The 55,844-nt window shown below is 72.8% G+C and carries 56 protein-coding genes and 1 riboswitch (1 of these 57 cut by a window edge); of the genes, 19 read left to right on the top strand and 37 right to left on the bottom strand.

The genetic code is table 11. The annotated features are described in order from the left end of the window. Positions 1-423, top strand: partial view of a GNAT family N-acetyltransferase gene (locus AB0K67_RS08545; protein WP_364055015.1) — the 3' portion only. It extends 150 nt beyond the left edge of the window; only the last 423 of its 573 coding nucleotides appear in the window; its start codon lies beyond the left edge, outside the window; it ends in the stop codon at positions 421-423. 179 nt (positions 424-602) lie between these two features. On the opposite strand, the gene metF is transcribed toward AB0K67_RS08545, so the two are convergent. Further along, positions 603-1,469 (bottom strand): methylenetetrahydrofolate reductase [NAD(P)H], encoded by an 867-nt coding sequence (metF, locus tag AB0K67_RS08550; RefSeq protein WP_364055018.1) that lies wholly within the window; start codon positions 1,467-1,469, stop codon positions 603-605. Positions 1,470-1,616: 147 nt separating this feature from the next. Here metF and AB0K67_RS08555 point away from each other — a divergent pair, with 147 nt between their 5' ends. Continuing rightward, on the top strand, positions 1,617-2,684 hold the full coding sequence (locus AB0K67_RS08555; protein WP_364055021.1) for a polyprenyl synthetase family protein: 1,068 nt from the start codon (positions 1,617-1,619) through the stop codon (positions 2,682-2,684). Positions 2,685-2,967: 283 nt separating this feature from the next. Here the strand turns inward: AB0K67_RS08555 and thiE are convergent, their stop codons facing one another. The 3 genes from thiE to AB0K67_RS08570 are packed head-to-tail and all read right to left on the bottom strand — an operon-like array spanning position 2,968 to position 5,167. Beyond that, positions 2,968-3,615: a thiamine phosphate synthase gene (thiE, locus tag AB0K67_RS08560; RefSeq protein ID WP_364055024.1), complete on the bottom strand. Its 648-nt coding sequence runs from the start codon at positions 3,613-3,615 to the stop codon at positions 2,968-2,970. Beyond that, positions 3,593-3,967, bottom strand: a complete 375-nt coding sequence (locus AB0K67_RS08565) for an Rv2175c family DNA-binding protein (protein WP_364055027.1) — start codon at positions 3,965-3,967, stop codon at positions 3,593-3,595. The genes thiE and AB0K67_RS08565 overlap by 23 nt, the downstream gene beginning before the upstream one ends. A 30-nt stretch (positions 3,968-3,997) precedes the next feature. Continuing rightward, positions 3,998-5,167, bottom strand: coding sequence for an FAD-dependent oxidoreductase (locus tag AB0K67_RS08570; protein ID WP_364055030.1), 1,170 nt, complete (start codon positions 5,165-5,167; stop codon positions 3,998-4,000). Positions 5,168-5,231: 64 nt separating this feature from the next. Beyond that, a riboswitch (TPP riboswitch) is annotated at positions 5,232-5,348 on the top strand. Between AB0K67_RS08570 and AB0K67_RS08575 the strand changes: the two genes are divergently transcribed. The 4 genes from AB0K67_RS08575 (at position 5,336) to pknB (ending at position 9,793) form a co-directional block, all read left to right on the top strand. Then, entirely contained in the window at positions 5,336-6,655 is a 1,320-nt protein-coding gene (locus tag AB0K67_RS08575) for an FAD-dependent oxidoreductase (protein ID WP_364055033.1), read from the top strand. (Overlaps the previous riboswitch by 13 nt.) After that, positions 6,652-6,852: a sulfur carrier protein ThiS gene (gene thiS, locus AB0K67_RS08580; RefSeq protein ID WP_364055036.1), complete on the top strand. Its 201-nt coding sequence runs from the start codon at positions 6,652-6,654 to the stop codon at positions 6,850-6,852. Before AB0K67_RS08575 ends, thiS begins: the two co-directional genes overlap by 4 nt. A 40-nt stretch (positions 6,853-6,892) precedes the next feature. Next, positions 6,893-7,600 (top strand): thiazole synthase, encoded by a 708-nt coding sequence (locus AB0K67_RS08585; RefSeq protein WP_364057515.1) that lies wholly within the window; start codon positions 6,893-6,895, stop codon positions 7,598-7,600. Between the two features lie 213 nt (positions 7,601-7,813). Then, a complete protein-coding gene (gene pknB / locus AB0K67_RS08590) occupies positions 7,814-9,793 on the top strand; it encodes a Stk1 family PASTA domain-containing Ser/Thr kinase (protein WP_364055039.1) in 1,980 nt (659 codons plus the stop codon). Between the two features lie 117 nt (positions 9,794-9,910). Here pknB and alc read toward each other — a convergent pair whose 3' ends face one another. The 10 genes from alc to uraD all read right to left on the bottom strand — a co-directional run bounded on the left by alc (position 9,911) and on the right by uraD (position 18,356). Continuing rightward, entirely contained in the window at positions 9,911-10,855 is a 945-nt protein-coding gene (gene alc / locus AB0K67_RS08595; protein ID WP_364055042.1) for an allantoicase, read from the bottom strand. Next, positions 10,856-12,166, bottom strand: a complete 1,311-nt coding sequence (allB, locus tag AB0K67_RS08600) for an allantoinase AllB (protein ID WP_364055045.1) — start codon at positions 12,164-12,166, stop codon at positions 10,856-10,858. After that, the gene (locus tag AB0K67_RS08605) at positions 12,163-13,317 is read right to left on the bottom strand and encodes a glycerate kinase (RefSeq protein ID WP_364055048.1); all 1,155 of its coding nucleotides are present in this window, start codon (positions 13,315-13,317) and stop codon (positions 12,163-12,165) included. Before AB0K67_RS08605 ends, allB begins: the two co-directional genes overlap by 4 nt. Before the next feature lie 399 nt (positions 13,318-13,716). Further along, positions 13,717-13,929: an EF-hand domain-containing protein gene (locus AB0K67_RS08610; RefSeq protein WP_364055051.1), complete on the bottom strand. Its 213-nt coding sequence runs from the start codon at positions 13,927-13,929 to the stop codon at positions 13,717-13,719. 36 nt (positions 13,930-13,965) lie between these two features. Further along, positions 13,966-15,351 carry an 8-oxoguanine deaminase gene (locus AB0K67_RS08615; protein ID WP_364055054.1) on the bottom strand — a complete coding sequence of 462 codons (1,386 nt, stop codon included), beginning with the start codon at positions 15,349-15,351 and terminating at the stop codon, positions 13,966-13,968. Continuing rightward, positions 15,348-15,818 carry a (2Fe-2S)-binding protein gene (locus AB0K67_RS08620; RefSeq protein WP_364055057.1) on the bottom strand — a complete coding sequence of 157 codons (471 nt, stop codon included), beginning with the start codon at positions 15,816-15,818 and terminating at the stop codon, positions 15,348-15,350. Before AB0K67_RS08620 ends, AB0K67_RS08615 begins: the two co-directional genes overlap by 4 nt. Then, positions 15,818-16,678 (bottom strand): FAD binding domain-containing protein, encoded by an 861-nt coding sequence (locus AB0K67_RS08625; protein ID WP_364055060.1) that lies wholly within the window; start codon positions 16,676-16,678, stop codon positions 15,818-15,820. The genes AB0K67_RS08620 and AB0K67_RS08625 overlap by 1 nt, the downstream gene beginning before the upstream one ends. 5 nt (positions 16,679-16,683) lie before the next feature. After that, positions 16,684-17,544: a factor-independent urate hydroxylase gene (gene pucL, locus AB0K67_RS08630; protein ID WP_364055063.1), complete on the bottom strand. Its 861-nt coding sequence runs from the start codon at positions 17,542-17,544 to the stop codon at positions 16,684-16,686. Next, on the bottom strand, positions 17,545-17,844 hold the full coding sequence (gene uraH, locus AB0K67_RS08635) for a hydroxyisourate hydrolase (protein ID WP_364055066.1): 300 nt from the start codon (positions 17,842-17,844) through the stop codon (positions 17,545-17,547). Beyond that, the gene (uraD, locus tag AB0K67_RS08640; RefSeq protein ID WP_364055069.1) at positions 17,841-18,356 is read right to left on the bottom strand and encodes a 2-oxo-4-hydroxy-4-carboxy-5-ureidoimidazoline decarboxylase; all 516 of its coding nucleotides are present in this window, start codon (positions 18,354-18,356) and stop codon (positions 17,841-17,843) included. The genes uraH and uraD overlap by 4 nt, the downstream gene beginning before the upstream one ends. Positions 18,357-18,546: 190 nt before the next feature. On the opposite strand from uraD, the gene AB0K67_RS08645 reads away from it, so the two are divergent. Next, the gene (locus tag AB0K67_RS08645; RefSeq protein WP_364055072.1) at positions 18,547-19,386 is read left to right on the top strand and encodes a deoxyribonuclease IV; all 840 of its coding nucleotides are present in this window, start codon (positions 18,547-18,549) and stop codon (positions 19,384-19,386) included. Positions 19,387-19,996: 610 nt separating this feature from the next. On the opposite strand, the gene AB0K67_RS08650 is transcribed toward AB0K67_RS08645, so the two are convergent. From AB0K67_RS08650 to AB0K67_RS08670, 5 genes are read right to left on the bottom strand one after another with little or no spacing between them, the layout of a single operon-like run. Beyond that, positions 19,997-21,487 carry a cation acetate symporter gene (locus AB0K67_RS08650; protein WP_364055075.1) on the bottom strand — a complete coding sequence of 497 codons (1,491 nt, stop codon included), beginning with the start codon at positions 21,485-21,487 and terminating at the stop codon, positions 19,997-19,999. Continuing rightward, positions 21,484-21,834, bottom strand: a complete 351-nt coding sequence (locus AB0K67_RS08655) for a hypothetical protein (RefSeq protein ID WP_364055078.1) — start codon at positions 21,832-21,834, stop codon at positions 21,484-21,486. The genes AB0K67_RS08650 and AB0K67_RS08655 overlap by 4 nt, the downstream gene beginning before the upstream one ends. Positions 21,835-21,847: 13 nt before the next feature. Next, complete coding sequence (locus tag AB0K67_RS08660; protein ID WP_364055081.1) at positions 21,848-22,588, bottom strand: LytTR family DNA-binding domain-containing protein; 741 nt, start codon at positions 22,586-22,588, stop codon at positions 21,848-21,850. 58 nt (positions 22,589-22,646) lie between these two features. Further along, positions 22,647-23,825, bottom strand: a complete 1,179-nt coding sequence (locus AB0K67_RS08665; protein WP_364055084.1) for a histidine kinase — start codon at positions 23,823-23,825, stop codon at positions 22,647-22,649. A 54-nt stretch (positions 23,826-23,879) separates the two neighbouring features. Then, positions 23,880-24,476 carry a molybdopterin-dependent oxidoreductase gene (locus AB0K67_RS08670; RefSeq protein WP_364057518.1) on the bottom strand — a complete coding sequence of 199 codons (597 nt, stop codon included), beginning with the start codon at positions 24,474-24,476 and terminating at the stop codon, positions 23,880-23,882. Positions 24,477-24,716: 240 nt separating this feature from the next. Here AB0K67_RS08670 and aroF point away from each other — a divergent pair, with 240 nt between their 5' ends. Further along, on the top strand, positions 24,717-25,757 hold the full coding sequence (aroF, locus tag AB0K67_RS08675) for a 3-deoxy-7-phosphoheptulonate synthase (protein ID WP_364055086.1): 1,041 nt from the start codon (positions 24,717-24,719) through the stop codon (positions 25,755-25,757). A 70-nt stretch (positions 25,758-25,827) separates the two neighbouring features. Here the strand turns inward: aroF and thiI are convergent, their stop codons facing one another. Further along, positions 25,828-27,024 carry a tRNA uracil 4-sulfurtransferase ThiI gene (gene thiI / locus AB0K67_RS08680; RefSeq protein ID WP_364055089.1) on the bottom strand — a complete coding sequence of 399 codons (1,197 nt, stop codon included), beginning with the start codon at positions 27,022-27,024 and terminating at the stop codon, positions 25,828-25,830. 227 nt (positions 27,025-27,251) lie between these two features. Between thiI and AB0K67_RS08685 the strand changes: the two genes are divergently transcribed. Further along, positions 27,252-28,217 (top strand): MHYT domain-containing protein, encoded by a 966-nt coding sequence (locus AB0K67_RS08685; protein WP_364055092.1) that lies wholly within the window; start codon positions 27,252-27,254, stop codon positions 28,215-28,217. A 256-nt stretch (positions 28,218-28,473) separates the two neighbouring features. Here AB0K67_RS08685 and AB0K67_RS08690 read toward each other — a convergent pair whose 3' ends face one another. Further along, positions 28,474-29,499 (bottom strand): 6-phosphofructokinase, encoded by a 1,026-nt coding sequence (locus AB0K67_RS08690; protein WP_364055095.1) that lies wholly within the window; start codon positions 29,497-29,499, stop codon positions 28,474-28,476. A gap of 152 nt (positions 29,500-29,651) precedes the next feature. Between AB0K67_RS08690 and AB0K67_RS08695 the strand changes: the two genes are divergently transcribed. Further along, on the top strand, positions 29,652-31,121 hold the full coding sequence (locus tag AB0K67_RS08695) for a glycerol kinase (RefSeq protein WP_364055098.1): 1,470 nt from the start codon (positions 29,652-29,654) through the stop codon (positions 31,119-31,121). A gap of 83 nt (positions 31,122-31,204) precedes the next feature. Here the strand turns inward: AB0K67_RS08695 and AB0K67_RS08700 are convergent, their stop codons facing one another. Both AB0K67_RS08700 and AB0K67_RS08705 read right to left on the bottom strand, forming a co-directional pair. Beyond that, entirely contained in the window at positions 31,205-32,536 is a 1,332-nt protein-coding gene (locus AB0K67_RS08700; protein ID WP_364055101.1) for a N,N-dimethylformamidase beta subunit family domain-containing protein, read from the bottom strand. A 52-nt stretch (positions 32,537-32,588) separates the two neighbouring features. After that, entirely contained in the window at positions 32,589-33,503 is a 915-nt protein-coding gene (locus AB0K67_RS08705; RefSeq protein WP_364055104.1) for a beta-propeller fold lactonase family protein, read from the bottom strand. A 94-nt stretch (positions 33,504-33,597) separates the two neighbouring features. Between AB0K67_RS08705 and AB0K67_RS08710 the strand changes: the two genes are divergently transcribed. Then, the gene (locus tag AB0K67_RS08710; protein ID WP_364055107.1) at positions 33,598-34,473 is read left to right on the top strand and encodes a helix-turn-helix domain-containing GNAT family N-acetyltransferase; all 876 of its coding nucleotides are present in this window, start codon (positions 33,598-33,600) and stop codon (positions 34,471-34,473) included. A 33-nt stretch (positions 34,474-34,506) separates the two neighbouring features. Here AB0K67_RS08710 and AB0K67_RS08715 read toward each other — a convergent pair whose 3' ends face one another. Beyond that, on the bottom strand, positions 34,507-35,529 hold the full coding sequence (locus AB0K67_RS08715) for an alkaline phosphatase PhoX (RefSeq protein ID WP_364055110.1): 1,023 nt from the start codon (positions 35,527-35,529) through the stop codon (positions 34,507-34,509). Positions 35,530-35,851: 322 nt separating this feature from the next. Next, on the bottom strand, positions 35,852-36,319 hold the full coding sequence (locus tag AB0K67_RS08720; RefSeq protein ID WP_364055113.1) for a DNA starvation/stationary phase protection protein: 468 nt from the start codon (positions 36,317-36,319) through the stop codon (positions 35,852-35,854). A 116-nt stretch (positions 36,320-36,435) separates the two neighbouring features. On the opposite strand from AB0K67_RS08720, the gene AB0K67_RS08725 reads away from it, so the two are divergent. From AB0K67_RS08725 to mmuM, 3 genes are all read left to right on the top strand, one after another. Further along, the gene (locus AB0K67_RS08725) at positions 36,436-37,278 is read left to right on the top strand and encodes a MerR family transcriptional regulator (RefSeq protein WP_364055116.1); all 843 of its coding nucleotides are present in this window, start codon (positions 36,436-36,438) and stop codon (positions 37,276-37,278) included. Continuing rightward, positions 37,275-39,758 carry a VIT domain-containing protein gene (locus AB0K67_RS08730; protein WP_364055119.1) on the top strand — a complete coding sequence of 828 codons (2,484 nt, stop codon included), beginning with the start codon at positions 37,275-37,277 and terminating at the stop codon, positions 39,756-39,758. The genes AB0K67_RS08725 and AB0K67_RS08730 overlap by 4 nt, the downstream gene beginning before the upstream one ends. 141 nt (positions 39,759-39,899) lie before the next feature. Continuing rightward, positions 39,900-40,766, top strand: a complete 867-nt coding sequence (gene mmuM / locus AB0K67_RS08735) for a homocysteine S-methyltransferase (protein ID WP_364055122.1) — start codon at positions 39,900-39,902, stop codon at positions 40,764-40,766. Here the strand turns inward: mmuM and AB0K67_RS08740 are convergent. Both AB0K67_RS08740 and AB0K67_RS08745 read right to left on the bottom strand, forming a co-directional pair. Beyond that, positions 40,738-41,568 carry an MFS transporter gene (locus AB0K67_RS08740; protein ID WP_364055125.1) on the bottom strand — a complete coding sequence of 277 codons (831 nt, stop codon included), beginning with the start codon at positions 41,566-41,568 and terminating at the stop codon, positions 40,738-40,740. The genes mmuM and AB0K67_RS08740 overlap by 29 nt on opposite strands. A gap of 15 nt (positions 41,569-41,583) precedes the next feature. Then, positions 41,584-42,084, bottom strand: coding sequence for an MFS transporter (locus tag AB0K67_RS08745; protein ID WP_364055128.1), 501 nt, complete (start codon positions 42,082-42,084; stop codon positions 41,584-41,586). A gap of 125 nt (positions 42,085-42,209) precedes the next feature. On the opposite strand from AB0K67_RS08745, the gene AB0K67_RS08750 reads away from it, so the two are divergent. After that, positions 42,210-43,157, top strand: a complete 948-nt coding sequence (locus tag AB0K67_RS08750; RefSeq protein ID WP_364055131.1) for a LysR family transcriptional regulator — start codon at positions 42,210-42,212, stop codon at positions 43,155-43,157. Positions 43,158-43,244: 87 nt separating this feature from the next. Here AB0K67_RS08750 and AB0K67_RS08755 read toward each other — a convergent pair whose 3' ends face one another. Further along, complete coding sequence (locus AB0K67_RS08755; protein ID WP_364055134.1) at positions 43,245-43,667, bottom strand: DoxX family protein; 423 nt, start codon at positions 43,665-43,667, stop codon at positions 43,245-43,247. An 82-nt stretch (positions 43,668-43,749) separates the two neighbouring features. Between AB0K67_RS08755 and AB0K67_RS08760 the strand changes: the two genes are divergently transcribed. After that, positions 43,750-44,211 carry a MarR family transcriptional regulator gene (locus tag AB0K67_RS08760; protein ID WP_364055137.1) on the top strand — a complete coding sequence of 154 codons (462 nt, stop codon included), beginning with the start codon at positions 43,750-43,752 and terminating at the stop codon, positions 44,209-44,211. 78 nt (positions 44,212-44,289) lie between these two features. Here AB0K67_RS08760 and AB0K67_RS08765 read toward each other — a convergent pair whose 3' ends face one another. Then, positions 44,290-45,000 carry a lysophospholipid acyltransferase family protein gene (locus AB0K67_RS08765; RefSeq protein WP_364057521.1) on the bottom strand — a complete coding sequence of 237 codons (711 nt, stop codon included), beginning with the start codon at positions 44,998-45,000 and terminating at the stop codon, positions 44,290-44,292. A 161-nt stretch (positions 45,001-45,161) separates the two neighbouring features. Between AB0K67_RS08765 and AB0K67_RS08770 the strand changes: the two genes are divergently transcribed. After that, positions 45,162-45,920, top strand: coding sequence for an alpha/beta fold hydrolase (locus tag AB0K67_RS08770; RefSeq protein ID WP_364055140.1), 759 nt, complete (start codon positions 45,162-45,164; stop codon positions 45,918-45,920). Positions 45,921-45,966: 46 nt separating this feature from the next. After that, entirely contained in the window at positions 45,967-46,458 is a 492-nt protein-coding gene (locus AB0K67_RS08775) for a hypothetical protein (protein ID WP_364055143.1), read from the top strand. A gap of 79 nt (positions 46,459-46,537) precedes the next feature. Here the strand turns inward: AB0K67_RS08775 and AB0K67_RS08780 are convergent, their stop codons facing one another. From AB0K67_RS08780 to AB0K67_RS08810, 7 genes are read right to left on the bottom strand one after another with little or no spacing between them, the layout of a single operon-like run. Further along, entirely contained in the window at positions 46,538-47,647 is a 1,110-nt protein-coding gene (locus AB0K67_RS08780; protein WP_364055146.1) for a hypothetical protein, read from the bottom strand. A 38-nt stretch (positions 47,648-47,685) separates the two neighbouring features. Further along, positions 47,686-48,399: an endonuclease/exonuclease/phosphatase family protein gene (locus tag AB0K67_RS08785; protein ID WP_364055149.1), complete on the bottom strand. Its 714-nt coding sequence runs from the start codon at positions 48,397-48,399 to the stop codon at positions 47,686-47,688. Positions 48,400-48,415: 16 nt separating this feature from the next. After that, complete coding sequence (locus AB0K67_RS08790; RefSeq protein ID WP_364055152.1) at positions 48,416-49,348, bottom strand: ROK family glucokinase; 933 nt, start codon at positions 49,346-49,348, stop codon at positions 48,416-48,418. A gap of 14 nt (positions 49,349-49,362) precedes the next feature. After that, the gene (locus tag AB0K67_RS08795) at positions 49,363-49,878 is read right to left on the bottom strand and encodes a hypothetical protein (protein ID WP_364055155.1); all 516 of its coding nucleotides are present in this window, start codon (positions 49,876-49,878) and stop codon (positions 49,363-49,365) included. Between the two features lie 27 nt (positions 49,879-49,905). After that, complete coding sequence (locus tag AB0K67_RS08800; RefSeq protein ID WP_364055158.1) at positions 49,906-51,084, bottom strand: ArsA family ATPase; 1,179 nt, start codon at positions 51,082-51,084, stop codon at positions 49,906-49,908. Position 51,085: 1 nt separating this feature from the next. Then, positions 51,086-51,523, bottom strand: a complete 438-nt coding sequence (locus AB0K67_RS08805; RefSeq protein ID WP_364055161.1) for an SRPBCC family protein — start codon at positions 51,521-51,523, stop codon at positions 51,086-51,088. 49 nt (positions 51,524-51,572) lie between these two features. Next, complete coding sequence (locus AB0K67_RS08810; RefSeq protein ID WP_364055164.1) at positions 51,573-52,340, bottom strand: metallophosphoesterase; 768 nt, start codon at positions 52,338-52,340, stop codon at positions 51,573-51,575. A 173-nt stretch (positions 52,341-52,513) separates the two neighbouring features. On the opposite strand from AB0K67_RS08810, the gene AB0K67_RS08815 reads away from it, so the two are divergent. Further along, positions 52,514-54,265 carry an AMP-dependent synthetase/ligase gene (locus tag AB0K67_RS08815; RefSeq protein ID WP_364055167.1) on the top strand — a complete coding sequence of 584 codons (1,752 nt, stop codon included), beginning with the start codon at positions 52,514-52,516 and terminating at the stop codon, positions 54,263-54,265. A 220-nt stretch (positions 54,266-54,485) separates the two neighbouring features. Here AB0K67_RS08815 and AB0K67_RS08820 read toward each other — a convergent pair whose 3' ends face one another. Then, the gene (locus AB0K67_RS08820) at positions 54,486-55,631 is read right to left on the bottom strand and encodes a hypothetical protein (RefSeq protein WP_364055170.1); all 1,146 of its coding nucleotides are present in this window, start codon (positions 55,629-55,631) and stop codon (positions 54,486-54,488) included. Between the last annotated feature and the right edge of the window lie 213 nt (positions 55,632-55,844).

Consider the following 55,844-nt stretch of genomic DNA (forward strand, 5'->3'; position numbering starts at 1 on the left):
CAGTGCTATTTCGCGGAGTTGCGTGATTCATCCCCGGGTGGGGGCGATGTGGAACCCCGCATCGTGGGCTTCGCCTACGGCTTCCGCGGCGCGCCCGGCCAGTGGTGGCACGACGTCGTCGTACGGGGCCTCGCCGACCGCATCGGCCAGGAGGCCGCGCATGCCTGGATGGGCAACGCCTTCGAGCTGGCCGAGATCCACGTGCACCCCGACTACCAGGGCAAGGGCATCGGCCGCCGGATGATCAAGACGCTGTGCGCGGGGCGGCGCGAGCGTACGGCCATCCTGTCCACGCACGACCAGCCCACGGCGGCCCGCCACCTTTACGCCAGCATGGGCTTCATGGATCTGCTGACGAAGTTCGCCTTCCCCGGCGGTCACGAGGAGTACGCGATCGCGGGCCGCCGCCTCCCGCTCACCTGATCTGAGTGACCTGCTGGAGACCAGGTGACCACAGGTTTACCGGGGATGACGCACGGGCACCTTTGATGACAGAAAGTAGCCGACACTTTACCCACCGTCTAGTGTCCCCTGCCCGTCACCCGCCCGGTCCCCCTGCGGGCGGGTGGCGGGCTCCCCTTATGCGGGCAGGCCGGTAGGCCTTATGCCGGCAGGCCGGCGGGCTGCAGCCGCTGGAACACCTCGCGCGACGCGCTCGACCGGTTGAACGTGATGAAGTGGATGCCGGGCGCGCCCTCGTCGAGCAGCCGCTGGCACAGCTCGGCGCCGTGGTCGATGCCCAGGGCCCGCACCGCCGCCGGGTCGTCCTTGACCTTCTCGAAGCGGGCGGCGAGGCCGGGCGGGAACGGCGCCCCCGACAGCTGCTCGGAGCGGGCGATCGTGCTCATCTGGGTGACCGGCATGATGCACGGGATGATCGGCGTCTCGCACCCCTTGGCCGCCACCCGGTCACGCAGCCGCAGATAGTCGTCGGCCTGGAAGAACATCTGCGTGATCGCGTAGTCGGCACCGGCCCGGCACTTGCGCACGAAGTATTCGGTGTCGGACTCGATGGACGGCGAGCGCGGGTGCTTGTACGGGAAGGCGGCGACGCCCACGCAGAAGTCGCCGGACTGCCGGATCAGGCGCACCAGCTCTTCGGCGTACATCACGCCCTCCGGGTGGGGCACCCACTCGCCGGTGGGGTCGCCCGGCGGGTCGCCGCGCACGGCCAGGATGTTGCGCACGTCGGCGTCGGCGAAGCGGCCCACGAGATGACGCAGCTCGCGCACGGAGTGGTTGACGGCCGTGAAGTGGGCCACCGGCGTGAGCGTGGTGTCGTGGGCGATGCGCTCCACGATGTCGACCGTGCGGTCGCGGGTGGAGCCGCCCGCGCCGTACGTCACCGAGACGAACGTCGGCCGCAGCGACTCCAGCTCCCTGATCGCGCGCCAGAGCTGCCGCTCGCCCTCGTCGGTCTTCGGGGGGAAGAACTCGAACGAGAACGACCTGGCGCCGGAGGCCAGCATTTCGCGGACCGTCGGAACGCGATCGGGCCGGACGGAGGGTCGACCAAGAGCCATGACGATAAGGCTACCCCGTGGAACTCCTGTCGCACCGGCCAGAGCGGCCCCTCCGAGATCGAACCGCGCCCTTTCGGCCATTACGCTCAAGGCATGACCACTGACGCCGCCGGCATGGAGATCCTGCGCGCCCATGTGGAGCGCGCGCTCGCGGAGTTCGTCGAACAGAAGCTCCCCGCCGGGGGCGAGCCCGAGTTCAAGCCGTTGCGCACGGCCGCCGACGCGCTGCTGTCGGGCGGCAAGCGGCTGCGGCCCGCGTTCTGCTACTGGGGCTGGCGCGGCGCGGGCGGCATCGACGAGCCCGCCGTGTTCACCGCCGTCGCCTCGCTGGAGCTGCTGCAGGCCAGCGCGCTGGTGCACGACGACGTGATGGACAAAAGCGACCTGCGCAGGGGCATGCCGTCGGCGCACCGCCGCTTCCAGGCGATGCACGAGAGCGCGGGCTGGCACGGCTCGTCCGGGCAGTTCGGCGAGGGCGCGGCGATCCTGCTGGGCAACCTGCTGCTGCTCTGGTCGGGCGAGATGTGGCGCACCTGCGGCCTGCCGCGCGAGGCGCTGGAGGCGGCGCAGCCCCTCCACGACCACATGCGCAGCGAGCTGATGTGCGGCCAGTACCTCGACCTGCTGGAGCAGGCCACCGGGGAGAACACGTTCGACTCGGCGCTGCGGGTGGCGCTCTACAAGAGCGGCAGGTACTCGGTCGAGCAGCCGCTGCGGCTCGGCCTGGTGCTCGCCGCCCGCGAGCTGACGCCGTGGATGGACGAGCTGTGCACCGGTTACGGCCAGCGCGTCGGCATCGCCTTCCAGCTCCGCGACGACATCCTGGGCGTCTTCGGCGACCCGGCGGAGACGGGCAAGCCGGCCGGTGACGACCTGCGCGAGGGCAAGCGCACGATGCTGGTGGCGCGCACCCTCGCCGCCGCCTCCCCCGCCGGGGCCGCCACCGTACGCCGGCTGCTCGGGGACCCCGAGCTGGACGCGCGGGGCGTGGCGGAGCTGCGCACGATCATCGAGGACAGCGGGGCGCTGCAGGAGTGCGAGGACCTGATCTCCGACTATCTCGGCCAGGCGCTGACCGCGCTCGAAGCGGCGCCGGTCACGCCGGAGGCCCGTGCGGCGCTGACCGAGCTGGCGATCGCGGCGACGTCCCGCAAGACCTGACCGCGCGCCGCCTCGTCACGGACACCGCCGCCTCGTCGCGGGAGCGCTCCCGTGCCACGGACGGCACGCGCCGCCGTGTCACGGACGCTCCGAAGCCTCGTCACGGACGGGGCGGGGAAAGGCGGTCGGGGCCGGCGAAAGGTGCGGAGGACGTGAAGGGCCGCGAGGAGTCGCAGGGCCTGGGAAAGACCGCCGAGGAGTCGCGGAAGGCCGGGAAAAGACCCCGGAGGGCCGGGGAAGGACGGGAGGCGCCCGTGCGGGGAGCGCGGGCGCCTCGGAGGTTTCAGCGGGCCGGCCCGGCGGCCAGCCGCTTGGCGAACTCGGCCGCGGCCGCCCCTGGGTCGTCGGCTTCGGTGATGGCGCGGACGACCACCACCCGGCTCACGCCGTACGACATCACCTCGTCGAGGTTGCCCAGGTCGATGCCGCCGATCCCGAACCAAGGACGCGAGGTGCCGAGCGAGGCGGCGTGCCGCAGCAGCGGCGGCCCCGGCGCGGGGCGCCCAGGCTTGGTGGGGGTCGGCCAGATCGGGCCGCAGCAGAAGTAGTCGACGCCCTCTTCCACGGCCGCGGCGGACGCCTCGGCTGCGGAGTGGGTGGACCGTCCGATGACGATGTCGTCGCCGAGTATCTCTCGCGCGACCGTCACAGGAAGGTCGTCCTGCCCCAGGTGGAGCACGTCGGGCCGGGCGGCGTAGGCGACGTCCGCCCGGTCGTTGACAGCGAGCAGTTTTCCGTGCCGGTCGCAGGCGTCGCGGAAGACTTCGAGCAGCGCGAGTTCTTCGCGCGCCTCGAGACCCTTCTCCCGCAGCTGGATGATGTCCACACCGCCCGCCAGCACGGCGTCGAGGAACTCCGCCAGATCGCCGCGGTCGCGGCGGCCGTCTGTGCAGAGGTAGAGGCGGGCCTCAGAAAGCGAGGGCTTGGGCACGCCGCTTGACCTCGGTGTGACGCCCTGCCCTGATCGCCTCGATGGGCGACCCCGGCAGCGAGTCGTCTGGGGTGAAGAGCCAGCGAAGCGCCTCGACGTCGTCGTAACCGGCGTCCTGCAGCACGGTGAGCGTGCCGGGCAGGCCCTTCATCACGTCCTTTCCGTCGAGGAACTTCGCGGGCACCTGCGGCCCGCCGCTGCCGCGGCGCACGCCGAGCAGCTTGTGGTCCTTGAGGAGTTGCTTGGCCCGGCCGATCGGAAGCTCGAGGCGCTGGGCCACTTCGGGGAGGGTGAGCCACTCGTCGACGAGCTGCTCGGTCTCCCGGTCGATCTGTGCAACAGAAAGCGTCACGAAACCACAACTACCACATGGCGTGCTTGCTCAAACAACACAATCTCGTAGGGGCACTTGTGGATCTACCAGGCGTTCCGCGTCCAGTCGATGGCCCGCTTCGATGATGCGCCGGCCCTGTACGAGATCGCGCGGCCGGTCCACGGCGAGCACCGCGGCGAGCGTGTCGCCGTCGGTGAGCCAGACGGCCGACCACTTGCCCTCGGGCTCGCCCCGGTACACGAGGCGGTCGGCCTCGGTGTGGTGTCCGGCGTACTGGAGCATGTGGCCGAACTGCTCCGACCAGAAGTACGGCACCGGGTCGTAGACCGCCTCCTCCCCCATGAGCGTCGCGGCGGCGACGTCGGGGGCGTTGAGCGCGGTGTCCCAGTGCTCGACCCTGAGGCGGGTGCCCCAGCGGCGCGACCACCACGCGGCGCAGTCGCCCACCGCGACCACGCCGGGCAGCGAGGTGCGCAGGTGCTCGTCGGTGACGACGCCGTTGTGCAGGTCGATGTCGGCGTTGGCGAGCCACTCGACGGCCGGGCGCACGCCGATGCCGGTGACGACCACGTGGGACTCGACGAACTCGCCGCCCACCAGGCGGACGCCGCCCTCCTCGACCGACTCGACCATGGTGCCGAGCCGCAGGTCGATGCCCTCGTACCAGGGGATCGTGCGGCCACCGAGCTCCATGCCGACGGCGGCGGCGAGCGGCGTCTGCGCCGCCTCGATGACCGTGACCGCGCAGCCCGCGCGCCGGGCCGCGGTGGCGACCTCCGCGCCGATCCAGCCCGCGCCGATGACCGTGACCCGCGCTCCGGGTACGAGCATCACCCGCAGCTCGTGAGCGTCGTCGAGCGTGCGCAGGACGTGCTGCGGGCCGTCGCCGGGCAACCTGATCGGGTCGGCGCCGGTGGCGATGACCAGGCCGTCGTAGGGCAGCTCGCCCTCGGTGGTCTCCACGACGCCCGCGCGCAGCGACGTGGCCGCGACGCCCGGCCGGAAGTCGATCTGGAGCGCGTCGAGGTCGGTGTCGATGAAGCTGGTGTCGGCGTCGCCCTTCAGCACCGCCTTCGACAGCGGCGGGCGATCGTAGGGGCGATGGCGCTCCTGGCCCAGCAGCGTGATGCGGCCGTCGAAGCCGCGCCCGCGCAGGGCCTCCACCGTACGCACACCCGCGAGACCCGCTCCCGCCACCACGACATGGTTCACGCTCATGACCATAACGGCGACCATAAGGGGCCGGTGCGTGCGCCCCGTACCGAGGTCGTAGGCTGTGGGCGGTAAGACGCGCGGGAGTCCGGCCGTGACCGGGCTGAGAGGAAGGCTGTGACGGGCCTTCGACCGCAAGACACCTGATCCGGATCATGCCGGCGAAGGGAGCGCATGATGGACGTGATCGTGGGCGGCGGGGTCGTCGGGCTGTCCGTGGCCTGGCGGCTCGCGTGCGAGGGACGGCCGGTCACCGTGGTCGATCCCGCGCCCGCCACCGGGGCCTCCCACGCGGCCGCCGGGATGCTGGCGCCGGTGAGCGAGGTCACCTACACCGAGGCGCCGCTGCTGCGGCTGGGCATGGCGGCGCTGAGCCGCTGGCCCGCCTTCGCCGCCGAGCTGGCCGAGGACGCCGGACTCCCCGCCGGCGAGGTCTCCGCCGCCGGTGCCTTGGCCCGCGGCCCCCGTTCGGGGCTTGGCGCGGGCGGGCTGGATCTGCGGGCCGAGGGGACGCTGGACGTCGCGTTCGGCTCCGACGACATGGCGATGCTGGACGAGCTGGCCGCGTTCATGGAGAAGCTGGACCTGCCGGTCGAACGGCTGACCGGGCGCGAGTGCCGCCGCCTGGAGCCGATGCTGGCCCCCTCCGTGCGCGGCGGGCTGCTCGCGCCCGGCGACGCCTGGGTGAACCCGCGGCGGGTGACGGCGGCGCTGCTGACCGCCCTGGAGCGGCGCGGCGTTCCGCTGGTGCGGGCGCGCGTCAGCGAGCTGGTCCGTACGAACGGCGCCGTCACGGGCGTACGCCTGTCGAAGCCCACCGGCGCACCGGCGACCGGCCTGCGTCTCGGGGCTCACCACGTCGGCGGACCGCCTGCCGCGCCGTACCCCGCCGATGCCGGCGAACGGGCCGCCGGTGACGGTGCCGAGCGGGCCTTTGACGTCGCCGGGGCCGGTGAGGCGGACGGTGCGTGGGCGGACGGGGACGTGCTGGCGGCCGACCGGGTGGTGCTGGCGGCCGGGGCGTGGAGCGGTGAGCTGGCCGACGTGCCGGTGCGTCCGGTCAAGGGCCAGATCATGCGCCTGCGCTCGCCGCAGCCGCTGCTCACCCACTGCGTACGCGGCACCGTCCACGGCTCGCCGGTCTACCTCGTCCCCCGGGGCGACGGCGAGCTGGTGGTGGGGGCCACGCAGGAGGAGCTGGGCTTCGACACGACGGTGACCGCGGGCGGCCTGTACGAGCTGCTGCGCGACGCCAGGGAGCTGGTGCCCGGCGTCACCGAGATGGAGGTCGCCGACGTGGTGGCGGGCCTGCGGCCGGGCACCCCCGACAACCTTCCGGTGATCGGCCCGGCGAGGACCCCGGGGCTGACGTACGCGACCGGGCACCACCGCGGCGGGGTGCTGATGGCCCCGCTGACGGCGGCCATCCTGATGGGCGAGGAGAGCGAGCTGGCGACCCTGTGCTCGCCAGGGAGGTTTCAGGAAATTTCATGATTGTCACCATTAACGGGTCTGAGCGCGAGGTGGCCGACGGCACCACCGTGGCGGAGGCCGTACGGACGCTGACGACGGCCGCCACCGGCGTGGCCGTGGCCGTGAACGACGAGGTGGTCACCCGCAGCGCCTGGGAGACGACGGCGCTCAGCGACCGTGACCGCGTGGAGGTGCTGACGGCGGTGCAAGGTGGATGAGCTGATCATCGCCGGTGAGAAGTTCTCCTCCCGGCTCATCATGGGCACCGGTGGCGCGCCCTCGCTGGAGGTGCTGGACCAGGCGCTGGCCGCGTCCGGCACCGAGCTGACCACGGTGGCGATGCGCCGGCTCGACCCGTCGGCGCGCGGCTCCGTGCTGGACGTGCTGCGCAAGCGCGACATCAAGGTGCTGCCCAACACGGCGGGGTGCTTCACGGCGGGCGACGCCGTGCTGACGGCCCGGCTGGCCAGAGAGGCCCTGGGCACCAACTGGGTCAAGCTGGAGGTCATCGCCGACGAGCGCACGCTGCTGCCCGATCCGATCGAGACGTTCGACGCGGCGGAGCGGCTGGTGGCCGACGGGTTCGTGGTGCTGCCGTACATCGGGGACGACCCGGCGCTGGCGCGGCGCCTCGAGCAGGCCGGCTGCGCGGCCGTCATGCCGCTGGGCGCGCCCATCGGCTCCGGGCTCGGCATCCGCAACCCGCACAACATCGAGCTGATCGTCGAGGCCGCGTCCGTGCCGGTGATCCTCGACGCGGGCATCGGCACGGCCAGCGACGCCGCGCTGGCGATGGAGCTGGGCTGTGACGCCGTGCTGCTGGCCACGGCCGTGACGCGGGCGCAGCGGCCCGACCTGATGGCCGCGGCGATGAAGCAGGCGGTGATCGCCGGGCGGCTCGCGGCCCAGGCGGGCCGCATCCCGCGCCGCCGCTACGCCGAGGCGTCCTCCCCCATGACGCCGTAGCCCGCTTCCATAAGACGGCCCGCGTGAGCCTTCCAGGGGGCCGCTCGCGCGTGCCTCCTGGGAGGCCGCCCGCGCGAGCGGCCCGTTTCGTGCGCCCCGGCGACACGCCGGGGCCACATCGGCATCCCCGCGGCGGTGCGGACGGGAACGTCTCCGCATCGGTTTCGGGCGGCAAGGCCATCCCGGTGGCAAATCGCCCGTAAACTCAGCGGGGTGGACACGACGACTGCGGACCCCCTGGTCGGGCGGCTCCTCGATGGGCGTTACCGCATCGAGGGCCGGATCGCCCGGGGCGGTATGGCGACCGTCTATCTCGCGCTGGACGTCCGGCTCGACCGGACCGTCGCGCTGAAGGTCATGCATCGCTCGCTCGCCGAGGACCCTGCGTTCGTCAGGAGGTTCATCGGCGAGGCGAAGTCGGTCGCCAGCCTGTCACACCCCAACGTGGTGGCCGTCTTCGATCAGGGCACCGACAACGACGTCGTCTACCTGTCGATGGAGTACGTCCCCGGCCGCACGCTGCGCGACATCCTGCGCGAACGCGGCCGCCTGCCGGCCCGCGAGGCGCTGGAGATCCTCATCCCGGTGCTGGCCGCCCTGGGCGCGGCCCATCAGGCCGGCATGGTGCACCGCGACGTCAAGCCGGAGAACGTCCTGATGACCGACGACGGCCGGGTCAAGGTCGTCGACTTCGGTCTGGCCAGGGCGATCGAGGCGACCAACCAGACCCGCACCGGCATGCTGATCGGCACGATCGGCTACATGGCGCCCGAGCAGGTGCTGACCGGCGCCGCCGACGTGCGCAGCGACGTCTACGCCGCCGGCATCATGCTGTTCGAGCTGGTGACCGGGCAGCAGCCGTACTCCGGTGACACCCCGATGTCGGTGGCCTACCGGCACGTCCACGACACCGTTCCCCCGCCGTCGTCGATCTGCCCCGACGTCCCGCATCTGATCGACCGGCTGGTGGCGAGCGCGACGGCCCGCGAGCCGGACGACCGGCCGGCCGACGCGACCGCGATGCTGGTGGCGGCGGTCGAGGCGCACCGCGTGCTGCCGCAGACGTCGATCCCGCCGGGCACGGCCTCGCTGCCGGGCATGGCGGCGTTCCACTCGCAGCAGACGGCGGCGCTCACGGCCATCCAGCCGGACACCCCGGCCCCGTCGGGTCGGCAGGCGCACTCCGTCCACTCGGCTCCGTCGGTGCCGCACGCGGCGCCGGCCCACACGCTGATCCAGCCGCGGATGGAGGTGGCCCAGCCCGAGCCGCGGCGCCGGTTCCGTCCGAGCTGGTTCCTGGCCGGCCTGGCCGCGGTGATGGTGATCGCGGTGGGCCTGACCGGCTGGTACTTCTCGCTGCCCGAGCAGGTCAAGGTGCCCGACGTCGTGGGCAAGGACCTGGCGCTGGCCGAGAAGGACCTGGCGAACGCCGGGCTGAAGGCGCGCAAGGGCGAGAGCCAGTACGACGAGAAGGTGGCCGAGGGCCTGGTGCTGAGCAGCGACCCGGCGGCGAACACCGAGCTGGAGAAGGGCACGACGGTCACGCTGACGCTCTCGCTCGGCCCCGAGCGCATCGTGGTGCCCAACGTGACCGGCATGAGCGGCAACGACGCCCGGGCCGCCATCGCCAAGGCCGGGCTGACCGTCGGCACCGTCAAGCGCCAGCCCAACCAGCAGGTCGAGCGTGACAAGGTGATCCGCACTTCGCCACAGGTGGGCGAGCGGGTCAGGAAGAGCGCGAAGGTCAACATCTTCGTCAGCGCCGGGCTGACCATGCCCGACGTGTCCGGCATGCCGAAGGACGAGGCGGCCCAGTTCCTCGGCTCGCAGGGCTTCCAGGTGCAGGTCAACGAGGTCGACGACGACGCCGAGCCGTGCACGGTCATCGCCCAGTCGCCGAAGGCCAAGGCCGAGGTGGACAGGGGCGCGCCCGCGATGATCACGGTGGCGCGCTGCCAGACGCCGTTCTTGGACTGGTTCAGGAACGGCGACAACGAGGCCCGCGACGACCAGCAGTTCGCCATGGTGCCCGGGGTGATCGGCAAGAACGTCAACGACGCCAAGTCCGAGCTGGAGGCGCTGGGCTTCCGCGTACGCGTGCAGCGGCTGGCCAACGCCCCTGTGGTGCAGTTCCAGCGGCCGCTGCCCAACAGCGAGCGCCCGCCGGGCAGCACGGTCATCCTCTGGCACTGACTCCGGCACTGACTCCGGCACTGACTCCGGCACCGGCTCCGGCACTGACTCCGGCACCGGCTCCGGCGCTGACGCGGCCCCGGCCGGCCCTAGGAGCGCGGCCGGGGTGCCGGTGAGTCAGGCCAGGTGGCCGTGCAGCCGTACGCGGGCCAGCCCTCCGTCCGGGTGGATGTCCACGCGCACGTGCGTGACCGGCGTGTCGCCGTCGAGGCGGAAGCGGTGCGGCGTGTCGGGCTGCAGCGGCGTCTTGGGCAGCAACTCCACCTCGCGGTCGCCGTCGATGCCGGTGAGCGAGACCGCCGCGGGCGCGTTGTACAGCAGGTTCGTGGTGTCGATCTCGGCGAGCCTGATGACGCCGCGCCCGGCGAGCCGGATGACGAGCCAGTCGTTGCCGCCGCCGCGCCGCCGCGCGGTCTCCCAGCCTTCGGCCTGGTGGCGGGCCAGGCCGGGCGCGATGACGTTGTTGGGCGATGAGTAGAACTCGTCGGAGCAGGCGGTGACCAGCCCGCCGTTGGCGAGTGCGGCGAGGTCGAAGCCGAGCCCGTCGTAGACGGACAGGTCGGGACGCGCCTCGCCGTGCACGCGCAGCCTGGCCACGCCGCCGTCGGGGTGGATGTTGAGCCGTACGTGGGTGTAGCGGGTGTCGTCGGCGACGGGGAAGAAGTGCTCGCGGTCGCCCCTGAGCTGCGACAGCGGCACGATCTCGGTCCAGGACGCGTCGAGCACCTCGCCGGGCGACGGGTGGCCGGGCACGGATGCGGCCTCGACGGAGGCGTGCGGCGGGTAGTTGCCCTTGAACCAGGCCGTGTCGATCACCACGCCGCGGATCACGCCGGGCATGCCGAGGCGTACCAGCGCCCAGTCGTGGCCGGGCTCGCGGCGGCGGCGGGTCTCCCAGCCGTCGTACACCTGGCCCTTGTTGCCGAACGTCTCCGGTTGGAAGCCGGGGCGGCCCGGCTTGATCAGGCTCTCCTTCTCGGCGAACGACTCGTCGCTCGCGGCCACGACCGAGCCGCCGTACGTGCGCAGGGCCAGGTCGGGCAGGCGGGTGAAGTCGGCCATCTATCGCGCTCCCAGCAGGAATCGTCCGTGCGGCTCGCCGTCCACGGGGCGGCCGCGCAGCCAGGTGGTCAGGACGGCGCCCTTGAGCGTGCGGCCATGGTAGGGCGTGACGGGGTTCTTGTGGTGCAGGCGGGCCGCGTCGACGACGGTCTCGGCGTCGGGGTCGAACGCGACGAGGTCGGCGTCGTTGCCGGCCGCGATCGCGCCCTTGCCGGACAGGCCGGCCAGCTCGGCGGGCGCGGCGGACATCCAGCGGGCCACGTCCGACGGGGTGTGGCCCCTGCGCGCCGCCTCGGTCCAGACGGCGGCCAGCCCGAGCTGGAGCGAGGCGATGCCGCCCCACGCGGCGGCGAAGTCGGGCACCTTGAGGTCGGCGGTGGACGGCGAGTGGTCGGACACCACGCAGCTCAGCACTCCCCTGGCCAGCCCGTCCCACAGCAGGTCGCGGTTGCGCGCGGAGCGGATGGGCGGGCAGCACTTGTACGCCGTCTCGCCCTCGGGCACCTGCTCGGCGGTCAGCGTGAGGTAGTGGGGGCAGGTCTCGGCCGAGACCGGCACGCCCTCGGCTCTGGCGGCCTCCAGCACGTCGAGGCACTCGGCGCTGGAGACGTGCAGGATGTGCACCCGGCAGCCGGTCTCGGCGGCCAGCCGGACGACGTGCTCGACGGCGCTGCGTTCGGCCGCGCCCGGCCGCGAGTCGAGGAACGCGCGGTAGCCGGGCCCGTCCGGCTCGCCCAGCAGCGCCGGGTCCTCGGCGTGCACCACCATCAGCCCGCCGAATCCGGCCACCTCCGTCATGGCCTGCCGCAGCTCGCCCGCGCTCAGCGGCGGGAACTCCTCGACCCCCGACGGCGACAGGAAGCACTTGAAGCCGCGCACGCCGCGCTCGTGCAGGGGCCGCAGCTCCTTGAGGTTGCCCGGGATCGCGCCGCCCCAGAACGCGGTGTCCACGTGGCACTGGCCCTCGGCGGCACGCAGCTTGATCTCCAGCGCCTCGGTGCTGACCGTGGGCGGCAGACTGTTGAGCGGCATGTCCACGATCGTCGTGACGCCTCCCGCCGCGGCGGCCCTGGTGGCGCAGGCGAAGCCCTCCCAGTGGGTGCGGCCGGGCTCGTTGACGTGGACGTGGCTGTCGACCAGGCCGGGCAGCAGCACCAGATCCCGCAGGTCGACGTCCTCGGCGGCGGCGAGCGGCTCGGCGTGGTCGTGCAGCGCGGCGATGCGCTCGCCGCGCACGGCGACGGCCAGGGCCCGCTCCCCCTCGGGCGTGACGGTCCTGCGGGATCGGACGACCAGGTCGTACGGTGTCATGCGCCCTCCGTGAGGCGTTCTGCGGCGATCCTGGCCGCGAGCCGTTCGAGCAGCGGTCCCGCCTCGGCCATGCAGCGGGCGGGGTCGGGCTCGATGTCGGTCAGCGCGTACGCGGCCTCGATGCCGGCGGCCTTCAGGTCGGATGCCGAGAGCGTGGTACGCCCGCAGACCGCCACCACCGGCACTCCCGCCCGCGCGGCCCCCCGCGCGACGCCCGCGGGGGCCTTGCCGCGCAGCGTCTGCTCGTCCAGCGAGCCCTCGCCGGTGATCACCAGGCGGGCGCCCTCGGCGTGGGCGTCGAAGCCGAGCAGGTCGAGCAGGTAGTCGATGCCGGGACGCAGCTCGGCGTGCAGGAAGGCGAGCGCGGCGAACCCGACGCCGCCCGCCGCGCCCGCGCCCGGCGCGCCCGCCACGCCCATCGCCCGGGGCACGTCGTCGTGTTCGACGGCGCCCATCAGCCCGTGGGTGGCGGTGGCGATGGCGGCCAGGCGTGCGAGGCCGGCCTCCAGCGTCTTGACGTCGTCGGGGGTCGCGCCCTTTTGCGGGCCGTAGACGGCGGCGGCGCCGTGCGGGCCGAGCAGCGGGTTGTCCACGTCGCTCGCGACCACGAACTCGACGCCCGAGATGTCGAGGAAGCCCGACATGTCGATGCGGTCGAGCTTCTTGAGCGCGGCCCCGCCGGGGGGCAGGTCGTTGCCTTCCGCGTCGAGGAACCGGGCGCCGAGCGCCTGCGCCAGGCCCGCGCCGCCGTCGGTGCAGGCGCTGCCGCCCAGGCCGAGCACGACCCGCTTCGCGCCGCGGCGTACGGCGTCGGCGATCAGTTCGCCGGTGCCCCGGCTGGTGGCGGTCAGCGGCTCGCGCTCGCCCGGCAGGCGGCGCAGCCCGGAGGCCTCCGCCAGCTCGACCACGGCGGTGCCGGTGGGATGCCAGGCGTACGAGGCGGAGACGGGCCGCCCGGTCGGCCCGGTGGCCTCGATCGTGATCCGGCTGTAGCCGCTCGCCACGGCCGCGTCCACGGTGCCGTCGCCGCCGTCGGCCACCGGCAGCTCCACCGTGGGCACGCCGAGGCCCGCCGAGACGTGGGAGGCGACCTCGGCGGCAGTCAGCGAGCCCTTGAACTTGTCGGGGGCCACCAGTACGTGCTGAACCACTACGAACTCCCACCTGATGATGAAGAATGTGCTGACACGCCTTCCTGCCCGGTGCGAGCGGGCAGGAAGGCGTGACTCATCATCACATCCCGCCCCGCCCGGCTCGCGCGCCGGGCAGGGGCGGAAGCACCGGTCCCCCGGCCTCTCCGAAGCGGGGACGCAGCCCGCTCGCGCGCCGGGCAGAGGCGGGAGCACCGGCGCCCCGGCCTCTTCGAAGCGGGGACGCAGCCCGCTCGCGCGCCGGGCGGGGCGAAGCGCCGGCCCAGGCGCTTTCGGAGCAGGGGCGCATCGGCCCGCTCGCGTACCAGCCAGGGGCGGGAGCACCGGCACCCCGGCGCTTTCCGCGCACGGGGCCCCGCCCCGAGCGGGGTGCGGCGGGGACGGCAGGCGGGTGGCCCGTCAGGAGAGGGTGCGGATGAACTCCTCCAGGGAGTAGCGCCCGTCCTGGTCGGAGTCGGCCTCCTGGCTCATCGCCCCGAGCGCCTCCGCCGGCAGGTCGGGGAAGTGCGCTTTGAACTCGGCCTCGGTGATGTAGCCGTCGCCGTCGGTGTCGATGGCCGCGAAGGTGCTCTTGAGCTCCGCCAGCCGCTCGTCTGGGAGTTCCGCCGACACGGGACCGCCTTTCCTGATCGTCCGGATATCTCCACATTAGTCGTCGTGGATTCGGCGGGCGGCGGCGACTCCGCGTTCCGCGGCCAGCCGCAGCAGCCGGCGATGCGCCTCGGCGCCCGCCCGTCCCGCCGCGTCCTGGGCGACCGTGCGCAGCTCGCCGCCGGCGACCACCGTACGTCCGCCGACCAGCACCAGCTCGACCGGCGGAGGCGGCCCGAAGACGAGCGCGCAGACCGGGTCGGTGACGGCGGCGTGAAACGGCCCGCCGACTCGCCAGAGCACGACGTCGGCCAGCTTGCCGGGCTCCAGCGTGCCCAGCTCGTCCTGCCTGCCGAGGTTGCGCGCGCCGCCCAGCGTGGCCAGCTCCAGCGCCTGCGCGGCGGTCAGGGCGCGCGGTCCGTAGCGGGCGCGCTGGAACAGCAGGGCCTGCCGCATCTCCCCGGCCATCGGGGTCAGCTCGGACGAGGCGCTGCCGTCCACGCCGAGCCCGACGTTCGCGCCGCGCCGCAGCATCTCCGACACCCGCGCGATGCCCGCGCCGAGCCGCCCGTTGGACGAGGGACAGTGTGCCGAGCCGGTGCCGGTGGCGGCGAGCTTGCCGATGTCGGCGTCGCTCAGGTGCACGGTGTGCGCGAACCACACGTCGGGCCCGAGCCAGCCCAGCTTCTCCATGTAGTCCACGGGCCGCAGCCCGAACTGCTCCAGGCAGTGCTCGTCCTCGTCGAGGGTCTCGGCGAGATGGGTGTGCAGGCGTACGCCCTTGTCCCTGGCCAGCGCGGCGGACTCGGTCATCAGCGCGCCGCTGGCCGAGAACGGCGAGCACGGCGCGACCGCCACCCGCAGCATGGAGGAGCGCGACGGGTCGTGGTGGGCGTCCACGGCCTCGGCGGTGGCGGCCAGGATGTCGTCCAGCTCCTCGACCACCTCGTCCGGCGGCAGACCGCCCTGCGAGCGGCCCCGGTCCATGGAGCCGCGCGCCGGGTGGAAGCGCAACCCGATCGCGCGGGCGGCCTCGATCTCGGCGGCCAGCAGGTCGCCCCGGCCCTTGGGGAAGATGTAGTGGTGGTCGCTGGAGGTGGTGCAGCCCGACAGCGCCAGCCAGCCGAGCGCGGCCGTGGCGGCGCCCTCGACGACCTCGGCGTCCATGGCGGCCCACACCTCGTAGAGCGCCACGAGCCATTCGAAGAGGGTGGCGTCCTGGGCCAGGCCCTGCGAGGCCCACTGGTAGAGGTGGTGGTGGGTGTTGACCAGGCCGGGGGTGGCCAGGCAGCCCGCGCCGTCGATGCGCTCGGCGCCCGGCGCGGCGGGCGCGGGGCCGGGGCCCAGCCCGGCGATCGTGTCGCCCTCGATCGTGATGTGGCCGGAGGGGATCTCGGGGCCGGAGACGGGCGCGATGCGGACGTTGTCGATGATCAGCGTCACGGCGCCGCCTTGCGCTCGGCGGCCAGGCGTACGGCGTCGAGGATCTTCTCGTAGCCGGTGCACCGGCACAGGTTGCCCGCCAGCGCCTCCCTGATCTCCGCGTCCGACGGGTGCGGGACGCGTTCGAGCAGGTCGTGCGCCTGGACGATGAGCCCCGGCGTGCAGAAGCCGCACTGCACGGCCCCGCTCTCGGCGAACGCCTCCTGCACCGGGTCGAGGCGGTCGCCCTCGGCCAGGCCCTCCACGGTGCGCACCTGCCGCCCCTCCGCCTGGCCGGCCGCCACCAGGCAGGCGCAGACCGGCACGTCGTCGAGGTAGACCGTGCAGGAGCCGCACTCGCCCTGCTCGCAGGCGTTCTTGGCGCCGGGCAGGCCGAGCCGTTCGCGCAGCACGTACAGCAGGCTCTCGCCCTCCCAGACGTCCTCGGCGCTCTCCTCGCGGCCGTTGACGGTGAACGTGACGCGCATCAGGCCGCCCTCCTTCCCAGGTGGTCGTTCCACGCCCAGGCGAGCGTGCGGCGGGCCAGCACGCCGATGGCGTGCACCCGGTAGGCGGCGCTGCCGCGCACGTCGTCGATCGGGGCGGCGGCCCGCGCGCACAGCTCGCCGAACCGCCGGGCCAGCGCGGGATCGAGCGGCGCGTCCCAGTCGAGCTCGGCGGCCAGCAGCTCCTCGGCCTCCAGGGCGCGGCGCGGGGTGGGCGCGGCCGAGCCGATCCCGGTGCCGACCCGCCGCTCCCGCGGATGCAGCGCGACCGCGAACGAGCACACCGCGATCACCATGGCGTTGCGGGTGCCGACCTTGGAGAAGTACTGGGGTCCCGTGGCGCGCGGCACGTGCACGGCCCTGATCAGCTCGTCCGGCTCCAGCGCGCTGCGCTTGACGCCGAGGTAGAACTCGTCGGCCGGGATCATCCGTACGCCGCGGTCGCGCGACTCCACCTCGACCGTCGCGCCCGTGGCGAGCAGCGGCGGGTGGCTGTCGCCCGCGGGCGAGGCCGCGCCGAGGTTCCCGCCGACCGAGCCGCGGTTGCGGATCTGCGGCGAGCCGACCGTCCGCGCGGCCTGCGCCAGGCCCGGCAGCTCGCCGCCGAGCCGGTCGACGATCACCGCGTACGGCACCCCGGCCCCCAGCCGGCACGCGTCCCCGGTCATCGACCACTCGCGCAGCTCGGCCACCCGGTTGAGGTCGAGCAGCGCGGCCGGCCTGCGCACGCCGAAATTGATCTCCACCATCACGTCGGTGCCGCCCTGGATGGGCACCGCGTCGGGCCGGTCCGCCTTGGCGGCCAGCGCCTCCTCCCACGTCGTGGGGCGCAAGAAGTCCATCGCGTCTACTCCCAGGCGAATCCGGCGTCGGGTGCGTCCTCGCGCAGCACGCCGCCCTCGATCAGCCCGTACGGGCGGTCGGCGGCGTAGAAGACCTCGTTGTCGTTGGTCAGGCCGAACGGCGACAGGTCCACCGCGAAGTGGTGCTTGTTGGGCAGGGCCAGCCGGATCTCGCAGACCCCCTCGCAGGTCAGCAGCGTGCGCTCGCCCATGGCGTACAGGGTCTGCTGCAGCGAGCGGCTGTGCGTGTTCGCGAAGGCGTCCAGCAGGGCCTGCCTGACCTGGGCGTACGACGTCCCGTACGAGGCGGGCTCGCCGGCGTGCCGCCATCGGGCGTGGACCGCGGTGGCGAGGATGCGGTCGGTGGTGGGCTCCAGCGTGGTGTACCCGTCGACGGCGAAGCCGTGGAACTCCGAGCCGGTCGTGTTCAGCACCACCAGGTCCTTCAGTCCCGACACGACCGTGGTGCGGCCGTCCTCGTCGTGGTGGATCAGGCAGGTGCGCACCTCACCGCCGTCGCGGACGAACGAGTGCGGGCCCTGCCGCCGCCAGCCGTACTCCTCGATCTCCACCCTGGCGTGCCTGATGGCCTCCTGCGTCGCCACGAAGTGCGTGGCCAGCCGCTGCGCGAACACCTCGATCTGGCCGATTCCGTACTTGCGTGCGAAGGCGTAGACGGTGTTCTTCTGCGTGTCGGTGGGCAGCACGGCGGCGTTGTCACCGGTCAGGTGCACGGCCTCCATGTCGCCCGACAGGGAGATGCTGACGTTGACGTCCTTGAGGTGGTGCACCGGGCCGTCCTTGACCACGTGAACGAGCCTGGTCTCCGCCTTTCCGTAGCGGTTGGCGCCGAGCTTGACGGTCATCTAGCTCCCTCGGTACGTGCTGTAGGCGTACGGGCTGAGCAGCAGCGGCACGTGATGGTGCGCGGCCGGGTCGGCCACGGTGAAGGTGACGACGACCTCCGGGTAGAAGGTGTCCTCCAGGTACGCCCCGGTGTCGAAGACCAGCCGGTGCACCCCGGCGCCCGGGTTCCAGCCCTTGATCCGGCCGTCGTCGTCGGTGCGGCCCTCGGCCACCACCCGGCCGTCGTGTTCGAGCCGTACGCGCAGGCCGGCGGCGGGCCGGCCGGTGACCGCGTCGAGCACGTGGGTGGACAGGCTCATGCCCCCTCCTCCTTCAGCAGCTTCGCCAGCCTGAGCCGGGCGATCGCCGCGAGTTCCGCGCGGACGACCTCGCGCTCGCTCTCCTCGTCGTTGGCCAGCCGCTCCTCCAGCCTGGCCAGCAGTTGCGCGCCGGTGAGCCCGGTGGCGCACGCCAGGTAGACGTGCCCGAAGCGGCGCTCGTAGGCGCGGTTGGCGTCGGCCAGCGCCGCCCGCAGGGCGTCGGGCACGCCCGACTGCTCCTGCCGCGACCAGGCCGCCTGTCTCCCCTCCCCCGCCGGGCGCTCGCCGATGCGGGGGTGCGCGCTCAGCGCCCGCAGCACCTCGTCCCAGCCGAGGTCCCGCACGGCGCGCGCGGCGGTGTCGAGCAGGTCGTCGAGGTCGCCGTACGGCCTGCGCGCCGCCACCTCCTCGGCGAACGCCGGGGAGGCACAGCAGGTGAGCAGGTCCGCCACGGCCTCGGCCCGGGGCCGGGCGTTGAACGCGGCGAGGTTGCCGTCGTGCGGGTGCGCCATGGCAGAAGTACACACAGCCCTTCCGTGCCCGGTCCATCCGCCAGAACTCCCAACTGACGACCAGGAACGCGGGCACTTTTCGTGTCATGCTCCAATCGCCGGGCCTTCGTGACGTCCGGGGCGCCGCGGTTTCGCGCGGCGGCGCTGAACTGCGGAGGTGTCCGGCGGCGGCCCTAGACTGGGTGCCATCATGACCGTGACATCCCTGATCGGCGGGCACGTGTCCGTCACGGGCGGCCTGGCGACGGGCGGCCTCAAGTACATGGCCGAGATCGGCGCCGAGATGATCCAGGTGTTCGTCACCAACCCGCGCGGGTGGGCGCTCACCGAAGGCAAGCCCGACGAGGACGCCAAGCTCGCCGAGTCGGGCGTCCCGGCGTTCATCCACCTGCCCTACCTCGTCAACTTCGGCTCGCCCAACCCCGAGACGCTGGCCAACTCCGTCGCGATCGTCCGCCACACGCTGCGGCGCGGCGTCCAGACCGGCGCGCGCGGCGTGGTCGTGCACACCGGCTCGGCGGTCACGCAGCCGCGCGACGACGCGATGCGCCAGCTGCGCGAAAACCTGCTGCCGCTGCTCGACGAGATCCCCGACGGCGGGCCCGACCTGCTCCTTGAGCCGATGGCGGGCCAGGGCGCCATGCTGTGCGCCACCGTCCAGGACCTCGAGCCCTACCTCGCTCAGCTCGACTGGCATCCGCGCGCCGGGGTCTGCCTCGACACCTGCCACGCCTTCGCCGCCGGCCACGACCTCGCCGCCGATGGCGGGGTGACGGAGACCTTCGACGCGCTGCACGCCATCGCGCCCGGCCGGCTCAAGCTCATCCACGCCAACGACTCGAAGGACGTCTGCGGCTCCAAAAAGGACCGCCACGAGAACATCGGCGCCGGCCACATCGGCATCCAGCCGTTCGCCGACCTGATGCGCCACCCGGCGGTGGCGGGGGTCCCGCTCTGCATCGAGACGCCGGGCAAGGCCCCGAAGCACGCCGAGGACATCGCCCTGCTGAAGAAACTCCGCGACGGCTGACGGGCTTCGACGGCGGTGCCCGGCACCCCGCCGGCGGGCGGCGGTGAGAGCCGGGCGGCACGCTTTCCCCGCAGGCGGAGGAAGCAGGGCGAGCGCTACCACGTCGAGGTGCGCCGGTGCGCGCTTTCCCCGGCAGGCGGAGGAAGCAGGGCAACGCATCCGCTCAAACGACGTGGGAGCACCATGCACCGCAGCAGGCGCTGCGAGCAGCGTGAGCAGGCGGGAACCCCGCACGCGGGAGACGGGAACCCCCGCGATCGGGGTGGGGCGGAAGGCGTCGCCGGGATCGTGATAGGGGCGCCCGCTTGCGCGATACGGCCGCCCCCGCGTGCCGGATCGCGGGGCCCTGGTGCGCGGCCTCGCGGGCGCCCCTTCACGGATCCGGCGTGGCGGGCCCTACCCCCCGGTCAAGGGCCCGGCCGCCGCGGCGACCTGCGCGTCGCCGGTGAAGCCGGCGCATCGAGCCTGTCGTGAGCCCCCGGCTCGTCCCTCCCGATGCGCCGGGATGGCTTCCGATGCCGAAACACTACGGTTGCGATCTTGCGGGCGAAACCCTCTTCACGGGCAGCTCGTTGAGCGGTCAGTAGTCATCGCCATACGGAGAGTGGTCTCACGACCAGCGGTCGTCCTGGCGCGACGAACGGTAGGCAGGGGGGCGCGCGAGTCGCTCGGGGAGATGCATCCTGGCCATCATGAAACCCACCCCCTGCGGCAGCCGACCGGGCGTGACCAGGGAAATCACGACCATGGCGGCGAACGCGGCGGGCACCGCGACGGGCGCGGGGCAGGACGTCAGCGCGCCCGGATTCACACCCACCTGCTCCCCCAGCACGAACGCCCCCGTCACGCCCCCACCGAGCACGAACCCGGCCGCGACGCCCGCGTCGGTCAGCCGCCGCCACCAGATGCCGAGCACCAGCATCGGACAGAGCGTGGCCGCGGAGAGGCTGAGCCCGAGCAGCACGAGCGCCACCGACACGCCCGGCATGGAGACGGCGGTGAGGACGAGCGCGGCCGCCAGGACCGCCGGTACGGCCGTACGGAAGGCACGCGCCCCCGCGCCGGGCACGCACGCCGCCACCGCGCCGCCCACGGCCACCAGCACGCCCCCGGCGGTCGCCAGGAAGGCCGCGAACGCCCCGGTCGCCAGCAGGCCGGTGAGCAGCTCGCCGGCGGCCCCCGGGACCATCCTGGCGGGCAGCAGGAGCACGATCTCGTCGGCGGCGGCGTCGCGGGCGTGGACGTGGCCGAGCACGCCGTACAGGGGCGGCACCACGCAGAAGGCGGCCAGCATGGCCTGGGCGGCGACGATCGAGCGGCGGGCTCCCGTGCCGTCCTTGCTGGTGTAGACGCGCACGATGACGTGGGGCAGCCCCATCGTGCCGAGTGCGCAGGCCAGCAGCACGGCCAGCACGCCGGGCAGCGACGGGTCGCCCGTCCCCGCGAGCCCGGCCCCACCGGCGCGGTAGGCGCCCTCCGGCCACGGGACCGGCCACGAGCCGGCCGCCCACCAGCAGACCAGGCCGACGCCGAGGAAGACGACCAGCTTCAGCCAGAACTGCCACGCCTGCACGCTGGTGACGCTGCCCGCGCCGCCGCCGTACGCCACGGCGAGAGCCGCCCCGGCCACGGCCGCCCAGCCCAGCCACGGCGGCAGCCCGGTGAGCAGCCGCACCACCACTCCGGCGGCGTGGAACTGCGCGACCAGGAACGCCAGCCCGACGAGCAGCACGAAGGCGGTGGTGAAGCGGCGCAGCCGGGCCGAGCGCAGCCGCCAGCCGGCGAAGTCGGGCAGCGTGTACGTCCCCGACCGCCGCAGCGGCGCGACCACCAGCGCCAGCACGACGACGAACCCGGCCGCCGCACCCGCCGGATACCAGAGCATCGGCGAGCCGTGGATGGCGATGAGCCCGGCCGTGCCGAGGCAGGCGGCGGCGGAGGTGGACTCGGAGGTGATGGCGGCGCCGTTCCACCAGGGCGGCACCGTCCTCGCGGCCACGTGGAAGTCGGCCACGCCGACCGAGCGCCGGGGTCTCGCGGCACCCGCCATCACGCCCAGGACCGACACGAACGCGATCCCGGTCAGCACCGCGACGGTCATCGCTCCAGCCGCTCCGCGCGTCTGAGCTGGCGTACGGCCAGCCCGACCCACGCGAGGTGCACGGCCACCGACATCGCCACCCACGCGCCCGGCTCGGGCAGCCAGGCGGCCAGCACGGGGGCGCCGACGAGCAGGGCGGCGACGGCGCCCACGGTGCGCAGCGCCTGGCGCAGCTGCAGGCCCACGATCGCCGGCACGCCCGGCACATCGTGCCCGGCCACGCCGTACATGGCGGAACCGGTCAGGCCGTAGTCGCCGGAACCGGCGGGACCGGCGAGCGCGGCCGTCCGCCGGGAGCCCCGGAGCGCGGCGCGCCGCCGTACGACGACGCGCCGCTGCGCGCTCAACGCGTCACGCTCCTCACGGGATCACGCCGCGGTGCTGGCGGACGAGCTGGTCGCGGACCTGGCGGCTGTGGCGGCGGCTGACCTGGAGGGTCTCGGTGCCGACGGTGAGCGTGACGCGCCCGCCTTCGAACCGCAGCTCGCTGACGTGCCGCCCGGAGACGAGCGTGCTGCGGTGGATGCGGATGAACCCGGCGCCGGACCAGCGCCGCTCGAGGGCGGCGAGCGACATGCGGACGAGGTAGCTGCCGTCGACGGTGTGCAGGCGTACGTAGTCGCCCTTGGCCTCGGCGAACCAGACGGCCTGCTGTGGCACGAACCGGGTGCGCCCGCCCAGCTCGACGGGGATGACGTCGTCCTGGCCGGGCTCGGGCGCGGGGCAGGTGGCCGCCTCAAGCCTGCGCACGGCCTCGGACAGGCGCTCGGCCCTGACCGGTTTGAGGAGGTAGTCGACCGCCTCCAGCTCGAACGCCTGCACCGCGCACTCCTCGTGGGCCGTGACGAAGACCAGCCGCGGCGGGCTGGGGAACCCGCCGACCAGCCGGGCGAGGTCGAGCCCGTCGAGACCGGGCATGCGGATGTCCAGGAACACGCCGTCGAGCCGCTCGCCGCCGCCGATCATCTGCACCATGTCCTGCAGGGCCGTGACGCCGTCGGCCGCGGTCGTGACGTGCTCGATGCGGTCGTCCTGGCGCAACAAGTAGGCGAGCTCCTCCAGAGCAGGCACTTCATCGTCGACGGCCAGCACTCTCAGCATGTCCACCACGCTGTCGTATGAAAGCAGAGGTCACAAGAGACACACCAGCATAGCGTAATTATTCGACTACGGAGAGATGATGGTGGAATTTGGGGACGCGCAGCCGCACCTTCGTGCCCGCGCCGAGCGCCGTCTCCACGACCAGGCCGTAACCGTCGCCGTAGATCTGGCGCATGCGCAGGTCCACGTTGGCCAGGCCGATGCCGCTGCCCTCGCGGGCGGGGTCCTCGTCGAGCAGGCGGCGAGCGGCCTCGGGGTCCATGCCCGCGCCGTCGTCCTCGACCGTGATGTGCGCCTCCGGCCCGGCGTCGCGGACCACCACCCGCACCTCGCCGGGCTCGCCGCGGCCGCGCATGCCGTGCTTGATGGCGTTCTCGACCAGGGGCTGCAGGCACAGGAACGGCACCGGCACCGGCAGCACCTCGGGCGCGACCTGCATGCTGAAGCGCAGCTTGTCGCCGAAGCGGGCGCGTTCGAGCAGCAGGTAGCGGTCGACGCAGGTCAGCTCGTCGGCCAGGGTGGTGAAGTCGTGGGCGCGGCACAGCGCGTAACGGGAGAAGTCGGCGAAGTCGAGCAGCAGCTCGCGGGCCCGCCTGGGGTTCGTCCGGACGAACGAGGCGATCGTGGTGAGCGCGTTGTAGACGAAGTGCGGGGAGATCTGGGCGCGCAGGGCGCGCATCTCGGCCTCCATGGCGCGCCGGCGTGAGGCGTCGAGCTCGGCGAGCTCGAGCTGGCCGGACACCCAGCGGCCGACCTCGGTGACGGTGCGCACGAGCGCGGCGCTCACCTCGTCGTCGAGCGCGGCCAGCGTGCCGACGACGGTGCCGTCCACGGTCAGCGGCACCACCACCGCCCCGTACGGCTCGTCGGGGAAGACCTGCGCCCGCCCGGCGGCCAGGGCGGCCTGGGCGTGGCCGAGCACGCCGCCCGCGCCGGGCCCGTCGGCGGCCAGCACCGCGTCCGCCGAGGTGAGCGCGACGGCCCGGGTGCCGAGCAGCGTGCGCAGGTGGCGTACGGCCTTGCGGGCGGAGTCGCGGTCGAGGCCCGCGCGCAGGGCGGGCGCGGCCATGGCGGCGACGTGGAGCGTGGCGAACGTGGCGTCGTCCGCCCTGCGCGGCGGCGCCTGACGGCGGCAGGCGGCCCTGGCGAGCGCGTACCCCAGCGCGAAGGCCCCCGGCAGGAGGACCCCCAGCAGGACGGGAGCGCCGGGCGGCGCCACGCACGCGATGATCGGCATGCGGCACACCGTAGCCGCAAACGCAGCGTGCGCGGGCGGGAACGGACGGTGAGATCAGTCCGGTCCTTCGCCGGGTTCCTCCTGGTAGGAGTAGCGCTGCTCGCGCCAGGGGTCGGCGATGTTGTGGTAGCCGCGCTCCTCCCAGAAGCCGCGGCGGTCCTCCAGCAGGTATTCGATGCCGCGCACCCACTTGACGCTCTTCCAGGCGTACAGGTGGGGCACCACGATGCGCACCGGGTAGCCGCGCTCGGGGCTGAGCGGTTTCTCGTCGAGCTCCAGGGCGAACAGCGTGCCGGGCGCGGTGAAGTCGGACATGCGCAGGTTGGCGCTGTAGCCGTACTCGGCCCAGATCATCACGTGGCGCACGCCGGGGTCGGGCGGCGCGATGTCCATGATCGTGGCCGGGGTGACGCCGCGCCATTCGTTGGCCATGAGCGAGAACTTGGTGACGCAGTGGAAGTCCTCGACGCGCGTGATGCGCGGCAGCCGTTCGAACTCGGGCCAGCGCAGCGCGTGCTCCTCGCCGGACGCGGTCGCGCCGAAGACGCGGAAGTCCCAGGTCTCGGGCTTGAACGTGGGCACGCGACCGTAGTGGATCACGGGCCTGCCGCGTGGGACGTACTGACCTGGGGGCAGGCGCGACTCCTCCACGAACACTCCCTTCACCGTCTCGCGTCTCACGCCATCCTGCCATCGCACGCCGAGTGGCTCGGCAGCGGGTGCGGTGCGCTATTGTTTGGGGCTATGCACGCAGCGTTCCTGTTTTGGTATGGCGACGGACCCGAGTCCGCTCGCCATGTGACGCTGCGCTAGCACACAGGCGAACGAAAGGCCCCGGGTCCGCACAGGACCCGGGGCCTTTCGCGTTTTCCGGACAAGGAGAAGCAGCACATGGTGATCGTGATGGGCCCGGAGGCCACCGCGGACGATCTCGCGGCTATCGTGTCGGTCGTCGAGGCGGCCGGAGTCGAGGCGTTCGTCAGCAAGGGTGTGAGCCGGACGATCGTCGGCCTGGTCGGCGACGTGACGCAGCTCGACGCCGCCGCCCTGCGGGGCATGGGCGGGGTGCGCGACGTCATGCGGGTCTCGACGCCGTACAAGCTGGTCAGCAGGGAGAACCATCCGGAACGCTCCACCGTGCACGTGGGCGGCGTGCCCATCGGCCCCGGCACCGTGACGCTGATCGCGGGGCCGTGCGCGGTGGAGACGCACCAGCAGACGCTGGCGGCGGCCAGGATGGCGCAGGCCGCCGGCGCGGTGCTGCTGCGCGGGGGCGCGTTCAAGCCGCGCACCTCCCCGTACGCCTTCCAGGGCCTCGGTGAGCAGGGCCTGCGCATCCTGGCGGACGTGCGCGCGGAGACGGGCCTGCCGATCGTCACGGAGGTCCTGGACGTCCGCGACGTCGAGCTGGTGGCCTCGTACGCCGACATGCTGCAGATCGGCACCCGCAACATGCAGAACTTCGCGCTGCTGCAGGCCGTCGGCGCGGCCGGGCGGCCGGTGATGCTCAAGCGCGGCATGACCGCCACCATCGAGGAGTGGCTGATGGCCGCCGAGTACATCGCCCAGCGCGGCAACCTCGACATCGTGCTGTGCGAGCGGGGCGTGCGGACGTTCGAGACGGCCACCCGCAACACGCTGGACGTCTCGGCGGTGCCGGTGGCGCAGCGCCTGTCGCACCTGCCGGTCGTCGTGGACCCGTCGCACTCGGGCGGGCACCGCGACCTGGTGCCGCCGCTGACCAGGGCGGCGGTCGCGGCGGGCGCCGACGGGGTGATCATCGATGTGCATCCGCAGCCCGAGCAGGCCCTCGTGGACGGCCCGCAGGCGCTCGTGGAGGCCGATCTGGGGGCGCTCGCCCAGATCATGACGGACTTCCCGCCGCTGCTCGGCAAGACCGCCGCCCCGGCCGCCGCCCCTGCCACGGCCTGACGCGTGACGCCCGGGGAACCCCTCCCCCGGGCGCCTCAGACGGTCTCAGTGGGCCTCAGGGCGGGCCGGCTCAGATCGTGTACTCCTGGATGGAGTCGGCGAGCTGGACGCACAGCTCCTCGGCGTCGAGCCGCTTCTCGATCTGCTTGAGGTCCTCGATCTTGGCCCTGGTCTCGGCCCGCCGGGGAGCGAGCAGCGAGCAGCAGTCCTCGTCGGGCAGCTCGGAGATCTCCAGCGTGCCGATGCGCCGCGCCTCGGCCATGATCTCCGTCTTGTCCCACCCGACCAGGGGCCGCAGGATCGGCAGGTCGACCGCGTTGTCCTGGGCGGTGATGTTGGCCAGCGTCTGGGAGGACACCTGGCCGAGCGCGTCGCCGGTGATCAGCGCCGAGGCGTGGATGCGGTGGGCGACCTCTTCTGCGGTCTTGAGCATGAGCCGCCGCTGGGCGATCACCGCCAGGCGGTCCTGGCCGGAGTTGCGGATCGACTGCTGGGCCTTGCCGAACGGCACCACCCACAGCCGCGACTTCCCCTGGAACCGGTCGAGCTTCTTGACCAGCGCGTACGCCTTGTAGATCGACTCGGAGGTGGTGAACGGGATGCCGGAGAAGTGGAGGAAGTCGACGTGCAGCCCGCGCCGCATCATGCGGTACGCGGCCACCGGCGAGTCGATGCCGCCCGACATGAGCACGAGCGCCCGCCCGCTGCTGCCGACCGGCAGGCCGCCCTGGCCGGGGATGCCGTCGGTGAAGACGAACACCTCGTCCCTGTCGACCTCGATGAAGACCGTCAGGTCGGGCTTGCTCAGGTCGACGGGCAGCTTGTACTCGTCGTTGATGGCGCCGCCCACGAGCCGGTCGAGCTCGTTGGAGCTGAGCGGGAAGCGCTTGTCACGGCGGCGGGAGCGGACGGCGAAGGTGCCGCCGCGCTTGGCCACCTCGCTCTCACCGGCCAGCTCGAGACCGGCCTTGAGCACCGTGTCGGGGTCTTTGGCGACGCGCCAGGCGCGGTGGATCCAGACCAGGCCGGGCACGTCGGCGACGCGCTGAGCGACGCTCTCGGCCTGCTCGGCGGTGGCGCCCTTGGGCAGGAAGATCGCGATGACGCCGTGCCGCCTGCGCACGTCCACCTGGACGCCGACGCTCTTGAGCGCGTCACGGATGTTGCCGATCAGACGGCGTTCGAACAGCTCGCGGTTCTTGCCCTTGAGGACGATCTCGCCCAGCTTGAGCAGAACGCACGGCTCGCCCAGGGCGGACATCGTCATGGTGGAACCTCCGGGAAGATGGGGAAACGCGGCCGTTGATGGCAACGTCGCGACGTCTTGAGTTTAGTCCGCGCCGGACTGCGGCTCGCTCGCCTGCGGAGATCACTCAGCTGTGAGCACTTCTCATGTTCCCGACCGGTTAAGTTGACAGATAGTTGCAATATCCATGCGAATAGGACATCCAGGATGGCAAAATCCGTGGACCCCTAATTCGCAAGGACCGATAGATGACCTCCGCTGTGGACCACTTCACCTACGGACTGCTCACGCCGCTGCTCGCGTACGTCATGTCCTGCATCGGCTCGATGCTCGGGCTGCGGCTGACCGCCCAGGCGCACGCTTCACGCGGCGGAGCACGCGTGCGCTGGCTGCTGGGCGCGGCCGTCTCCATCGGCGGCACGGGTATCTGGGTCATGCACTTCATCGCCATGATGGGCTTCCAGGTGGAGGGCACCCAGATCAAGTACGACGTCTGGCTCACCGCGGCCTCGGCCCTCGTGGCGGTCGTGGTCGTCGGCACCGGCCTGTTCCTCGTCTCCTACGGCAACGGCCGGCTGCCCGCGCTGCTGGGCGGCGGCCTGCTCACCGGCCTCGGCGTGGCCTCCATGCACTACCTCGGCATGTACGCGATGAACATGTCGGCCCGCGTCTCCTACGACCGCCTGCTCGTCGGCCTCTCCGTCGTCATCGCGGTCGTGGCGGCCACCGTCGCGCTCTGGTTCACCACCCGGGTCAAGAAGCCCATCTGGATCACCGGCGCCGCCCTCGTCATGGGCCTCGCGGTCGCCGGCATGCACTACACCGGCATGTTCGCGATGCACGTCACGGTGGACCCGCAGCCCGGCGAGGTGCTCGGCGCCGACGCCCTGGACTTCCTCGTCCCGCTCATGACCGTGATCAGCCTGATCACGCTGACCATGCTGCTCATGGTGATCCTGTCCCCCTCCGAGGAGGAGCTGAGCGAGGACGCCGAGCTGCTCGCCAAGCTGGAGGAGCGCCGCCGCAACTCCGAGCAACAGCAGCAGCTGACCTACCCGGCGGGGGCCTCCGCCCCGCTCGCGGCCCCGGTCGCCGGCCGGCCGCAGCCGATGCAGCCGATGCAACCGGCGCAGCCCAGGCAGCAGCAGCCGATGCAGGCCGCCCAGCCGCAGCCCGCCGCCCGGCAGCAGCCGATGCGCAGCAGGCGCCGGTGAGCGGGCGAACGCCGGGACGACAGAAGACGGCGGCGAGAAGGCCGGCGGGCCTCGCGGGCGCGCCGCGCGAACGCGGAGGGCGTGCCGAGACCGATCTCTCCGGCACGCCCCACGGTCGATCTATGTCATGAGTACGGCCTGCGACGCACAGGTGGGCCGCCGACGTGTCGCGGCGCAGGCCGTACCCTGAGGGGGTTGTAGCGGTTGACCCCGCTGACCCCGACGGTACGGCCGCGCGCTTGCAGGCCGCTTACAGTCAGCCGAAGAACACCTCGGCCTCTTCGTACCGCTCGACCGGCACGGTCTTGAGCTCGGCCGTGGCCTCGTCGAGCCCGACGCGGACGATGTCGGTGCCGCGCAGCGCGACCATCTTGCCGTAGTCGCCCTCGTGCGCCGCGTCGATGGCCTGCAGCCCGAACCTGGTGGCGAGCACCCGGTCGTAGGCCGTGGGGGTGCCGCCGCGCTGGATGTGGCCGAGCACGGTGGTGCGGGCCTCCTTACCGGTGCGCTTCTCGATCTCCTTGGCCAGCACCTCGCCGATGCCGCCGAGCCGGACGTGGCCGAACGCGTCGAGCGTGCTGGTCTGCAGCGCCATCTGGCCCTCGACCGGGTGCGCGCCCTCGGCGACCACGATGATCGGCGAGTAGCGGGTGCGGAAGCGGGACTCGACGTATTCGCAGACGCGGTCGATGTCGAACGGCTTCTCCGGGATGAGGATGACGTTGGCGCCGCCCGCCATGCCCGCGTGCAGCGCGATCCAGCCGGCGTGGCGGCCCATGACCTCGCAGATGAGCGCCCTGTGGTGGGACTCCGCGGTGGTGTGCAGCCGGTCGATGGCCTCGGTCGCGATGTTGACGGCGGTGTCGAAGCCGAAGGTGTAGTCGGTGCCGGACAGGTCGTTGTCGATGGTCTTGGGCACGCCCACGACGTGGACGCCGCGGTCGTAGAGCTGCTTGGCGACGCCGAGGGTGTCCTCGCCGCCGATGGCGATGAGCGCGTCCACGCCGGTCGCGGCGAGGTTCTCCTTGATCCGGTCGACACCGCCCTCGATCTTCATCGGGTTGGTGCGGGAGGAGCCGAGTATGGTGCCGCCGCGCGGGAGGATGCCGCGCACGGCCTGGATGTCAAGTGGCATCGTGTCGCCTTCGAGGGGGCCGCGCCAGCCGTCACGGAAGCCGACGAACTCGTGCCCGTAGACGCTCACCCCCTTACGCACCACTGCCCTGATGACGGCGTTGAGGCCGGGGCAGTCGCCGCCTCCGGTGAGCACTCCAATACGCATGGCGGGTTCCTCCCGATAGGGGTCACGAACCAGACCTAGTGTCAGACTCGCATTGTGCCCGGCAGCACACGCAGTGGTCTAGACCAAACGCGAGGCTGGGGAATGAAACCTGGGCGCCCGCTCGTGCCGCCATCGATCGAGGAGGAGTTTTCGTGAGCGTATTGGCCATCGACGCCGGGACGACGGGAGTGACGGCGCTCGTCGTCGCCGAGGACGGAAGCGTGGCGAGCAAGGGATACGAGGAGTTCGCCCAGCACTTCCCCGAGCCCGGCTGGGTCGAGCACAATCCCGAGGACATCTGGCAGGCCACGCTGTCGGCCTGCGCCGCCGCGCTGCGCGGCACCTCGCTGCGGCCGTCCTGCGTCGGCATCACCAACCAGCGCGAGACCGCCGTGCTGTGGGACCGCCACACGCTGGCCGCGCCGCGCCGGGCCATCGTCTGGCAGGACCGCCGCACCGCCGGGCTGTGCGTGCGGCTGCGCGACGCCGGTCATGAGCCGCGGGTGAGCGAGCTGACCGGGCTGCGGCTCGACCCGTACTTCACCGCCACCAAGCTCACCTGGCTGGCCGAGCACGACCCCGGGGTGTGGGCGGGCGTCGAGTCCGGCGACATCGCCGTGGGGACGGTGGACTCCTACCTCATCGCCAGGCTGACGGCGGGCGCGCAGCACGTGACCGACCCGTCCAACGCCTCCCGCACCCTGCTGTACGGGCTCGCGTCCGGCGGCTGGGAGCCGGAGCTGTGCGAGCTGTTCGGCGTGCCCGAGCGGGCGCTGCCGGAGATCGTGCCCAACTACGGGCCGCTCGGGCGTACGGATCCGTCCGTCTTCCTCGGGCTCGACGTGCCGATCAGCGGGGTGGCCGGCGACCAGCAGGCGGCGCTGTTCGGGCAGACCTGCTTCGACGTGGGCGATGTGAAGTGCACCTACGGCACCGGCTCGTTCGTGCTGGCCAACATCGGCGACAAGATCACCAGGCCGGAGAACGGGCTGCTGACCACGGTCGCCTGGCAGACGCCGTCCGGCGAGCGCACGTACGCGGTGGAGGGGTCGATCTTCGTCACCGGCGCGGCGGTGCAGTGGCTGCGCGACGGGCTCGGGCTGATCGGCACCGCGCCGGAATCGGAGGCGGTGGCGCGCACGGTGCCCGACAGCGGCGGCGTGGTGTTCGTGCCCGCGCTGACCGGCCTCGGCGCGCCGCACTGGGAGCCGGACGCGCGCGGGCTGATCACCGGCATCACGCGCGGCACGACGCGGGCGCACCTGGTCAGGGCGACGCTGGAGGCCATCGCGTTCGAGGTGCGCGACGTGGTGGAGTCGATGACGGCCGGGTCGGTGCCGGTGCTCAAGGCCGACGGCGGTGCCAGCGCCAACGACCTGCTCATGCAGTTCCAGGCCGACCAGCTCGGCACCGCCGTGGAGCGGCCGGCCGTGCAGGAGACCACGGCGCTGGGCGCGGCGTTCCTGGCCGGGCTCGGAGCGGGCGTGTGGGGGTCGGAGGCGGAGCTGCGCGAGACGTGGCTCCTCGACCGGCGCTTCGAGCCCGGTGAGCGGGACGAGGCGGCGTACGCGCGCTGGCGGGCCGCCGTCGAGCTGACCCGCACGGCCGCCCGCCACACCTGACCGGGCTGAGGACTGGGCTCAGGCTCGCCACACGGGACCTGGGCCAAGGCTCAGGCTCGCCCCATAGAGCGCTGGGCGAAGGCTCACGCTCGGCCTGCGGGGCCCTGGGCGAAGCGGGTGAGGATGTTGATGGTGGCGCGGCGGGTGAAGGCGGCGGCGTCGTCGGTGACGCCGTGGCCGCAGCGCTTGCCGCGCAGCCCGCACACCCAGCGCATCGTGCCGGAGGCGAACACGCCGGCCCCGCTCGGCGCCGTGTAGTAGGTGCTGTGCGCGACGGTGGGCCGCCCGCCGCACGAGAACGGCGACTCGGCCAGCACCTGCACCCCCGCGGGCGAGCCGCGCGAGACCCGGTCGGTCTCCACGCCGACCAGCCCGGGGAAGACGCGGCCCTTCGTCCCGGCGAAGATCCAGTGATCCGGCCTGGTGACGCGGTAGGCGCCCTCGGCGGGGAAGCAGTCGTACATCTGGCCCACCAGCGCGCTCTCCGGGCGGGTGTCGCGCCAGAGCCGGCACTGGCTCTCCTTGTCGCAGGCGACGGTCCTGCCGTGCACGGCGATGCGCCAGTAGACGGCGTTGGCGCCGAGGAAGGCCAGGTTGGTGCCGCTGTCCCTGGCGCGGGTGACGACCTGGCGCATGCCGGGCGTCCAGTACTCGTCGTGGCCGAGCGAGATCACCGCGCGGGCGCCGTCGAGCGCGCCCGGCACGAGGTCGAGGTTCGTGAGGTACGCGAGCGGCACGCCGCTCTTCTCGGCGACCGCCATGACCTCCTTCTCGAAGTCGAGGAAGAGGCGGGCGCCGACGCCGTCGTACGGGCGGTCGAAGGTGACGGCGCGCGACCTGCCGGCGTACCCGCCCGGGCCCGTGTAGAGGCTGCGCCCGCCCCACAGGTTGTACGCCTGCCAGGTGGTGACCGCGTTCACCAGCACCACGCGGCCGACGGTGGAGGCCGAGCGCACGGTGACGGGCACGTACCGCTGGGCGCCGGTGGAGGCGTCGAGCCTGATGAGGTACGACCCCTCCGGCCAGCCCGTGGTGTCCACGGTCAGGGAGGGCGGCCAGTGGGCGGCGGTGACCATGCCGTCCACGACCTTGGCGGGCGGCTGCCGCGTGCCCTTGACCGGGTCGGACTCCCACACCTTGGCCGGGTTGGCGCCCATGCGGAAGGCGCGGGCGGTGAAGCGGGGCGCGGTCGTCGAGACGTGCAGGCGCAGCGGCTGGCCGGGCAGCACGCTCACCCGGTCGGCGTACCCCTCGATCTCGTGGTCGGCGCCGAGCCTGGTGATCCGCCAGGACTCCTGCACGTCCAGCTCGGTCGGGATCCGCGGATCGACGGGGACGGGCGCGGACGGAGGCGGCTCGCCACAGCCGGCGGCGAGCACGACGAGGAGGGCGGCGACGACGGGCACCTTGCGCACGAGGCCATGGTCGGGGCCCGCCCTCCGGATCGGCGGCGACTTGGTGAACTCCTTACACGATCAGCACGCAGGCGGGACTGTCCACCTCGTACGAGGTGCCGTCCGGCTCGGGCACCCCGTCGCGCAGGGCGAAGCGGGTGACCTTGTTCGCGTACTGGTTGGCCACGTACATCACCTCGCCGTCGATGGCGAAGTGGCGGGGCCAGTCGCCGCCCGTCGGCACCTCGGCCACCCGCGACAGGTCGCCGGCGCGCAGCACGGTGACGGTGTTGGGGCCGCGGTTGGCGACGTAGACGAGGTCGCCCTCGACCTGGAGGTGCGAGGGCGCGTTGGCGCCGTCCTGCTGCGAGGCGGGCACGGTGGTGCGGCGCTCGCCCTCGATGAGGGTGACGGTGCCGTCGAGCTCGCCCGCGACGTACAGGCGGCCGCCCGCGAACGCGAAGTGGCGCGGGCCCGTGCCGGGGCTCAGCCTGATCGGCTCCAGCCGGGTGCCGTCGGGCCGGTAGCGGCGGATCTCGTCGGTGCCGAGGTCGGAGACGTGCAGCAGGCCGTCGTGGAAGACGCACTGGTGGGCGTGGGGGCCCTCCTGGCGCTCGGCGTTCGGGCCCGAGCCCTCGTTGCGCAGCACGATCGGCTCACCGGAGAACGCGCCACGCTCGTCGAGGTGATAGATCACGGCGGTGCCGTCGCCGTAGTTGGCCGCCGCGAGCAGCGTGCCGGTGGGGTCCACCGCGACGTGGCACGGGCTGTGGCCCTCGCTCGGGCGCTCGTCGAACGGGGTCAGCTCGCCGGTGACCTCCAGGGCGGTGAGCCAGCCGCGTTCGAGCTCGCCCACGGCGTACAGCACCGGGAGCGTCGGGTGGGCGGCCAGGAACGACGGCGCCGTCACCCGTGCGAGGCCGCGTGCCTCACCATCGCCGATCGTGACGATGCCGGGACCGTATCCGCCAATGCGCACGTGCTTCACAGCGGGGATCCTCCTATGGTTGACTAAGGCAATGAGTTCGTTGACAGAGGCAAGGGTTTCTCAGGTAAGAGCCTTCAACCGGTTCTATACGAAGGTGATCGGCGCGCTCCAGGCGGGGCTGCTCGACTCGCCGTACTCGCTGACCGAGGTGCGCGTGCTCTTCGAGCTGGCGCAGGCCGGCCGCTTGGAGACCGGCGAGCTGCGCGCGCTGCTCGGCCTGGACGCGGGCTACCTCAGCCGCATCCTCACCCGCTTCGGCAACGACGGGCTCGTGGAGCGCGAGCGCTCGGAGTCCGACGGGCGCAAGCAGCTCGTCAGCCTCACCCCGAAGGGCGCGGAGGTCTTCGCCGCGCTCGACCGGCGCTCCGGCGAGGAGATCGAGCAGCTGCTCGGCGGGCTGTCCGACGGGGACCAGGCGCGGCTGGTCGAGGGCATGGCGACGATCCGGCAGGTGCTCGACGGGACGCGGGAGCGGCGCTCGTACGTGATCAGGCCGCCGCGCACCGGCGACCTCGGCTGGGTCGCCTACCGGCACGGCGAGCTCTACAGCGCCGAGTACGGCTGGGGCACCGCGTTCGAACAGCTCGTCGCCGGGATCGTGGCCGGGTTCGACCCCGCGCACGACACCGGCTGGATCGCCGAGGTGGACGGCGAGCGGGCCGGGTGCATCTTCTGCATGCGGCAGGACGACGAGACCGCCAAGCTGCGCCTGCTGCTGGTCGAGCCGTGGGCGCGCGGCCTCGGCATCGGGCGGCGGCTGGTGGACGAGTGCGTACGGCACGCCCGCGCCGAGGGCTACCGGCGCATCACGCTGTGGACCCGCGACTGCCTGACCAGCGCGCGGCGCATCTACCGGGCGGCCGGGTTCGAGCTGGAGTCGTCGGAGAAGGGCTCGGAGAACGGGATCGAGCTGGTGGAGGAGATGTGGACGCTCGACCTGTCCACGCCACCCGCGGCCGGCTCCGCGTGAGCGCCGGTGCCCGGACCGCCGCCGGCCCGCTGGTCAGGGGCGGAACGGGCCGGTGACCTCGAACGTCTGGCCCTCGGTGCGGCCGCGCCTGGCCGAGAAGTAGAGCCGCTGCCCGTCCGGCGAGAACGCCAGCCCGGTCAGCTCCGCCCCGTCGTGGCCCTCCAGCCGCAGGAACGGCGTGACCGCACGGTCGGGCGCGATCACGTCGATCTCGGGGCGCTCCCTGGCGACGTAGAGGTCACCGGACGGCGCGGCGGTGATGGCGCGCACGCCCTCGCAGAGCCGGTCGAGCGTGGAGGTCTGCGCGTCGTAGGCCCACAGGCCGGTGTCGCCCTTGGTGGTGAAGTAGCACACCCCGCCCGCGTAGTGGCAGGCGTCGCCGCCGTCGAAGTGGCGGGCGTCGTCGACCTGGTGGCGGGCCTCCTTGAGCAGGGCGGCCGGCGAGGGCACCGGCTCCCAGCGGCCCGACTCGCACAGCACCTCGAGCGTGCCCTCCGTCAGGTCGCCCCAGTCGCTCGGCCGGAACCGGTAGAAGCACCCGTCGGGCTCGTCCTCCGTCATGTAGATCACCCGCCGCTCGGGGTCGCAGGCGGCGGCCTCGTGCTTGAACCGGCCCATCGCCAGGCGGGGGCGCGCGGCGCGGGCGCCGTACGGGTCGCATTCGAAGACGCGACCGCGGTGGCCGAGCTCGCACGACAGCCAGGTGTTCCACGGCGTGGCGCCGCCCGCGCAGTTGAGATCGGTGCCGGAGAGGATCCGGTAGGCGTCGCCGATGCTGCCGTCGGGGCGGAAGCGCAGCGCCGACGCGCCGCCGAGCAGGGGCAGCTCGGAGTTGGACACGTAGATCCAGCCGTCGCCGTCGGGGAAACAGGCGCCGCCGTCGGGGGCGGCGTGCCAGGTCAGACCGGCGACCTTCGCACCGCTGCGGGCCACCACCCGGCCGGTGAACCCCGGGGGCAGCGCCAGGCCGTCGGGACCCGGCAGTCCGAGCGGACCGTACGGGCTGATGCCGCCCGGCAAGAGCGGGCCCGTGCGGAGGAGAGTCTTGTGCGACATCGTGGGGCCTCCCTCTAGGTGCCACGCTAGTCGACCGCACGGACATGAATGGCAGGGACTCGGGTAATCAAACAATCCGCAAACCCCGCCTGTGATCGGCCGGGCCGTGACGCTCCGTGCATCGTTCCGGGAGGAGGCCCGCCCCCGCCGGGGGCGAGCGTCACCGTACGTGACGATGGAATCGTTTCCCGCCTTCCTGCGATCGGGCGGGAAAACCTCGGCGTGCCATCGCCTCCGGGCATGCGAAAGCCCGGGCCGCGTGCCCGGGCTCTCCTTCGTCGTACGGCGCCCGCCCGCCGTGAGCCGGTGGTGCCGTGGTGGGTCAGCGCTGCGCCTGGAACATCCAGTGCTGCTTGTCGATCTCCTTCGCCACGGCGATGAGCAGGTCCTGGCTGACCGGGTCGGGCTCGTCGGTGGCCTCGATGCGCTCGTACATGCGCTTGCTGATGCCGCTGAGGATCTCGGTGATGGCCGCCACGACCTTGCCGTCCTCCTGCCAGCCGCCCTCGGGCTGCTGGAGCTTGGTGTCGCGGGCGACGGTGGCGGCGCGGCCGTCGGGGTTGGCCCCCAGGGCGACCACGCGCTCGGCGACGGTGTCGGCGTGCTCCCTCGCGATGGAGACGAGCTCGTCGAGCTGCAGGTGGATGGGTCGGAAGTGGGAGCCGATGAGGTTCCAGTGGAACTGCTTGGCGACCAGGGTGAGGTCGATGAGGTCGACGAGGGCGCCTTGGAGAGCTTGGACGACGGTGTTCTTGGCGTCGTCCGTAAGAGGTCCGGTGATGGTAGCCATGACTACTTTCCTCCCCGCCTGTCGGTGTTTACACCTGCCCCCAACCAATCTCCCCCTCCGCTTCTTCCGGGCCGGAGACATTGACACTGCAATAATGACAGTGTCAATGTGGAGGTATGGGCGAGACCTGGACCATCGGCGAGCTGGCCGAGCACGCGGCCCGCGCCCTGCGCGACGGCGCGGCGGCACCTGTCAACGGCCGGGTCCGCGACGTGCCCAGCGAGCGGCTGATCAGGTGGTATACGACGATCGGGCTCGTTGATCCGCCGCTGACCCGGCGCGGCAGAGTCGCCCGTTACGGCCGCCGCCACCTCCTCCAGCTCGTGGCGATCAAGCGCATGCAGGCGGCCGGCCATTCGATCGCCGAGATCCAGACGGCGCTCGCGGGTGCTGAAGATCACACCCTGGAGGCGGTCTCCGGACTGCATCTGCCGCGCCCGGAGACCGTTCCCGAAGCCGTCCGCGACGGCGCCTGCCCCACCGGAGAGCCGGCCGTGAGCGCCCGGCCGCTCACGGGACGGACGCGGTTCTGGGCGGAGCGCCCGGGTAGCCGACCGGAGGGACCGGACGCCGCCGCCGGTCGCCGGCCGCCGGAGCCGGCGGACCCCACGGCCGCAAGGCCCGAGCCCGCGGGTTCTCCGGCCGCGCGGCACACGCCTGCGGCCGAGCACACGGCCCCTCGGGCCGACGTGAACGGGCGGGACACCGAACATGCGGGCTCCCGGGCCGCGCGGCGGGCACACGAGCGGGACGCCGAACATGCGGGCTCCCGGGCCGCGCGGCGGGCACCCGTGAACGGGCGGGAGGCCGGGGCCGTGGCGATGAGGGGGGTCAAGCTGGCCGACGGGGTGCGGCTGGTGCTCGACGAGGGCCGGGCGCTGACCGACGAGGACGTTCATGCGGTGCTGGCGGCGGCCGGGCCGCTGCTCGCGGTGCTCGAAGAGAGGGAGCTGACATGAAGATCACTTCGCTGGAGCCCGCGCGGTGCCTGCCGGTGCCGGACGCCGGGTTCGGCGCGCTGCGGACCGAGCGCGGCAACCTGCCGCTGGAGAGCGTGGACGTGGCCGCCGGCATCACGGGTCTCGTCGCCGGGGTCGAGGTCACGCAGGGCTTCACGAACCCGTACGACGTGACCCTGGAGGCCACGTACGTCTTCCCGCTGCCGGACAGGGCGGCGGTGACCGGCTTCCGTATGGAGGCCGACGACCGGGTCGTGGAGGGCGTGCTCAAGGAGCGCGGCCAGGCCAGGGCCGACTACGACCAGGCGCTGCGCGAGGGTAAGCGGGCCGCGATCGCCGAGGAGGACCGGCCCGACGTGTTCACGATCAGGGTCGGCAACATCCTGCCGGGCGAGCGCGTCTCGGTGCACCTGAGCATGAGCCAGCCGCTCCCGTACGAGGACGGCGCGGCCACGTTCAGGTTCCCGCTGGTGGTGGCGCCGCGCTACATCCCCGGCAGCCCGATCGACGGGCCTGCCGCCGGTGACGGCACGGCACCCGACACCGGCGCCGTGCCCGACGCCTCCAGGATCAGCCCGCCGGTGCTGCTGCCCGGCTTCCCCAACCCCGTACGGCTGTCGCTGGCCGCCACGGTGGACGCGGCCGGTCTCGAGCTGCGCGAGCTCGCCTCCAGCCTGCACGTGGTCGAGGAGGAGGGCGGCGCGGACGGCGGGCGCACGGTGCGGCTGCGGCCCGGCGAGCGGCTCGACCGCGACTTCGTGCTGCGGCTGTCGTTCGACGCGTCCACGGCGCTGCAGCTGGACGGGCGGGGCACGTTCGCGCTGACCGTGCTGCCGCCGCCGCTGCAGGCCGCCCGCGCGCCGCGCGACGTGGTGCTGCTGCTCGACCGCTCCGGCAGCATGGGCGGCTGGAAGATGGTGTGCGCCCGCAGGGCCGCCGCCCGCATCGTCGACACGCTGACCGCGCAGGACAGGTTCGCGGTGCTGACGTTCGACTCGGTGGTCGAGGAGGCGTTCGAGGGGCTGGCCGAGGCGTCCGACCGCAACCGCTACCGCGCGGTCGAGCACCTGGCCGGGGTGGACGCCAGGGGCGGCACCGAGATGCTCGAACCGCTGCGGCGGGCCATCGCGCTGCTCGACGGCCGCGCCGAGGGCCGCGAGCGGGTCGTCGTGCTCGTCACCGACGGCCAGGTCGGCAACGAGGACCAGATCCTGGAGCAGGCGGGCGGCGCGCTGTCGGCCATGCGCGTGCACACGGTGGGCATCGACCGCGCGGTGAACGCCGGGTTCCTCGGCCGCCTCGCGGGGCTCGGCGCGGGCCGGTGCGAGCTGGTCGAGTCGGAGGACCGGCTCGACGCGGCCATGGACCACATTCACCGCAGGATCGGCGCTCCCCTGGTCACCGACCTGGCGCTCAAGGACCTCGGCGTCGAGCCGGACACCGTCACCCACCTGGGGTCGATCTTCCCGGGGGTGCCGCTGCGCGCGTACGGGCGCTACCGCGAGGGCTCATCGGTGACCGTGCGGGGGCTCACCTCGCAGGGGCCGTGGGAGGAGCGCGTGGACGGCGTCACCGTGGACAACCCGGCCCTGCGTGCGGTGTGGGCCCGCGCCCATCTGCGGGAGCTGGAGGACCGGTACGCCATGGGCGAGCACGACCTGGAGGAGCGCATCGTGCGCACCTCGCTGGAGTACGGCGTGCTCTGCCGGTTCACCGCGTACGTGGCGGTGGACACCCGGCAGGTCGCCGGCGAGGGGCCGGAGCACCGCGTCATCCAGCCCGTCGAGCCGCCGAGCGGATGGGAGATGCCGCAGTCGCCGGGGATGGGCGCGTTCGGGGCGAACGTGATGCTGGCCGCCGCGCCCGCGAGCCCGTCCGGCATGCGTGTGCCGCAGCCGGGGCTGGGCATCCAGGCCGAGCAGGGCTTCTTCGCCGGAGGCCCGCCCGCCCCCGCATCCGGGCCTGGGAGTCCTGCTGGAGGCCGAACGGCTTACGGCCGCTCGGGTGTGGCGCGCGGCCGCACGGCAGGCGGGCGAGGCTCCGGTGGCGGCCCCGTCGCCGGCAGGTTCGGCCGGGGTGGCCGCGGCCGGGCGGCCGGCGGGCGGCTGGAGTCGGTACGTCCCCAGCTTCTCGCCGAGCTCGACCGGCTGACGGCCATGCCCGCACCCGACCTGCTCTACCTGGCCGACCTGGGCACCCGCTTGCAGGCGCTGGCGGCGTACCTCGGGGGGAACGAGGAGCTGGAGCGGCTGGCGGAGGAGCTGGCGGCGGCCGAGCGGCCGGGCACGGACGCCCAGGCCCTGCACGAGCGCGCCGTCCAGGTCCTCGCCGCGCTCACCGGCTCCTCCGCCACTCCCCCGGCGGGCGGCGCCGGTCCTGGCGGCGACCCGGCCTCCGGCGCCGGTCCTGGCGGCGACCCGGGCTCCGGCGGCGGGCCCGGCGGCCCTCGTCCCCGCGGCCCCTTCTGGAAGCGCGGCTGACGAGGCGGCCCGGGACTCGGGCGAGGAGCGACGGGCGGCTTCCGGAAGCGCACCGGATCAGGCCGCAGCTCCGCTCGGCCATCGGCCACGCGCACGCCGGGAGGCGCGCCGGGCACGCGCGGCGGCTCGTAGGCTGAACGGGTGACGACTCTTGTCCTGGACGGAGGGCTGGCCACCCAGCTCGAAAGCCTCGGCGCCGACCTGCGCGACGAGCTGTGGTCGGCGCGGCTGCTGGTGGAGGAGCCGGAGCTGATCCGGCGGGCGCACGCGTGCTATTTCGCCGCGGGCGCGGACGTGGCGACCACGGCCAGCTACCAGGCGACGCTGCCGGGCTTCGCGCGGCGCGGGCTCGACGCCGCCCAGGCGGAGCGGCTGCTGCGGCTGTCGGTCGAGCTGGCGGCGCAGGCCCGCGACGAGCACGGGCGCGGCCTGGTGGCGGCCTCGGTGGGACCGTACGGCGCCTATCTGGCCAACGGCGCCGAGTACACCGGCGACTACGACCTCGACGAGGACGGCCTGTACGCCTGGCACCGCCCCCGCTGGGAGATCCTCGCCGGCGCCGGGGCGGATCTGCTGGCCTGCGAGACGATCCCGTCCTACCCCGAGGCGCGGGCGCTCGCCCGGCTGCTGGCCGCCACGCAGGGGGTGAAGGCGTGGGTGAGCTTCTCGTGCCGCGACGGCGAGCGGCTGAGCGACGGCACGCCGATCGCCGAGGCGGCCGCCCTGTTCGGCGGCAACCCGCAGGTGGTGGCCGTGGGCGTCAACTGCACGGCCCCGCGCCACATCCCGAGCCTCATCGGCTGCCTGTCGGGCGGGCTGCCCGTGGTGGTCTACCCGAACTCGGGCGAGACGTGGGACGCCGGCGACCACCGATGGACGGGCCTGGCCGACCCGGTGGAGTTCGGCCAGGCGGCCAAGGAGTGGCAGCAGGCGGGCGCGTCGCTGATCGGCGGCTGCTGCCGTACGACGCCCGAGCACATCAGGCAGATCCGCGCGCACCTGTCCTGAGCCACCAGCCGGTCAGCAGTCCGCCCGCCAGCACGACGGCGGCGACCACGCGAAAGCCCGCGCCCATCCCGTACGCGGTCATGACCGTGCTCATGACGGCCACCCCGACGGCGCTGCCCAGCTCGCGGGTGGCGCTGTTGAGCCCGGAGCCGAGCCCCGCGCGCTCCCGCGGCAGCGCCGCCATGATCTCGTGCGACAGCACGGGCACGGAGAGTCCCATGGCGGCGCCCATGACGATCAGCCCGGCGGCGTAGACGGGGTACGGCATGGCGGCGTCGGCGAACGACAGCAGCGCTAGGCCCGCAGCGTTCCCGGCGAGTCCGGCCGCGACGGCGGCGCGCGGGCGGAAGCGGCCCGCCATCCGGGTGAGGGTGATCATGGGGACGGCGACCGGCAAGATCGCCACGGCGGTCAGCAGCGGCGAGAAGCCCTTGACCTCCTGCAGGTAGCGGGCGTTGACGAAGAACAGCGCGAACAGCCCGAAGAAGGTCACCGCGATGCCGAGCGTGCCGGCCCGCAGCCGCGCGGAGGCGAACAGGCGCGGGTCGAGCAGTGGCGCGCGGGCGCGGAGCTGGTGGGCGACGAACACCGCGAAGAGCACGGCGGCCGCCCCGAACGCGCCGAGCGTCGGCCCGCTCGCCCACCCGGCGTCCGGGCCTTCGATGATGCCCGCGAGCAGGGCCACGGAGGCGGCGGTGAGCAGCGCCGTACCGGTGAGGCCGAGTGCGGCGGGGTGCCGGGGCGCGCGCGGCACCACGGCGGCCACCAGTGCCGCGAGCACGAGGGCCGGCAGCGCCGGCACGGCGAACAGCGCCCGTCACGGCAGGTACTCCATGATCAGCCCGCCGCCGAGGTTGCCGGCGACGCCCGCGACGCCGGTGGCGGCGGTCCAGGTGGCGACGGCCCGGCCGCGCAGGGCGGCGGGGTGCGCGCCGACGGTCAGGGCCAGCGAGGAGGGCATGATGAGGGCGGCTCCCGCGCCGCTCAGCGCGCGGGCGGCGATGAGCGTGCCGGTGCCCGGCGCGAGCGCGGCGGCCAGGCAGCCGGCCGCGAACACGCCGAGCCCGGTCAGCAGCACGCCCTTGCGCCCGTAGCGGTCGCCCGCCGCGCCCGCGGGGATGAGCAGGCAGGCGAAGACGATGACGTACGCGTCGACGATCCACGTGAGCTGGGCCGGCGACGGGCGCAGCTCGCTGGCGAGCAGCACGGGGATGGCCAGGTTGACGGCGGCCACCAGGGAGACCGCGACGATCACGGAGGCGGCCATGAGGGCGGTGATCCGCGTACGCGCGGGATGGCCCGTATCAGGGCCGGTCATGGAAGCGGTTGCAGGCATGCAGAACCCCCGGTCAGAGAAGGGTGAAGGTGGGCGGAGGCCTCCCGCGGGCTTCACCGTAGACTCGGACCGGACATGACCTCAAATGCATCTTCATCAGGTGATATATGCGTCAAACGCAACCTAGCCTCGACCTGCTGATCGCGCTGGACGCGCTGCTGGAGGAGGGCAGCGTCTCGGCCGCCGCACGACGGCTGCACCTGTCGGAGCCGGCGATGAGCCGCACGCTGGGTCGCATCCGCCGGGCGATGGGCGATCCCGTGCTGGTGCGGTCGGGTCGGCAGATGGTGCCGACGCCGCGGGCGCTGGCCGTGCACGGCGAGGTGCGGGCGCTGGTGGAGGCGGCGCGCCGGGTGCTGACGCCGCAGGAGGAGCCGGATCCGGCCACGCTGGAGCGGCGGTTCGTGATCATGGCGTCCGACGCGATGATCACGGCGCTCAGCGTGCCGCTGCTGACCGAGGTGCGGGCGGCGGCGCCGGGTGTGCGCTTTCACTTCATCCCCGAGGGGCACGAGGACGAGCCCGCGCTGCGCCGGGGCAGCGCCGACCTGGTGCTGGCGGCGATCGCCGACCCGGAGCCGGAGACGCGGGTGGAGCCGCTGCTCGTCGACCGGCCGGTCGGCGTCGTACGTCCCGGGCATCCGCTGCTCGACGGCCCGGTCACGCCCGAGCGGCTGGCGGCGGCCGAGCACGTGATCGCGAGCAGGCGCGGCCGTGGCGCGGGGCCGGTGGACGAGCTGCTGGCCGCCATGGGGCTGTCGCGGCGGGTGGCGGGCTCGGTGCCGACGTTCGGCGCGATGCTGCTGGCGGTGCGGGAGTCGGAGCTGGTGGGGCTGACGGCGGAGCGGCTCACCCGGCCGATGTACGAGGCGCTGGGGCTGGTGACGTTCCCGCTGCCGTTCGAGCTGCCGGAGATGACGCTGTCGCAGGCGTGGCACCCGCGCCACGACGCCGACCCCGGGCATGCGTGGCTGCGGGCCCAGGTGCGGAACGTCGTCGGCGCCGCGTTCCCCGAGACGTCGGGGAACGCGGCGCCGGATGATCGCAAGGCGTGAAGGCCGCGCTTACGCGACCGCGGGGCGCTGCGGCGGCTGCGCGATGGCGGATGCGCTGCGGCGGCCGCCCGGTCGCGTAAGCGGCGGCTAGGCGATGGCGGGAGCGCTGCGGCGGCGCAGCAGGACGTTGTCGAGCGCGAACGCTCCCCCGCCGGTGAAACCGACCGCCAGGCTCGCCGCGGCCAGCGCCAGCACGAACTCGTATCCCCCCTCGCCGGCCAGCCCGTTGGCGCCGTGCACGAAGACGATGGCGCCCACCATGTCGAGAGCCAGCAGTATCCCCGCGATGGGCAGCGCGGCGCCGAGGATCAGCGCCAGCCCGCCGAGCACCTCCAGCGCGGCCACCGCGGGCGCGGCGACGCCGGCCAGCGGGATGCCCACCGACTCGAAGAACTCGGTCGTGCCCGCGATGCCCATGGTCGCGAACTTCTGGTAGCCGTGCACCAGGAAGATCACCCCGACGGCGACCCTGGCGACAAGCAGAACGACGGGACGCGCCTGATCCACCATGCGTGCTCCTCGTGTGATGTTCAGATTTGAACGATCACTCTAGCAGTGATAGTTCAAATTCGAACGACAGTACACTGAATCGGTGACGGACCCCCGATGGCTGGACTCGACGGAGATGGCCGCATGGCGCGCCTTCCTCTCCACCTTCCACCTGCTTGAGCGCCGCATCGAAGAGCAGCTCAAGTCCGCTGCAGGGCTCACCCACCCGCAGTACGAGATCCTGGTGCGGCTCTCGGAGGCCCCCGGGCGCAGGATGCGCATGACCGAGCTGGCCAGAGTGGTGGTGGCGTCGAAGAGCGCGCTGACGTACCAGGTGACCCAGCTCGAGAAGGCGGGGCTGGTGGCGCGCGAGACGTGCCCGTCGGACGACCGGGGCGTGCTCGCCGTGCTCACCGACGAGGGCATGCGGTGCCTGGAGCGGGTGGCGCCCGGCCATCTCGAGGTCGTACGGGCGTACCTCATCGACCGGCTCAGCCGCGAGGAGCTGCAGGCGATGACGGACGCCATGCGCAAGGCGGAGCAGGCGTTACGCTCCTCCGCCTGATCATCCCGGCCGCCCCCTCGCGGGCGCGCTCGCGGAACGCTCGTGAAACCCGACCCGCCGGGAGGCGGGAGACCGGGATCAGCTCTTGCCGGCCGCCGCCGCGCGGGCCGCGCGCTCCATCTCCACGCGGGCGCTGGCGGCGTACTTGTCGACGTACTCCTGGCCCGACAGCTCCATGAGCGCGTACATGATCTCGTCGGTCACCGCGCGCAGCACCAGCCGGTCGTCCTCCATGCCGTAGTAGCGGGAGAAGTCGAGCGGCTTGCCGAACCGCACGCCAGGACGGATGCCGAGCTTGGGGAACAGGCGCCCCGGCGGCATCATCTCGTGCGTGTTGATCATCGCCCACGGGATGACCGGCGCACGCGACTCCAGGGCGAGCCTGGCCACGCCGGTCTTGCCCTTGTAGAGGCGGCCGTCGGGCGAGCGGGTGCCCTCGGGGTAGATGCCGAGGATCTGACCCTCGCGCAGGATGCGCAGGCCGGTGCGCAGCGCCGCCTCACTGGCCTTGCCGCCCGAGCGGTCGATGGGCACGGTGCCGACACCGCTGAAGAACATCCGGGTGAAGAAGCCCTTGATGCCCGTGCCGGTGAAGTAGTCGGCCTTGCCGAGCGAGATGACCTTACGGCGGATCTGCAGCGGGCCGAAGAAGTGGTCGGCGAAGGACAGGTGGTTTCCGGCGAGGATGGCGGGCCCGTGCTTGGGCACGTTTTCCGCGCCCTCGGTCCAGGGCCGGAACACGAGGTGGAGGAACGGCCCCAGAATGGCCTTGACCACCCAGTAGAACACCTGGCACCTCTTCCTGCTCACGTCGTCGAGATCGGCAGAGTCATCTTCCCACCTCGTGGGCCATGCTCCTACCGCACCTCTCGCACAATTACCCCAGAACGTGCGACGATCGGGCCGTTCCGGAAGAAATCGCCGGAATGAAACAGCACGGAGGAGCTGTTATGCCGCTCATGCCAGGCGCGGAACCCTACCACCATGATGCAGGCCCGGTGGGCGTGCTGTTGTGCCATGGGTTCACCGGAACGCCGCAGTCGCTGCGGCCGTGGGGTGAGTACCTCGCCGGGCACGGGATCAGCGTGTCGCTGCCCCGCCAGCCCGGTCACGGCACCACGTGGCAGGAGATGAACCGCACTCGCTGGGAGGACTGGTACGCCGAGGTGGAGAAGGCGTTCGCCGATCTCCAGGGTCGCTGCACGGAGGTGTTCGTGGCGGGGCTGTCGCTGGGCGGCTGCCTGGCGCTGCGGCTCGCCGAGGTGCACGGCCCGGCGATCAGGGGCGTGATGGTGGTCAACCCCTCGATCGCGCTCGACGTGCCGCTGCTGAGGCTGGCTCCGCTGCTCAAGTGGTTCGTCCCGTCGGTGCCCGGCGTCGCGAACGACGTCAAGAAGCCCGGCGTGACGGAGCTGGCCTACACCCGCACCCCGGTCAAGGCCGCGGCCTCGCTGCCGAGCCTGTGGTCGCTGGTGCAGGCCGACCTGGCGAAGGTGACGCAGCCGCTGCTGGTCTTCCACAGCACGGAGGACCATGTGGTGAAGCCGACGAGTGTCGCGATCATCCGCGCGAAGGTCCCGCAGGCCACGATCGAGGAGCTTACCGATAGCTACCATGTTGCGACGCTGGACAACGATGCCGACAGGATCTTTGCCGGTAGCCTCGACTTCATCCGGACACATGCCTCGGTACCCTTGCAGAGGGACTGATCGCACCCAGGGGGAAGTCGCGATCGCTGCGGAGAGGCCCATCTAGGTGACGCCCCAGAGTGACGAGGACGAGGTCTGGCGGCAGATCGTCGCGTCCTTCAACGACACAGCCGAGCGTGACTCGGCCGACCAGCCATGGCCGGACAGCGAAAACCTCCCCGCCGAGCCGACCCGCCGGGTGGTCAAGCCGTCCGAGACCGAGCACGGCGTCAACGGCGCCACGCTTCCCGACGGCATCGACGGCGGTCTCGACGCCGCCGACGACGCGGCCGACCGTGACGAGGAGGACGAGGGCCACTACGTGCCCCCGCCGCCGCCTCCGCTGCCCAAGCTCGACCTGCCGACCAAGCTGGCGTGGGTGGCGCTGTTCGGCGGGCCCGCCTACCTCCTGGTGGCGGCCATGGCGAGCTGGCACATGGAGGGGTGGGCGCTGTTCACGGCGGTGGCGGCGTTCATCGGCGGCTTCGTGGCGCTGGTGGTGCGCATGGGCGACGGGCCGCCCAACGACTCGGGCTGGGACGACGGCGCCCGCCTCTGAAGCCGGCCCGGGCCGGGACGACGGCGCCGCTTCCAGGCGGCGCCGACCCACTGGGGTGCCGGCGTTTCGCGGGCGCGGGTCAGGACTTCTGCGTGCTCGTCTTGGGCACGAACGACTCCACCACGTCGGTGTACTGGTCGTCCGGGTCGACCGCGTGGCCGACCGCCCAGACCGTGCCCTTGTCCGCGACGTAGGTGACGGCCTGCAGGCGCACGCTGTCCCTGTCCTTCTGCGCGGCGCCCCTGATGATCGTGCAGGAGCCCTTCTCGCAGCGCAGCATGAACGGCACGTTGGCGTGCTCGGGGTCGTAGCCGGTCATCCAGTAGCGGCCCTTGCCGTCGCCGGTGACGCCGTAGAGCCGGGCCTCGGACGAGCCGGGCAGCCGCAGGCGGCTCCAGCGCTTGCCGTTCCAGATGAGGGCGAGCGGCGAGATGTCGCCGGGGCCGCGGTAGATGCCGCCCACGGCCACCGCCCGCTTGGGGCTGTCGACCTGGATGTCGCGCAGGTAGCCGCCGGGGATGGAGGGCAGCGTCATGGACTTCCACGAGCCGCCCGTGTAGTGGACGATCAGCGGCCTGGTGCCGGTGTCGCCGACCGCGAAGCCGCTGGAGACCGCGTAGAGCGCGCCCTTCTCCTTGGTCTGCTGCACGGTCCAGGTGCTGCCCTGGCCGGTGATGATGAGCCCGTTCTTCTCGCGGCTGCCGACCGCGACGACCCGCCCCGGCTTGGCGTCGATGCCGCCCAGCCAGTCGCCGGCGCGCAGCCCCGGCGGCCTGACCCTGTCGAACCCGTTGGTGTCGCCGTGGGCGAGGTACGGCAGCCCGTCGTGCCCGTCGCCGACCGCCCACACGTCGGATGCCGACGCGGCGGCCAGGCTGCGCAGGTTGCCCGCGGCCGTGGCGTCGCGGATGCCGATCTCGGACCACCTGCTGCCGTTCCAGTGGCGGATGGTGCCGCGGTTCTTCCAGACGTCCCAGATCTCCTGCTGGCCGACCGCCCACACGTCGTCGGGCGTGATCGCGAGCACGTCGGACAGCGAGCCGTCGGCCTGGAGGCGCACGCTGGTCGACTGCTGCCACGCTTCGGCGGCGGGCCGGGGATCGGCATGCGCGGCGGGCGTGACCTGCGTCAAGGCCACGGACGTCGCCAAGATCAGAGAGAGCGCACGCCGCTGAGAGCGACGGGTCATGTAGGAAATGCTACGGGCTTGCGCGCCGGTCTTGCCCGTTAGTGCCCAACTCTCAACTCCGCCACGACCGGGACATGGTCACTGGCCCGCACCGCGTCGGGGCCGGTCGCGGGCACGGCGCACGAGACGACCGGAGTGTCGCGCGCGGCGAACACCGCGTCGATCCGCAGGTGCGGGCCCCGCGCGGGGAAGGTGGGCCCGCCGCCCGCAGGGGCCTCGGCGTGGCAGTCGGCCAGCCGGGCGGCCAGGTGCCGCCAGGCAGGCTGGTGGTCCTGCTCGTTGAGGTCGCCGCCGAGCACGATGGAGGCGCCGTGGCGGGCGGCGACGTCCTCCATGAGCGCGGTGATCTCGGCGACGTGGCACGTCCTCGCCGTCTGGTCGAGGTCGAGGTGGAACGAGCCCACGGCCAGCCGCGCCCCGCCGCCGTCGCCCCGCACGGGCTCCACGACGGCCACGGCCAGCGCGCGCCGTTCCAGCCCGCGGAAGGCGCGCAGCGCGTGGTGCTCGGCGTGCAGCACGCGCACGCGCGGCCCGGTGAGCACGGCGACGCCGCCCACCCTGCCGTGGGTGGCGACGGTGAGCCCGGCCGAGGCCGCGAGCGCGGCCCTCCTGGCCCGCCAGCGGCCGAACCTCAGCGCCTCCTGCACGCACAGCACGTCGGCGCGCAGCGCGGCGATGACTCTGGTCAGCGCGGCCACGTCGTCGCGCAGCCCGTGCAGGTTGTACGTCGCGACCCGGATCGGGACCGTCACGGGACGGCCGGGGACCTCAGCGCCGCCTGGCCAGGTCGGCCGCGCCCACCACGCCCGCCGACGCGCCCAGCTCGGCGAGCCGGATCTCGGCGAGCGGCCGGTGTCCGCGCCCGGTGAGCCGCTCGGCGAACGCCTCCCTGGCCCGGTCCATGAACAGGTCGGCGGCCCTGGACACGCCGCCGCCGACGATGAAGCAGCCGGGGTCGAGGATGGCGGCGAGGTCGGCCATGCCCTGCCCGAGCCAGTCGGCCAGGCTGCGGAACGCCTCCAGCGAGACCTCGTCGCCGTGCCTGGCGGCCTCGGTGACCTCCTCGCCCTCGATCTTGCCCCCGGCCAGGCCGAGCAGCGTGGCGGCCCGCTCGGGGTGCTCCTCGGCCAGCTTCTTGGCCTCCTTGACCAGGGCGTTGCCGCTGGCGTACTGCTCCCAGCAGCCGATGTTGCCGCAGCCGCACTCGCGCCCGCCCGGCTGCACCTGCATGTGGCCCAGCTCGGCGCCCATGCCCCAGCGGCCCCGGTAGAGCTTGCCGTCGAAGACGAGGCCGCCGCCGATGCCGGTGCCGAGCGTGATGCAGACCACGTGGGACTGGCCCCTGCCCGCGCCGAACCTGGTCTCGCCCCAGGCCATCGCGTTGGCGTCGTTCTCGACCACGACCGGCAGGCCGACCAGCCCGCTGATCTTCTTCTGCAGCGGCTCCTCGCGCCAGGCCAGGTTGGGCGCGAAGCGGATGACGGACCGGCTCTCGTCGACGAATCCGGCCGCGCCGACTCCCACCGCCTCGATGTCGCGGCCCTCGGACAGCTCGCGAACGACGTCGGCCACCGTCTCCGCCACCTTGTCGGGGCGGTCGGCGGCGGTGGGCCTGAGCGTGTGTTCGACGATCTCGCCGTTGTCGTCGACCACACCGGCGGCCACCTTCGTCCCGCCGATGTCGACACCGATCGTGAGCATTGCCGCGTGTCTCCCTATCCCAGATCTATATGTTGAACGTTGTCGCGATGACCGCGATCGTCGCGAGGCTCATCGCGCCGGTCACGTGGCCCGCGAGGGGCCGGCCTGCTCAGCGCGTCGAGCGCGCCGCGGAAGGCGGCGAACAGCTCACCGCCCGCGGCCACCAGGTGGCCGGCCACGTCGTTGCCCGACTCGCGCTGCGCCGCGATCGCCCGGCACACCGGGCAGGCCCGGCAGATGTACTCGTCGTGGGGCTCGGAGACGGCCTCCTCCCACACGTCGCGCTCCCTGCGGGACCGGCCGCCGACCGCGCCGCTCAGCGTGCCGGCGAAAGAGTCGAAGACGCTCTTGCCGACCTGGCGGGTGGCCCGCTCCTGAAGCGACTCGAACAGCTTGCGCGCCTCGTCGGCAACCGTACCGATGGGGTCCCGCTCTGCGCCGCCCCGGGTGTCCCTGCCGGTGTCACCGGCGGAGTCGCGGCCGGTGTCCCGATAAGGGTCTCTGCCGTTCCTGTCGCTGCTCTCGGTCATCCTGGTCCTCCAAGCTCGTGGGGTCGCTCATCCATTCAACTCATCAGGTCGCGGATTCGCTCCCTCGGCGGACCACGTGACGCGAAGCACACCGTCGCGCAGCGTCGCCCCGCTGATCTGCCTGCGGGCCAGCGCCGCCGGCAGCGCCAGGATCCTGCGGTACGGTCCCGCGGTGACGATCAGCTCGTCGCCCTTGCGGGCCAGGTCGACGTCGCCCCGGCCGGCGCCGGGCAGCGCGAGCTCCAGCTCGTCGGCGCTCATCCGCAGCGGCGGGCGTACGGAGTGGGGGGCGAAGGGGTCGGACGCGCCGTACATCGCGGCGCCCACCGCGGCGAGCGCGTCCTCGCCGACGGGCTCGGCGGGCAGGTAGGGCACGACGTGGATGGGCAGCGGCGCGAACGACTGCTCGGCCTCGGCCAGCAGCCGCGACTGCGCGGCCACCCAGCCGGTGCGCCACTCGTCGGCGTCCTCCCTGGGGAAGACCCGGTTGGCGATGGCGGCGTCGACGCGGTAGCCGTACAGGCTGAGCGAGGTCAGCGTGCGCCTGGCCTCGGCCAGCACCACCGACTCGGGGGTGAACACGAGCCGCACGGAGGCGTGGTCGCCGGTGAGCAGCTCGCGCACCTCCATCAGGCCGCGGTGGAAACGCTCGCCCGCGCTCATCACCTCGTCGTCCGGCGCGCTGACCCTGGCCACGCCGCGCACGAACGGCGCGGCCAGCCGCATCAGCCTGCGCCCGACCGGCATGAGGCGGTTGACGTGCCAGTCGAGCGCCTCGGGCAGCGCGAGCAGCCGCAGCGTCTCGGCCGTCGGCGCGCAGTCCACCACGATGACGTCCCAGCAGCCGTCGCGGGCGTGCCTGCACAGCTCCAGCAGCGCGATCAGCTCCTCGGCGCCCGGCAGGACGGTGATCTCTTCGGAGGTGATCTCGTCGAGGCCCAGCTCGGCCAGCACGTTCCTGGCGTAGTCGCGCAGCTCGCCCCAGTGGCGTTCCATCGACTTCTGCGTGTCCACCTGGTGCAGGTGCAGGCCGGGCGCGATCTCGCCGGGCTCGGCCGCGAGCGCGTCGGCCAGCGAGTGCGCCGTGTCGGTGGAGACGATCAGCGTCTTCAGCCCGCGCCTGGCCGCCAGCGTGGCGGTCGCGGCCGCCGCCGTGGTCTTGCCGACGCCGCCCTTGCCGGTGAAGAGCAGAACCCGCGGATGCACCTCAGCGGCCTTCGACGCGCTTCTTCAGGCCCTTCAGCGCGGTGTCCACGATGACCTTCTCGGCCTTGCGCTTGATGAGCCCGATCATGGGAACGCTGAGGTCGACCGTCAGCTCGTACGTCACGTCGGTGCCACTGCCCGACTCGGAGAGCCGGTAACTTCCGCGCAGGTCGGAGACCATCTTCCCGGGCTCGACCACCTGCCAGCTCACGGCGTCGTCGCCCTGCCAGGTGTAGCCGAGGGTGTAGGTGTCGCTGATCGGCCCGGCGTCGAGCGTGAAGCGCACCGTGCTCGGGCGGCCGTCGTCGTCGCTGGTCAGGACCTCGGCGCTCTTGACCTGGCCGGCCCATTGGGGGTAGCTGGGGAAGTCGGCGATGACCGCCATGATGTCGGCGCGCGTCGCGCCGATCGTGGTGCTCGAAGTGGTCCGATCAGCCATGGCGACCACGTTAGTGCACAAACCACCGGTGACGGCGTAAGGCCGCAGATCACCATTCCAGGACGTACGGGACGCCCCGGCTGCGGAAGTGGCCGACGTTCACGCACTCGGTGCGGCCCACGCGGGCGCGCGCGTGAAGAGGATTGTGCACGTGGCCGAAGAGCGCGTAGCGCGGCTGCGTCCGCCTGATCGCCTCCAGCGTGGCCTCGCTGCCCCGCTCGAACCGCCGGGCCACCACGTCGTAGAGCAGCTCGGGCAGCGCGGGCGGGATGTGGCAGCACAGCACGTCCACCTCGCCGAGCGACTCGACCTTGGCGGCGTACTCCTCGTCGCTGATCTCGTACGGCGTGCGGTACTGCGTCTTCAGCCCGCCGCCGACGAACCCGAACCGCAGCCCGCCGATCTCCGCCACCTGCCCGTCGAGCACCTGGTGGCCGGGCCTGAGGTAGTCGGACCACAGGCGCGGCAGATCGACGTTGCCGTACGTGAGGTAGGCGGGGGTGGGCATGGCCTCGAAGAGCGCGGCGTACTGGGCGCGGACGTTGCGCTCGATGTGCTCGCGCGGGTCGCCGTCGAGCGTCGCCCACAGCCGCGCCGACATGGCCCTGGCCTCGTCGAACCGCTTGGCCGTGCGCAGCGCGATGAACTCCGCGGCCTTCTCGGCGCCGAACAGGTCGGCGAAGATGCCCTTGGCGTGGTCGTCGTAGTCGATGAACAGGATCAGGTCGCCCAGGCAGATGAGCGCGTCGGCCCCGTCACCCGCCCTGGCGAGCGCGTCCGCCCTGCCGTGGACGTCGCTGACGACGTGGACCCTCATGGGGAAGATCCTATGCGCGGGCACCGGCCGCCCGCCGCTCGCGCATCACCGCGGGACCGGCTCCGGCTTGCTAGCGTGTGTGAAAGACCCTTCATAACGCCTCAATGACAAAGCTACCGGCGCGTAACTTCAGACGGTAACGTCCAGGCGGAGCCCGAAGAGGAGTTGAGTTCGTGCGCGAGTACAGCGTCCCCGTCCTGGTCGATGTGCCTGTCGACGCCGGCCTGCCCGACACCGTCTTCCGGCGCGCCGAGCAGGAGCCGGGCGCCGTGGTCATGCGGCGCAAGACCGAGTCGGGCTGGCCCGCCGTTACCGCGGCCGAGTTCCGCGATCAGGTGGCCGAGCTGGCCAAGGGCCTCATCGCGGCGGGCATCGAGCACGGCGACCGGGTCGCGCTCATGTCGCGCACCCGCTACGAGTGGACGCTCATCGACTACGCCCTCTGGACGATCGGCGCGGTCACCGTACCGATCTACGAGACCTCCTCCGTCGAGCAGATCAGGTGGATCCTCGCCGACAGCGCGGCCAAGGCCGCGTTCGTCGAGCTCGACACGCACGAGCAGGCCGTCAAGGAGGCCGCGCCCGAGCTGAAGTCGCTGTGGCGGGTGGACGCCACGCTGGAGACCGGCGGCGTCACCGACGCCGACGTGACCGCGCGCAGGGAGCAGGTCACCTCCGCCGACCTGGCCACCGTCGTCTACACCTCCGGCACCACCGGGCGTCCCAAGGGCTGCCGGATCACTCACGACAACCTGCTGTTCACCGCGCGCAACGTGGTGCGCGGGCCGCTGGAGCCGCTGTTCGCGGGCAAGCAGCCGGCCGCGCTGCTGTTCCTGCCGCTCGCGCACATCTTCGCCCGCATCATCCAGGTGGCGCTCGTCGAGGCCGGCGCGATCATCGCCCACACGCCCAACATGAAGAACGTCGCCCCCGACCTGCAGAGCTTCCAGCCGACGTTTCTGCTGGGCGTGCCCCGGGTGTTCGAGAAGGTCTACAACGCCGCCGAGCAGAAGGCCATCACCGGCGGCAAGGGCAAGATCTTCGCCCGCGCCGCCGACGTCGCGGTGGCCTGGAGCAAGGCCGAGAGCTCGGGCGGCGCGCCGCTCGGGCTGCGGCTGCAGCGGGCGATCTTCGACAAGCTGGTGTACGGCAAGCTGCGCGCCGCCACCGGCGGCCGGCTCTCCGCGGCGATCAGCGGCGGCTCCGCGCTCGGCGACCGGCTCGGCCACTTCTTCCGCGGCGTCGGCATCGAGGTCTTCGAGGGGTACGGGCTCACCGAGACCACCGCGCCCGTCTCGGTCAACCTGCCGGGCGCCAACAAGATCGGCACCGTCGGCAAGCCGCTGCCCGGCGTCACCGTACGCATCGACGACAGCGGCGAGATCCTGGCCAAGGGCCGCAACGTCTTCCACGGCTACTGGAAGAACGAGGAGGCCACCGCCGAAGTGATCGACGCCGACGGCTGGTTCCACACCGGCGACGTGGGCGAGCTCGACGACGACGGCTACCTGCGCATCACCGGGCGGATGAAGGAGATCCTGGTGACGGCCGCCGGCAAGAACGTCGCCCCCGGGCCGCTCGAGGACGCGCTGCGCGCCCACCCGCTGATCTCGCAGGCCATGGTCATCGGCGACGGGCGGCCGTTCGTCGCCGCCCTCATCACCCTCGACCCCGAGGCCCTGCCGGACGGCGCCACCGTCTCCTCGCTGAAGTCCGACCCGGAGGTGCTGGCACAGATCCAGGCGGCGGTGGACCGGGCGAACGCGCTGGTGTCGAAGGCCGAGCAGATCAAGAAGTTCGTCATCCTCGACGCGGACATCACGGAGGAGAGCGGCCACCTCACGCCCACACTCAAGGTCAAGCGGAACCTGGTGATGCGCGACTTCGCCAAGGAGATCGACGCCATCTACGACTCCCAGTCGTAGATGGCGCCCGGTGAGCGGGCCGTCGCCCGGCAACGCGCCTCGAGCCGGGAGCCCGGGGCCGCTCCGCGGAGCGATCGCAGTACCGGTGCATCGCCCTTCCACGGCCGGCTGGGCGCAGAGAGCCGCCCGCCCGAACGCCACCGCCGGCAACACGGCAGGTAGCGGGCGGCGGCGGATCTCGCAGCAGGCCGGATGGTCGATGGCGGGCGGCCGGAAGTGGTCAGCCGAGGGCTTCGCCGATGCCCTCCACGTCGCCGGGGCCGCCCTCGGGGCCGACCTCCTCGTGCTTGCCCGTCGCCGGGTCGTAGACGGTCACCGACTGCGGCGGGGTGTCCCTGGGGCGGCCGAAGACCAGTTCGGAGCCGTAGAAGGCGACCGGCCAGTCACCGCCGGGCAGGGTGGGCACGACCTGGTCGCCCGCGCCCTGCTCGTCGTCCGGAGACAGCACCGTCGCCGAGTCGCCCCAGGCCACCGCCAGGCGTCCGTCCGGGGAGACGGCCAGGGCCGACATCGGATGGCTGGACGCCGCGCAGGCCCGGCACCCGGTTTTCCTGATGGGGCCGGTCCGGTCGTTGATGTACGCCATGCCGCAGCGCGGCGCGGTGACCGCCCATCGGCCGCCGGGCAGGTGCGCCACTGCCGCGCCATACCCGCACTCCTCCGATTCTCCGTCGTACTTGACCGCGGCAAGCTTCTCTGCACGTACGTCGTCGATCACGGTGACGGCGCCCGTGCTCCGTGCGGACCTGAGCCGGCGCTGCCGCCCCGGGCCGTCCGCGCGCTCACGCGGCGCTCCCACGATCAGCCGCAGCCGCCCGTCCGGCAGCGGGCCGAGCGCCAGGGACTCGCCGAAGTTGTCGCCCTTCTCGCTGTTGCCCGGCACGCCGTCGGTGTCCTGGGTGATGCGGCGAGGAGCGGCCGCGCCGGAGAAGACGTACACGGCCCCGGCCTCGCCGGCGCCGTCGCGCTCCTTCTCCATGGGCGCTCCGACCGCGATCGTGCCGCCGTACGCGGCCACCGAGCTGCCGAACCTGGCGTTCTGCTGCGGCTCGGGCGAGACGATCTTGCGGTACGGGCGGGCGCCGCCGCCGTACAGGACGTAGACCGCGCCCGCGCCGCCCTTGCCGTCCACCTTCGTGTACGGGGCTCCGACGACGATGTCGGCGCAGCCGTCGGCGTCCACCCGGGTCAGCGTCACCGACGCTCCGATGGCGTCGGCCGCCTCGTCGGGGATGGCGAGCGGGACGAGCCTGCCCGCCGTCAGCAAGGAGACCTGGCCGCCCGTGAGCGCCCTGTTGCCGACGGCCACATCGTCCCGGCCGTCACCGTCGAAGTCCCGCGCCCCCGCCTTCGTACAGTCGGCCACTGAGCCGTCGGATCTCCCCTGGCCCGGAGTGGCTGCGGGCGCCGCGGAGCCGGGTGCGGCCGGCGTACATCCGGCCAGGCTGACAAGCACCGCCACTACCGCCGGAACCACCGGCACAGGTCGCCAGAGCATAGGCGGATTATTCACGACATCGCCGCCACACACCCGCCCGTCCCGCCACCGGGCGGCCACCGACCGCCCCAAGCGCACGCA

It is taken from the genome of Nonomuraea sp. NPDC052634 (assembly GCF_040678535.1).
In the GTDB taxonomy this organism is placed as follows: Bacteria; Actinomycetota; Actinomycetes; order Streptosporangiales; family Streptosporangiaceae; genus Nonomuraea; species Nonomuraea fastidiosa.

Coding starts and splice junctions, on each gene's coding strand:
- metF (WP_364055018.1), bottom strand. CDS start 1,469: ATGCTGGCCTCCGGCGCCAGGTCGTTCTCGTTCGAGTTCTTCCCCCCG.
- AB0K67_RS08555 (WP_364055021.1), top strand. CDS start 1,617: ATGACCACTGACGCCGCCGGCATGGAGATCCTGCGCGCCCATGTGGAG.
- AB0K67_RS08570 (WP_364055030.1), bottom strand. CDS start 5,167: ATGAGCGTGAACCATGTCGTGGTGGCGGGAGCGGGTCTCGCGGGTGTG.
- AB0K67_RS08575 (WP_364055033.1), top strand. CDS start 5,336: ATGATGGACGTGATCGTGGGCGGCGGGGTCGTCGGGCTGTCCGTGGCC.
- thiS (WP_364055036.1), top strand. CDS start 6,652: ATGATTGTCACCATTAACGGGTCTGAGCGCGAGGTGGCCGACGGCACC.
- AB0K67_RS08585 (WP_364057515.1), top strand. CDS start 6,893: ATGGGCACCGGTGGCGCGCCCTCGCTGGAGGTGCTGGACCAGGCGCTG.
- alc (WP_364055042.1), bottom strand. CDS start 10,855: ATGGCCGACTTCACCCGCCTGCCCGACCTGGCCCTGCGCACGTACGGC.
- allB (WP_364055045.1), bottom strand. CDS start 12,166: ATGACACCGTACGACCTGGTCGTCCGATCCCGCAGGACCGTCACGCCC.
- AB0K67_RS08620 (WP_364055057.1), bottom strand. CDS start 15,818: ATGCGCGTCACGTTCACCGTCAACGGCCGCGAGGAGAGCGCCGAGGAC.
- AB0K67_RS08625 (WP_364055060.1), bottom strand. CDS start 16,678: ATGGACTTCTTGCGCCCCACGACGTGGGAGGAGGCGCTGGCCGCCAAG.
- pucL (WP_364055063.1), bottom strand. CDS start 17,544: ATGACCGTCAAGCTCGGCGCCAACCGCTACGGAAAGGCGGAGACCAGG.
- uraH (WP_364055066.1), bottom strand. CDS start 17,844: ATGAGCCTGTCCACCCACGTGCTCGACGCGGTCACCGGCCGGCCCGCC.
- uraD (WP_364055069.1), bottom strand. CDS start 18,356: ATGGCGCACCCGCACGACGGCAACCTCGCCGCGTTCAACGCCCGGCCC.
- AB0K67_RS08645 (WP_364055072.1), top strand. CDS start 18,547: ATGACCGTGACATCCCTGATCGGCGGGCACGTGTCCGTCACGGGCGGC.
- AB0K67_RS08650 (WP_364055075.1), bottom strand. CDS start 21,487: ATGACCGTCGCGGTGCTGACCGGGATCGCGTTCGTGTCGGTCCTGGGC.
- AB0K67_RS08660 (WP_364055081.1), bottom strand. CDS start 22,588: ATGCTGAGAGTGCTGGCCGTCGACGATGAAGTGCCTGCTCTGGAGGAG.
- AB0K67_RS08665 (WP_364055084.1), bottom strand. CDS start 23,825: ATGCCGATCATCGCGTGCGTGGCGCCGCCCGGCGCTCCCGTCCTGCTG.
- aroF (WP_364055086.1), top strand. CDS start 24,717: ATGGTGATCGTGATGGGCCCGGAGGCCACCGCGGACGATCTCGCGGCT.
- thiI (WP_364055089.1), bottom strand. CDS start 27,024: ATGACGATGTCCGCCCTGGGCGAGCCGTGCGTTCTGCTCAAGCTGGGC.
- AB0K67_RS08685 (WP_364055092.1), top strand. CDS start 27,252: ATGACCTCCGCTGTGGACCACTTCACCTACGGACTGCTCACGCCGCTG.
- AB0K67_RS08690 (WP_364055095.1), bottom strand. CDS start 29,499: ATGCGTATTGGAGTGCTCACCGGAGGCGGCGACTGCCCCGGCCTCAAC.
- AB0K67_RS08715 (WP_364055110.1), bottom strand. CDS start 35,529: ATGTCGCACAAGACTCTCCTCCGCACGGGCCCGCTCTTGCCGGGCGGC.
- AB0K67_RS08720 (WP_364055113.1), bottom strand. CDS start 36,319: ATGGCTACCATCACCGGACCTCTTACGGACGACGCCAAGAACACCGTC.
- AB0K67_RS08725 (WP_364055116.1), top strand. CDS start 36,436: ATGGGCGAGACCTGGACCATCGGCGAGCTGGCCGAGCACGCGGCCCGC.
- AB0K67_RS08730 (WP_364055119.1), top strand. CDS start 37,275: ATGAAGATCACTTCGCTGGAGCCCGCGCGGTGCCTGCCGGTGCCGGAC.
- AB0K67_RS08745 (WP_364055128.1), bottom strand. CDS start 42,084: ATGACCGGCCCTGATACGGGCCATCCCGCGCGTACGCGGATCACCGCC.
- AB0K67_RS08750 (WP_364055131.1), top strand. CDS start 42,210: ATGCGTCAAACGCAACCTAGCCTCGACCTGCTGATCGCGCTGGACGCG.
- AB0K67_RS08755 (WP_364055134.1), bottom strand. CDS start 43,667: ATGGTGGATCAGGCGCGTCCCGTCGTTCTGCTTGTCGCCAGGGTCGCC.
- AB0K67_RS08770 (WP_364055140.1), top strand. CDS start 45,162: ATGCCGCTCATGCCAGGCGCGGAACCCTACCACCATGATGCAGGCCCG.
- AB0K67_RS08780 (WP_364055146.1), bottom strand. CDS start 47,647: ATGACCCGTCGCTCTCAGCGGCGTGCGCTCTCTCTGATCTTGGCGACG.
- AB0K67_RS08790 (WP_364055152.1), bottom strand. CDS start 49,348: ATGCTCACGATCGGTGTCGACATCGGCGGGACGAAGGTGGCCGCCGGT.
- AB0K67_RS08795 (WP_364055155.1), bottom strand. CDS start 49,878: ATGACCGAGAGCAGCGACAGGAACGGCAGAGACCCTTATCGGGACACC.
- AB0K67_RS08805 (WP_364055161.1), bottom strand. CDS start 51,523: ATGGCTGATCGGACCACTTCGAGCACCACGATCGGCGCGACGCGCGCC.
- AB0K67_RS08810 (WP_364055164.1), bottom strand. CDS start 52,340: ATGAGGGTCCACGTCGTCAGCGACGTCCACGGCAGGGCGGACGCGCTC.